Source organism: Sinorhizobium saheli, assembly GCF_001651875.1.
GTDB classification, from domain to species: Bacteria; Pseudomonadota; Alphaproteobacteria; order Rhizobiales; family Rhizobiaceae; genus Sinorhizobium; species Sinorhizobium saheli.
Genome location: NZ_LNQB01000089.1, coordinates 57,672 through 115,043 on the forward strand (window position 1 = coordinate 57,672; position 57,372 = coordinate 115,043).

At 61.0% G+C, this 57,372-nt stretch carries 51 protein-coding genes and 3 pseudogenes; 21 read left to right on the forward strand and 33 right to left on the reverse strand.

Translation table 11 applies throughout. The features are described 5' to 3' along the window. Positions 1-189 precede the first annotated feature (189 nt). From ATB98_RS22810 to istB, 3 genes are all read left to right on the forward strand, one after another. Positions 190-729: a flavin reductase family protein gene (locus ATB98_RS22810; protein WP_066877768.1), complete on the forward strand. Its 540-nt coding sequence runs from the start codon at positions 190-192 to the stop codon at positions 727-729. A gap of 314 nt (positions 730-1,043) precedes the next feature. After that, entirely contained in the window at positions 1,044-2,552 is a 1,509-nt protein-coding gene (gene istA, locus ATB98_RS22820; protein ID WP_084435718.1) for an IS21 family transposase, read from the forward strand. After that, complete coding sequence (gene istB / locus ATB98_RS22825; protein ID WP_066877773.1) at positions 2,549-3,349, forward strand: IS21-like element ISRm9 family helper ATPase IstB; 801 nt, start codon at positions 2,549-2,551, stop codon at positions 3,347-3,349. Before istA ends, istB begins: the two co-directional genes overlap by 4 nt. A 404-nt stretch (positions 3,350-3,753) precedes the next feature. Here istB and ATB98_RS22830 read toward each other — a convergent pair whose 3' ends face one another. The 7 genes and pseudogenes from ATB98_RS22830 to ATB98_RS22865 form a co-directional block, all read right to left on the reverse strand. Continuing rightward, positions 3,754-4,038, reverse strand: coding sequence for a hypothetical protein (locus ATB98_RS22830; RefSeq protein ID WP_066877774.1), 285 nt, complete (start codon positions 4,036-4,038; stop codon positions 3,754-3,756). A gap of 415 nt (positions 4,039-4,453) precedes the next feature. Continuing rightward, positions 4,454-5,121: pseudogene (locus ATB98_RS28240) on the reverse strand (ABC transporter substrate-binding protein); the annotation flags it as partial. A 390-nt stretch (positions 5,122-5,511) separates the two neighbouring features. Further along, positions 5,512-6,414: an IS66 family transposase gene (locus ATB98_RS30385; protein ID WP_084435720.1), complete on the reverse strand. Its 903-nt coding sequence runs from the start codon at positions 6,412-6,414 to the stop codon at positions 5,512-5,514. Next, positions 6,392-7,336 carry a GDP-L-fucose synthase gene (fcl, locus tag ATB98_RS22850; RefSeq protein WP_066877909.1) on the reverse strand — a complete coding sequence of 315 codons (945 nt, stop codon included), beginning with the start codon at positions 7,334-7,336 and terminating at the stop codon, positions 6,392-6,394. Before fcl ends, ATB98_RS30385 begins: the two co-directional genes overlap by 23 nt. Then, positions 7,324-8,397, reverse strand: coding sequence for a GDP-mannose 4,6-dehydratase (gmd, locus tag ATB98_RS22855; RefSeq protein WP_066877783.1), 1,074 nt, complete (start codon positions 8,395-8,397; stop codon positions 7,324-7,326). The genes fcl and gmd overlap by 13 nt, the downstream gene beginning before the upstream one ends. Before the next feature lie 262 nt (positions 8,398-8,659). Continuing rightward, positions 8,660-9,640, reverse strand: a complete 981-nt coding sequence (locus ATB98_RS22860; protein WP_066877787.1) for a nodulation protein NodZ — start codon at positions 9,638-9,640, stop codon at positions 8,660-8,662. A gap of 523 nt (positions 9,641-10,163) precedes the next feature. After that, a complete protein-coding gene (locus ATB98_RS22865) occupies positions 10,164-11,597 on the reverse strand; it encodes a phosphomannomutase (protein ID WP_066877788.1) in 1,434 nt (477 codons plus the stop codon). Positions 11,598-11,741: 144 nt separating this feature from the next. Here ATB98_RS22865 and ATB98_RS22870 point away from each other — a divergent pair, with 144 nt between their 5' ends. After that, positions 11,742-13,169, forward strand: coding sequence for a mannose-1-phosphate guanylyltransferase/mannose-6-phosphate isomerase (locus ATB98_RS22870; protein WP_066877790.1), 1,428 nt, complete (start codon positions 11,742-11,744; stop codon positions 13,167-13,169). Positions 13,170-13,558: 389 nt separating this feature from the next. On the opposite strand, the gene ATB98_RS30595 is transcribed toward ATB98_RS22870, so the two are convergent. Both ATB98_RS30595 and ATB98_RS30600 read right to left on the reverse strand, forming a co-directional pair. Beyond that, complete coding sequence (locus ATB98_RS30595; RefSeq protein ID WP_407695299.1) at positions 13,559-14,230, reverse strand: Tn3 family transposase; 672 nt, start codon at positions 14,228-14,230, stop codon at positions 13,559-13,561. Between the two features lie 52 nt (positions 14,231-14,282). Further along, positions 14,283-14,639, reverse strand: a pseudogene (locus ATB98_RS30600) (Tn3 family transposase); the annotation flags it as partial. 604 nt (positions 14,640-15,243) lie between these two features. Here ATB98_RS30600 and ATB98_RS22880 point away from each other — a divergent pair. From ATB98_RS22880 to traR, 6 genes are all read left to right on the forward strand, one after another. After that, positions 15,244-15,828, forward strand: a complete 585-nt coding sequence (locus tag ATB98_RS22880) for a UPF0262 family protein (protein WP_066877792.1) — start codon at positions 15,244-15,246, stop codon at positions 15,826-15,828. Further along, complete coding sequence (locus tag ATB98_RS22885; protein ID WP_066877793.1) at positions 15,825-16,394, forward strand: UPF0262 family protein; 570 nt, start codon at positions 15,825-15,827, stop codon at positions 16,392-16,394. Before ATB98_RS22880 ends, ATB98_RS22885 begins: the two co-directional genes overlap by 4 nt. After that, positions 16,391-17,404 carry a helix-turn-helix transcriptional regulator gene (locus tag ATB98_RS22890; protein WP_066877794.1) on the forward strand — a complete coding sequence of 338 codons (1,014 nt, stop codon included), beginning with the start codon at positions 16,391-16,393 and terminating at the stop codon, positions 17,402-17,404. Before ATB98_RS22885 ends, ATB98_RS22890 begins: the two co-directional genes overlap by 4 nt. Before the next feature lie 967 nt (positions 17,405-18,371). Next, the gene (locus ATB98_RS22895; protein WP_066877795.1) at positions 18,372-20,015 is read left to right on the forward strand and encodes an MFS transporter; all 1,644 of its coding nucleotides are present in this window, start codon (positions 18,372-18,374) and stop codon (positions 20,013-20,015) included. 494 nt (positions 20,016-20,509) lie between these two features. Then, entirely contained in the window at positions 20,510-21,019 is a 510-nt protein-coding gene (locus ATB98_RS22900; protein WP_084435722.1) for a UPF0262 family protein, read from the forward strand. Positions 21,020-21,189: 170 nt separating this feature from the next. Beyond that, positions 21,190-21,894: an autoinducer-binding transcriptional regulator TraR gene (traR, locus tag ATB98_RS22905; protein ID WP_066877797.1), complete on the forward strand. Its 705-nt coding sequence runs from the start codon at positions 21,190-21,192 to the stop codon at positions 21,892-21,894. Positions 21,895-21,898: 4 nt separating this feature from the next. Here traR and ATB98_RS22910 read toward each other — a convergent pair whose 3' ends face one another. From ATB98_RS22910 to traA, 5 genes are all read right to left on the reverse strand, one after another. Beyond that, on the reverse strand, positions 21,899-22,207 hold the full coding sequence (locus ATB98_RS22910) for a transcriptional repressor TraM (RefSeq protein ID WP_066877798.1): 309 nt from the start codon (positions 22,205-22,207) through the stop codon (positions 21,899-21,901). Between the two features lie 318 nt (positions 22,208-22,525). After that, positions 22,526-23,155, reverse strand: coding sequence for a TraH family protein (locus tag ATB98_RS22915; protein WP_066877799.1), 630 nt, complete (start codon positions 23,153-23,155; stop codon positions 22,526-22,528). 11 nt (positions 23,156-23,166) lie between these two features. Beyond that, positions 23,167-24,321: a conjugal transfer protein TraB gene (locus tag ATB98_RS22920; RefSeq protein ID WP_066877804.1), complete on the reverse strand. Its 1,155-nt coding sequence runs from the start codon at positions 24,319-24,321 to the stop codon at positions 23,167-23,169. Between the two features lie 16 nt (positions 24,322-24,337). Then, a complete protein-coding gene (gene traF, locus ATB98_RS22925; protein ID WP_066877806.1) occupies positions 24,338-24,865 on the reverse strand; it encodes a conjugative transfer signal peptidase TraF in 528 nt (175 codons plus the stop codon). Beyond that, positions 24,862-28,221 (reverse strand): Ti-type conjugative transfer relaxase TraA, encoded by a 3,360-nt coding sequence (traA, locus tag ATB98_RS22930; RefSeq protein ID WP_066877807.1) that lies wholly within the window; start codon positions 28,219-28,221, stop codon positions 24,862-24,864. The genes traF and traA overlap by 4 nt, the downstream gene beginning before the upstream one ends. Positions 28,222-28,483: 262 nt before the next feature. On the opposite strand from traA, the gene traC reads away from it, so the two are divergent. Genes traC through traG form a run of 3 tightly spaced genes read left to right on the forward strand, consistent with a single transcriptional unit; the run spans position 28,484 to position 30,936 of the window. Beyond that, a complete protein-coding gene (traC, locus tag ATB98_RS22935) occupies positions 28,484-28,780 on the forward strand; it encodes a conjugal transfer protein TraC (RefSeq protein ID WP_066877809.1) in 297 nt (98 codons plus the stop codon). A 4-nt stretch (positions 28,781-28,784) separates the two neighbouring features. Then, a complete protein-coding gene (gene traD / locus ATB98_RS22940) occupies positions 28,785-29,000 on the forward strand; it encodes a type IV conjugative transfer system coupling protein TraD (protein ID WP_066877810.1) in 216 nt (71 codons plus the stop codon). Further along, the gene (gene traG, locus ATB98_RS22945; RefSeq protein ID WP_066877818.1) at positions 28,987-30,936 is read left to right on the forward strand and encodes a Ti-type conjugative transfer system protein TraG; all 1,950 of its coding nucleotides are present in this window, start codon (positions 28,987-28,989) and stop codon (positions 30,934-30,936) included. The genes traD and traG overlap by 14 nt, the downstream gene beginning before the upstream one ends. On the opposite strand, the gene ATB98_RS22950 is transcribed toward traG, so the two are convergent. Next, positions 30,927-31,160 (reverse strand): hypothetical protein, encoded by a 234-nt coding sequence (locus ATB98_RS22950; protein WP_066877820.1) that lies wholly within the window; start codon positions 31,158-31,160, stop codon positions 30,927-30,929. The two genes, traG and ATB98_RS22950, sit on opposite strands and share 10 nt — an antisense overlap. 204 nt (positions 31,161-31,364) lie before the next feature. Between ATB98_RS22950 and ATB98_RS22955 the strand changes: the two genes are divergently transcribed. Further along, on the forward strand, positions 31,365-31,643 hold the full coding sequence (locus ATB98_RS22955; protein WP_066877822.1) for an HU family DNA-binding protein: 279 nt from the start codon (positions 31,365-31,367) through the stop codon (positions 31,641-31,643). 105 nt (positions 31,644-31,748) lie between these two features. Continuing rightward, entirely contained in the window at positions 31,749-32,045 is a 297-nt protein-coding gene (locus tag ATB98_RS22960; RefSeq protein WP_234781997.1) for a WGR domain-containing protein, read from the forward strand. Positions 32,046-32,078: 33 nt separating this feature from the next. Here ATB98_RS22960 and ATB98_RS29590 read toward each other — a convergent pair whose 3' ends face one another. Both ATB98_RS29590 and ATB98_RS22970 read right to left on the reverse strand, forming a co-directional pair. Next, positions 32,079-32,249, reverse strand: coding sequence for a hypothetical protein (locus ATB98_RS29590; RefSeq protein ID WP_167354109.1), 171 nt, complete (start codon positions 32,247-32,249; stop codon positions 32,079-32,081). A gap of 302 nt (positions 32,250-32,551) precedes the next feature. Beyond that, positions 32,552-32,869, reverse strand: coding sequence for a DUF736 domain-containing protein (locus ATB98_RS22970; protein ID WP_066877840.1), 318 nt, complete (start codon positions 32,867-32,869; stop codon positions 32,552-32,554). 961 nt (positions 32,870-33,830) lie between these two features. Here ATB98_RS22970 and ATB98_RS22975 point away from each other — a divergent pair. Further along, a pseudogene (locus ATB98_RS22975) lies at positions 33,831-34,493 on the forward strand (ZinT family metal-binding protein). 132 nt (positions 34,494-34,625) lie between these two features. On the opposite strand, the gene ATB98_RS22980 reads toward ATB98_RS22975, so the two are convergent. The 8 genes from ATB98_RS22980 to ATB98_RS23015 form a co-directional block, all read right to left on the reverse strand. After that, positions 34,626-35,552, reverse strand: a complete 927-nt coding sequence (locus tag ATB98_RS22980) for an ArdC family protein (RefSeq protein ID WP_066877911.1) — start codon at positions 35,550-35,552, stop codon at positions 34,626-34,628. Positions 35,553-35,853: 301 nt separating this feature from the next. Continuing rightward, a complete protein-coding gene (locus tag ATB98_RS22985) occupies positions 35,854-36,438 on the reverse strand; it encodes a hypothetical protein (RefSeq protein WP_066877842.1) in 585 nt (194 codons plus the stop codon). Between the two features lie 325 nt (positions 36,439-36,763). Beyond that, positions 36,764-36,988: an SANT/Myb-like DNA-binding domain-containing protein gene (locus ATB98_RS22990; RefSeq protein ID WP_066877844.1), complete on the reverse strand. Its 225-nt coding sequence runs from the start codon at positions 36,986-36,988 to the stop codon at positions 36,764-36,766. Beyond that, positions 36,975-37,190, reverse strand: coding sequence for a hypothetical protein (locus ATB98_RS22995; protein ID WP_066877847.1), 216 nt, complete (start codon positions 37,188-37,190; stop codon positions 36,975-36,977). The genes ATB98_RS22990 and ATB98_RS22995 overlap by 14 nt, the downstream gene beginning before the upstream one ends. Next, on the reverse strand, positions 37,187-37,546 hold the full coding sequence (locus ATB98_RS23000; protein WP_066877849.1) for a hypothetical protein: 360 nt from the start codon (positions 37,544-37,546) through the stop codon (positions 37,187-37,189). Before ATB98_RS23000 ends, ATB98_RS22995 begins: the two co-directional genes overlap by 4 nt. Next, on the reverse strand, positions 37,546-38,430 hold the full coding sequence (locus tag ATB98_RS23005; RefSeq protein ID WP_066877852.1) for a DUF7007 domain-containing protein: 885 nt from the start codon (positions 38,428-38,430) through the stop codon (positions 37,546-37,548). Before ATB98_RS23005 ends, ATB98_RS23000 begins: the two co-directional genes overlap by 1 nt. Further along, positions 38,427-38,903, reverse strand: coding sequence for a hypothetical protein (locus ATB98_RS23010; protein ID WP_066877853.1), 477 nt, complete (start codon positions 38,901-38,903; stop codon positions 38,427-38,429). Before ATB98_RS23010 ends, ATB98_RS23005 begins: the two co-directional genes overlap by 4 nt. 90 nt (positions 38,904-38,993) lie before the next feature. After that, positions 38,994-40,763, reverse strand: coding sequence for a ParB N-terminal domain-containing protein (locus tag ATB98_RS23015; protein WP_066877855.1), 1,770 nt, complete (start codon positions 40,761-40,763; stop codon positions 38,994-38,996). Positions 40,764-41,081: 318 nt separating this feature from the next. Between ATB98_RS23015 and ATB98_RS30165 the strand changes: the two genes are divergently transcribed. Both ATB98_RS30165 and ATB98_RS23025 read left to right on the forward strand, forming a co-directional pair. Next, a complete protein-coding gene (locus tag ATB98_RS30165; protein ID WP_234781999.1) occupies positions 41,082-41,642 on the forward strand; it encodes a hypothetical protein in 561 nt (186 codons plus the stop codon). Beyond that, entirely contained in the window at positions 41,632-41,979 is a 348-nt protein-coding gene (locus tag ATB98_RS23025) for a hypothetical protein (RefSeq protein ID WP_066877857.1), read from the forward strand. Before ATB98_RS30165 ends, ATB98_RS23025 begins: the two co-directional genes overlap by 11 nt. A 336-nt stretch (positions 41,980-42,315) precedes the next feature. On the opposite strand, the gene ATB98_RS23030 is transcribed toward ATB98_RS23025, so the two are convergent. From ATB98_RS23030 to ATB98_RS23050, 5 genes are all read right to left on the reverse strand, one after another. Next, on the reverse strand, positions 42,316-47,451 hold the full coding sequence (locus tag ATB98_RS23030) for a DEAD/DEAH box helicase family protein (protein WP_066877858.1): 5,136 nt from the start codon (positions 47,449-47,451) through the stop codon (positions 42,316-42,318). Positions 47,452-47,554: 103 nt separating this feature from the next. After that, on the reverse strand, positions 47,555-47,953 hold the full coding sequence (locus ATB98_RS23035) for a DUF3085 domain-containing protein (protein ID WP_066877859.1): 399 nt from the start codon (positions 47,951-47,953) through the stop codon (positions 47,555-47,557). A gap of 11 nt (positions 47,954-47,964) precedes the next feature. After that, complete coding sequence (locus tag ATB98_RS23040; protein WP_066877864.1) at positions 47,965-48,567, reverse strand: DUF1419 domain-containing protein; 603 nt, start codon at positions 48,565-48,567, stop codon at positions 47,965-47,967. A gap of 116 nt (positions 48,568-48,683) precedes the next feature. Continuing rightward, entirely contained in the window at positions 48,684-49,781 is a 1,098-nt protein-coding gene (locus ATB98_RS23045) for a DUF3991 and toprim domain-containing protein (protein WP_234782001.1), read from the reverse strand. An 82-nt stretch (positions 49,782-49,863) separates the two neighbouring features. Continuing rightward, positions 49,864-50,046 carry a hypothetical protein gene (locus ATB98_RS23050; protein WP_066877866.1) on the reverse strand — a complete coding sequence of 61 codons (183 nt, stop codon included), beginning with the start codon at positions 50,044-50,046 and terminating at the stop codon, positions 49,864-49,866. 647 nt (positions 50,047-50,693) lie between these two features. On the opposite strand from ATB98_RS23050, the gene ATB98_RS23055 reads away from it, so the two are divergent. Together ATB98_RS23055 and ATB98_RS23060 are read left to right on the forward strand one after the other, a co-directional pair. After that, positions 50,694-51,605, forward strand: a complete 912-nt coding sequence (locus ATB98_RS23055; protein ID WP_066877868.1) for a DNA-processing protein DprA — start codon at positions 50,694-50,696, stop codon at positions 51,603-51,605. Beyond that, a complete protein-coding gene (locus ATB98_RS23060) occupies positions 51,568-52,227 on the forward strand; it encodes a hypothetical protein (protein WP_066877871.1) in 660 nt (219 codons plus the stop codon). Before ATB98_RS23055 ends, ATB98_RS23060 begins: the two co-directional genes overlap by 38 nt. Positions 52,228-52,362: 135 nt before the next feature. Here the strand turns inward: ATB98_RS23060 and panD are convergent, their stop codons facing one another. Both panD and ATB98_RS23070 read right to left on the reverse strand, forming a co-directional pair. Further along, a complete protein-coding gene (panD, locus tag ATB98_RS23065; protein WP_066877873.1) occupies positions 52,363-52,815 on the reverse strand; it encodes an aspartate 1-decarboxylase in 453 nt (150 codons plus the stop codon). Between the two features lie 122 nt (positions 52,816-52,937). After that, positions 52,938-53,558, reverse strand: a complete 621-nt coding sequence (locus ATB98_RS23070) for a hypothetical protein (RefSeq protein WP_066877875.1) — start codon at positions 53,556-53,558, stop codon at positions 52,938-52,940. A gap of 273 nt (positions 53,559-53,831) precedes the next feature. Here ATB98_RS23070 and ATB98_RS23075 point away from each other — a divergent pair, with 273 nt between their 5' ends. Further along, positions 53,832-56,129, forward strand: coding sequence for a PAS domain-containing hybrid sensor histidine kinase/response regulator (locus ATB98_RS23075; RefSeq protein WP_066877877.1), 2,298 nt, complete (start codon positions 53,832-53,834; stop codon positions 56,127-56,129). A 45-nt stretch (positions 56,130-56,174) separates the two neighbouring features. Here ATB98_RS23075 and ATB98_RS23080 read toward each other — a convergent pair whose 3' ends face one another. Next, positions 56,175-56,909: a response regulator transcription factor gene (locus ATB98_RS23080; protein ID WP_066877879.1), complete on the reverse strand. Its 735-nt coding sequence runs from the start codon at positions 56,907-56,909 to the stop codon at positions 56,175-56,177. Between the last annotated feature and the right edge of the window lie 463 nt (positions 56,910-57,372).

Sequence of the window (57,372 nt, forward strand, 5' to 3'; positions counted from 1 at the left end):
TGCAAACAAGCGATTTCTCGCATCTCCCCGCATGCTGCATAAATCTGCGACAACACCTTCGATCGCATCAATGGACACTCTGTTTCGTTTAACCCGGTGGATGAGGCGGCTCGACGAAGACATGGGGCAGCCGGCCATTAGTGCGAACGCGGCCTGTCCAGCCAGAACTAGTCCAAAGGAGTGATGGGCATGCCGGACCAGCCGCAAGTGCACACCGACATTGTGATCAGCGATGGCGCAGACCCGGTGGACTCCGACGCCCTCAAATGTGCTTTGCGCAGGATGGGCGGTGGCGTCAGCGTCATCACCGCAGGGGAGGGTGAAGAGCGTACAGGAGCAACTGTTACTTCCGCGACTGCCCTTTCGGTCGAGCCACCATGCATGCTCGTTTCCCTCAATCGTTCCTCCTCGACGTGGCCTGCCGTTGCGCGGTTCGGCCATTTTTGCGTGAACATCCTGGGCCACGCCCACGAGATGCTGGCGAATCAGTTCGCCGGTCGAGGCGGGCTTAAGGGCGCGGAACGTTACCGCGGTGCTGAGTGGACTCAACTCATCAGCGGCGCGCCTGTCCTTCAGAATGCGGTGGCCGCCGTGGACTGCAAGGTTGAGGAAGCGATAGAACGATACAGCCATGTAATTGTGCTCGGCCGCGTCGTCGGCATTTGCATCGGCAACGGCGGCTCCTTGGTTTACCGTGACGGCCGGTATTTTCCAGTTGCCGACCAGTGAGACAGGCGAAGCTCACCGCGCTTGGAGCCTAATCGTGCCAGCGAAGTCCTTTCCTGATGGAGTTCCTACGCATCCGCTTCGCATTCACGGAAAGCGTACCATAGCCGCCGAGATTGCCCCGTGTGCGGCGCGGCAATCAATCTGGGAACAGCGTCAATCTGGATGGGAGCGTCGCCAGGGGCGTCACGGAGGGCGGGCGTAGCCCGGCCGGAGGGACGTTCCTGGCGACGGCGCGAACCCACATAGGGGTTCACGCCGTCTGGTGATCGCGATGTGTCGGGTGCATTTCTTCTTCCGGCTCAAAGGAAGAAGGCATGCCCGGCAGACACATCACGGATCAACAATTGAGGCTCTATATGCAAAATCGTCAGAAGCACAGTGTCCCTGTCGCGGCCGCCAAGTCAGGCTTCAGCCCATCGACTGGTTATCGGATCGAAGCAGACCCCCGTCCACCAAGCGAGAAGAAGGCCAAACACGAACGACGTCGGCCCGATCCATTGGAAGGGATATTCACCGAAGAGGTGGTTCCGATGCTGCAAAGCGCTCCCGGCTTGCGCCCTGTCGGTATTCTTCGTGAGCTTTGCAAGCGGCACCCCGAACTCGGTTCTGGTATCCGCCGCACACTTGAGCGCCGCATTCGCGCGTGGCGCGCAAGTCATGGTGAAGATCAGGAGGTGATGTTCCGGCAGGTTCATGAGCCGGGACGCATGGGGCTGTCGGATTTTACCCACGCTCCGGGCCTCAAGGTCACGATCGCCGGCGTGATCTTCGAGTACCTGCTCTATCACTTCCGGCTGGCCTATAGCGGCTTCGAGCATGCCGAGATTGTCGAAGGCGGCGAGAGTTTTGCCGCGCTGACGAGTGGTTTGCAGAATGCCCTTTGGTCTGTCGGTGGCGCACCGCGCGATCACCGCACGGACAGTCTTTCGGCTGCATTCCGCAATCTCAATGCCGATACCGCGCAGGATATGACAGATAGGTATGAAGCGCTTTGCGCCCATTACGGCATGAAGGCCAGCCGCAACAATCGCGGTGTCGCCCACGAGAACGGCGCCGTCGAAGGATCCCATGGCGATCTCAAGCGCGAACTGGAGGATGCTCTTCTGCTGCGCGGCACGCGGGACTTTGCCGACGTCAGCAGTTTTGCCGCCTTCATCGACGCGGTTGTCGGCCAGCGCAATGCTCGCCGGGCCCGGGAGATCGCTATTGAGCGCGAAAGCCTGCTGGCGCTGCCGCGCAAGCGTCAGCCCGAGGGCGAAGACGAGATCGTCTACGTCACCAGCAGTGGCGGCTTTACCCTTCGCCGGGTCTTCTACACCGTCCCGTCACGGCTGATCGGACATCGCCTGCGCGCACGGCTGTTCAAGGAGCATATCGAGCTGTTCCTCGGCGGCACGTCGCTGATGACGTTGCCGCGCGTCAAAGGCCAGCTCGGTTCCAGCCAGCATGTCGTGAACTACCGTCACGTCATTCATTCGCTTCGCCAGAAGCCGGGGGCACTGCCCAGACTCGGCTATCGCGATCAGCTCTTCCCAAGGGATGCCTATCGCAATCTCTACCATGCCGCCATGGAGGCGCTGCCGGAGCGCGATGCCTGCCGTCTGACGGTGGAGCTGCTGAGCCTGGCCCATGAGCGCAATGTCGAGGCCGCACTCGCCCACGCCATCCAGGGCGAGCTCGATGCGGGAACCTTGCCAACGCTTGACGGCATGCGCGCCCGGTTCGCGCCGAACCCGGCTTGTGTTCCGCACGTCTGCGTCAATCTGGGCAAGCTGGTCGATTACGACCGGCTTATCAGCACCCGCGTGGAGGTCACGGCATGAGACCCAACGATCCTGTCGATACCGCGCGCTTGTCCCTGATGCTCACCGATCTGAGGCTGCCGGGCATCTCCAGGGCCTGGCACACCTTCGCCGAGCGGGCGGACACCGAAGGCTGGCCGGCTTCTCGGCTGCTGGCGGCGCTTGCTGAGTTCGAGGTCGCCGAACGTGAAACGCGGCGTATGCAGCGCCATCTCACCGAAGCGCGTCTTCCACCGGGCAAAACCCTCGATACCTTCGACTTCTCAGCCGTGCCTATGGTCTCCAAGGCCAGGGTCATGGCATTGATCGCGGGTGATGTCTGGTTGAAGAGCGGCGCCAACCTGATGCTGTTTGGCGGACCGGGCGGCGGGAAATCGCATCTGGCAGCCGCCATCGGCGCCGGATTGATCGAGAATGGCTGGCGTGTTCTGTTCACCCGGACCACCGACCTCGTTCAGAAACTGCAAGCCGCCCGCCGCAATCTCGATCTCGAAGGGGCCATCGCAAAGCTCGACAAGTACCATCTGCTGGTGCTCGACGACATGGCCTACGTGACCAAGGATCAGGCTGAAACCAGTGTGCTCTTCGAGCTGATCAGTGCGCGATACGAGCGCCGCTCGCTTCTCATCACCGCAAATCAGCCCTTCGGTGAATGGGACAAGGTCTTTCCCGACAAAGCCATGACGTTGGCCGCCATCGACAGGCTGGTTCATCACGCAACGATCTTCGAGATGAACGTCGAAAGCTACAGACGAAAAACGGCAATATCCCGTTTGACGGAAAACAGCGACGGCAACGCTGGCCTCAGCCCTGGCTGATTGACGCGCCGCGACAAACAACCAACGCCTCTGATTGACGCCAAAGAAGGTCGGCCTCCAACTTCAAACGGACGCCGGCCTTCTTTGGCGAGCATCGCAGTGGTCCGCGACAAACACTCCCATCCAGATTGACGCGCCGCGTCAATCTAAAAGCCGACCTCGTGTCGCGCAGCGTCAATTAAAAATCCCCCCTTGCAACGAACCGATTCACAGTCCATCTTCGCCCAATCGCGACCACCTATCTCGTCATCCTGATCGTCGCGCCTTCCCATCCAAATTGTCGCGCCATACCCGTGTACGTTTACGATGGGGGGATGGCTGAAGCCTTAGGACCAGCTAGCGCGAGACTGAGCAGCAGATCGCGGTTGCGGTGGAAACTCCGCGCCAGCATGGAACAAGCCGCGTCAACTCGGCGTCGTCACATTCAGCCGTGGCATCGCTCGTAGCTCAGAAAAAGCGTGACTGATGTTGATGGTGATTTCCGTCCGCACGCCGGGGATAGCTCGAGCCCCTTTTGTGGCGGCCACGAGCGTCTCCTGGTCCTTGGCAAAGATGGCGCGCTCAACCAATTTATCGACGCCTCGGTCGGCGATGCCGGCATAATTCCGCGAGGCCTCGCGCTTGGCGGCTGCCGAGCCCCAGTAATCCGCTTGTTCGTTTCCAGGAGACGATGTCTGGCGCCAGATCACAGGTCACGTCGTAGTCGAATGCGTTGTTGCGTTTGATGTATTGCGACGGATGGACAACGGTTACCCGCACCTCGATGCCAATACGTATAGGTTTCGGACATAGGGCAGTGCCACGGTCTTCTGAGCGCAATTGTTCAACATGAACTCGAAGGTGAATGCGTGCCGGTCGTCGCGCTGACCATCCGGTTACCTTTGAGCTCGAACCCAGCCTGCTTCCAGCAGCGCAGTCGCTTGCGCAGGTTTTTGCATGAGATGTCGTGCTGATAGGGTACCTTGATGCGTAAACACCTCCCTTGAACTCGTTTATGATCTTCAGTTCCCGCCTTGAGGCAGTCCCGCGGAACTAGCTCATGAGGATCATGCAGGCCTCGGTTCCGAACATGCGCTGCAAACCTTTTGACGAAGAGACGGTGCGCGAGGCGCCCCGTAAGGGGTTTGGCACCTCCTCCCGCTTCACCCGGCCGTCCATCACTGCCGGAAACTCGTATCCGATCGCCCGGCGCATGCCCTGGTCTTCGAGCCAGCGGCGGAATGCCTCGAACTCGACGTCGCGATCGCCAAAAAAGGAGTAGGTGATCGAATGGAAATTGTTCTTCCCCACATTGACGTTGAGCGAGGCGCCCCAGTTATCTGGGCGCGGTTCGTAGCGGATTGTGCCGCCGGGGGAGTATGAGGCGATACGATAGGGGCCGGAGCCCGTAAGGGGTTCGAGTGTCGTGCGGGTGATGTCGCGCGGCTCGCCGTTGGGTCCGGTGCCCTCCCACCAGTGTTTAGGTACAACCAGGATCTGACCGAGAATATGCGGCAGCTCGTGATTGTTCTTCTCGTCGAAACGGAAGGTTGCATCGCGATGTCCGGTCTTCTCCGCGTGCACCACATGCCGGGAGTAGCTCTGATGGAGCGGACTTAAGTCCTTCCCTTTTTGAAGCTGAAGACGACATCCTCCGACGTGACCGCTTCTCCATCCGCCCATTTCGCCTCCTGCCTCAGCCGGAACGTTGCCAAGGAGATGTCGTCGGGGAAGGAAAGCGACGACCCGTAGTGTTGGACCGGCTGCTCTTGAGCCTCTACCGTTGGCACCAGAGGTATTGACACTGTCAAAAACGCCGCCGCAAACCGCGTTATTCCATTATCGCGTGCCGTCAACACCCCCCGCTTTTCCTTGTGTTCCGCATGTGTCTGTAAAACTCCATCCTGCGGCCACCAATTCATTAATGCGGTCAATCGGATCGTTACTTGATGCTGCATTCGGCTGTTTTACAAATCGATTGTTCGCATGGCATTCATCTGCGCGTTGGATACAAGAAAATCGGTCACCCGTGTCTATTCGCTTGTGCTCAATCAGCCGACGGTGCCGAAAGAAAGCGCTCCGCGGGAGGGAAGGCAGGGGTTCCGTACGGCCGTACGGGTCAGAGGAAAAGTCCCCCGCGGTCAGGCCCAGGCCGACCAGGTCGTTTTGTTTGTCCACCTCGCTCAGTTGGGCGAACGCGGGAGCTTCGCCGTAGCTACATAGGCCAGAGTAGCAAAGCCGGTGTTTGCATCGTGGAACATGATGATGCCGCCATCTAACTCCCCGGAGATTGCATTCGTGGCGGCACAGCTAGAGGCGAAACTTTGGCCGGAGATTACCGCACCGTGCTCGCCATTTGCACTGGAGACCGGCCAACTGCCTTCCAGCAGATGAGCCGGGCTCTCCGCTTGCACCACGCCCGTGATGCCCTCGGGGCAGGCGTATTTCGGACGGATCGTGACGATCACCTGATAGATCACCGCTCGAGCCGCGGCGAGTTCTGAGGCAGCGCGCGCGCTCTTTGCGAGGGACGCTTGTCGAGAGCGGGCACGCTGCCCGCGGTCTTTTCCTCGATGAAGGCGACCGGCCTGTGTTTCGGCAATTGCCGTCTCAGGTTCTCCAGCGCCCAGTTCCATTTGCGTCAGATCTAGCTTTTCAGATATCGGCCCGAACTTCGTGCGGCTGTAGTCTCGAACCCGGCTCTCCAGCTTCCAGATCAGGTCCTTCAACTCACTGCAGGCGTAAATCTGCTGCCGGGTCATATCATGCCGATGAGCCACTTCCGTTACCGTAGCTCCGGAAACCCCAACCGACATGACGATGTCGAGTTTCTGTTCATCACCCCATCGATGCCGCCGTTCCTGCCTAAGATTTCCGCATACGCATGGCAAACTTAGCCTAAGACACGTCGCAAACGACGTCGTTAAACACTTAGCGACGCTTGCCATCCAATCGTGGGCTCGGGGGCTACGCCGCGATGGTCCAGAATTCGCAGTTATGTACGCGGGCGTGAACTCGAACGGTGCGCCGTCGCGATCCTGGAGGGAAGTGAATTCGGCTCGATTACCGCGGATTATCGACCACATTGCTGATAAACCACTCGTAGGATCTAGCCAGTCCAACTTCGATTGAGGTTTTCGGGCGCCACCCCATCGAGAGTAGTTTTTCGCTGGACAAGAGCTTTCGTGGTGTTCCATCCGGTTTGGATGTATCGAGTTCTATGTCCCCTTTAAAGCCAACAACGTCGCAGACGAGGCGAGCAAGCTCGATGATGGTTATGTCGCTGCCGAAGCCAATGTTAATGTGTTCAGCTTCGGAGTAATGCTTAAGAAGGAAAACCGCTGCATCGGCGCAGTCTTCACTGTACAAGAACTCCCGACGCGGCGTTCCGCTTCCCCATATACGCAGTCGATCAAAATTTCTAATCTTTGCATCATGTGCTTTGCGTATCAACGCGGGCACGACGTGGCTGGTCACAAGATCGAAGTTATCGTGAGGGCCATAGAGGTTCGTCGGCATGACGGAGATAAAGTCCGCGCGGTATTGCTTGCGGTAGGCCTGACACAACTTAACGCCGGCAATCTTTGCAATTGCGTACCATTCGTTGGTCGATTCAAGCGAACCAGTCAGTAGCGCCTCTTCTCTGATGGGTTGTGAAGCGTATTTCGGATAAATGCAACTCGATCCCAGAAAGAGAAGCTTCTCAACGCCATTTCGAAATGACGCTTCGATCACGTTGGCCTCCATCACCAGATTCTGGTAGATGAAGTCGGCAGGCATGGTGTCATTTGCCAATATACCGCCAACCTTGGCCGCGGCCATTACGACTGCATGCGGTTTTTCCTTTAACAGAAATTGCTGAACATCTTCTTGCCGCGTCAGATCAAGCTTTTGCCTGTCGGCTACGATAATTTCGCAATCCTCCGTGGCCAGGGACCGGGTAATAGCGCTGCCGACCATACCCCTATGTCCTGCGACCCAAACTCGCTTTCCGCTTAGCGAATACATTGTCCCCATGCCTCTTCCTGTGGCGAACCCCTCATGACCTTCAGATCTTCCCTAACCATTTCGCGGGCAAGCTCCCTCACACTGGTCTCGTGCCTCCAACCCAAGACTTGCGCCGCCTTAGTGGCATCGCCTAAAAGTAGGTCTACTTCCGTAGGCCGGAAATAACGCGGATCTACGGCCACTATGCACTTGCCTGTGGCGGCATCGACGCCGCGTTCTTCGCTGCCTTCTCCGACCCATTCAATCTTTCTGCCGACTTCCTCGAAGGCCCATTCTACAAACGTGCGAACTGATGTTGTCACGCCGGTGGCGAGGACATAGTCATCTGGCCTGTCCTGCTGGCACATCATCCACATGCCGCGCACATACTCACGGGCATGACCCCAATCACGTTGAGCATTGAGATTTCCGAGATAAAGCATGTTCTGTTTACCGAGGCTGATTGCTGCCGCAGCCCGGGTAATCTTGCGGGTCACGAATGTTTCACCTCGAAGCGGGCTTTCGTGATTGAAAAGAATACCGTTGGAAGCGTGCATGCCGTAGGCCTCTCTATAGTTCACGACAGTCCAGTACGCGTAGAGCTTGGCGGCAGCGTAAGGTGAACGCGGGTAGAACGGCGTCTTCTCATTTTGCGGGACTTCTTGTGCTAGACCATATAACTCGGACGTTGATGCCTGATAAAAGCGCGTCCGGTTGGTCAGGCCAAGAATTCGAATAGCTTCCAGCATGCGCAGTGTACCAATTGCATCTGCGTTCGCGGTATATTCGGGCGTTTCGAAACTCACGTGGACATGGCTTTGCGCCGCAAGATTGTAAATTTCATCCGGCTGGGTTTGCTGAACAATACGTAGCAAATTGGTCGAATCTGTCATGTCTCCATAGTGAAGAAAGAATCTTGCTTCGGGATCGTGCGGATCCTGATAGATTCGCTCTATTCGTTGACTATTGAATGATGATGACCGTCGTTTGATGCCATGAACTATATAGCCTTTGCCCAACAGCAGCTCGGCGAGATAAGCCCCATCCTGGCCGGTTACACCCGATATCAAAGCTACTTTCATATTCGCCACTTTTGAAATCTCCGATGATTGCCGAGGAGGGGGAGGCGTTCTGACCACTGTTTCCTAGTGAGACGAATCGCGTTCGGCGAGCACAGACGCGCATGGCGCCTCTCCCTTCAGTGCTGCTGAGCCCGTTGCTCCCGGATGCCTTGGACGGCGAGCAGCGGGATGTCCCGCACCTGCTGATCTGCACCACATGGGAAGCGGACGAGGTGCCTGTATGGCGAACGGGCGAACGGTGAGGCAACGCCCCCCATGAAGATCAGAGATCCTTTGACACTCCTTCAATCAAGATCAATCGGCTCGGATCATTCACATCGAACTCAATTACACGAGGCACAAAAAGGCGAGCATAGCGCGTAAAGGCGCTCGTCGGCGGAAAGCGAATTACGGTGTCGCAGCGCCCTAGTAGATACATCTCAAGGATAGCGGAAATTCCGCCGTCAACCCCAAGCTCTGGACTGTGCAACGGGCCAGCCTGGTGCGATCGAAAACGCTTAGGGACGGTGATAAGATTGGGGAACCTACTCGACAAGTAGGCCACCACCTGCGCGCTATCCGTTGACAAGAATATCCGCACAGGATTTGAGTGGAGTAACGTTTTGGCCTTGTTAATGGCAGTGCACACTTGGCGCATCGCCAGCTCCGGATCGGCCCAATATGGTGCATGGTCCATAATGTCTTCGCCGTTGCCATGCCGAACGTGAACGCCAATGACACTGTGCCCCGCAAACCTTTCCTGATAGATGGCCTCTATGCGACTTTGGATATCAGACCGAGGCTTGACACTCCGAAAAATCTGCCGTTCGGCCTCCTCATCGCAACGCCACATCAAACAGGCGTCACACACTACAGTTTTAGCGCCCACATCACCTTGAGCCTGAAAAAGCTCGCTTAGTTCATCGCGTTCTTGGAAAACCTGCTCATCTGGTCGGTATACGCAATCGATTGAGGGCTTATTCCACCAGTTTGGGAAGAATGGCCCCGGGAATGAGAACTCGTTGATCCGGTCATCGCAAATGACCGACACGCCAGCGATGTCTTTGATCGGGTCGAAGAACACCGGAAATGCGTTCGCGAAGGGTTGATTGAGATAGCATGATCCACGCCAGTCAACGGCGAGCGTTCGCCCCGTGCGCTGCGCGTACTGCCAAGCGGCCGCCAGCGACCACAGACAGTCACCAAAACCGGTACGCCTCCGAGAGACGACGAATCGGTTCTCGATTAATTGATTATCAAGCATTTGCGGTGGCCGTTTCGGAATGCAAGGAGGCGAGTTGGATCTGGCGCGGGCGCTCGGCCCGTCATTGATCGACCACGGTGCCGACCAGTGTGGTGGCGGACCCTGCAGCCCCATGGGAAACTGATGTGTCCCCTTGAAGGCTCTCTACTTTTTTGTGTCGCTTGCATTTGCCTGATGCACTCGCCTCCACTTAAATTCAGCGCTTTCTAATGTGGCCGGTGGCATCGGTAAAATTTATTGTTTGGATAGCACTCATCCATAAGATCAATGCAATTGCACTCCGAAGGAGGCCCTCGCTGGGGCTTTAGGATCCGTCCGCCAAATCGGGCAACACCAAAGGCTCACCAGTCGCCGAGTTCAACGACATCAGGAACTGCGCACTGAGACCACAGACGCCACGCCCCGACAGTCCCCGCACTAGCGCGTCTGAAGGCGCAGATGAGCGCCCATCCGAAGCCGAATGACTCGGCTCATGAACGCCGAAGCAGCCGCCGACGCTCGAGCGCGTCAAATTCCGCCGATCTTAGCGCTTTTCTTCAGCCCAATTGTTAAGCACCGCCAATCCTTGAGCAAGCAGATGTTCGGCAGTACCTGGGTCCTCTGCCTCAACATAGCAACGCAGTTCAGGCGCGTTTCCTGAAGGACGGATGTGCAGGGTCCGGCCGCCGTCCAAGGTCAGCCGCAGTCCATCCATGTAATCCGTCGCCTTCACGCGCCCGATCCCCCCGAACAAATGCGCGACACTGGCTTCCGACGCTTTCAAGTGCGCTAGCAGCGCACAACTCCTGTCGAGCGAGTAATTCTCGATCCGGCTCGACAGAGCGACTGGCAGGTGATGCCGTGCGACCACAGCCGAAAGCGGAATTTTTTCCTCTGCAGCTGCCTTGAGCGTGGCAAGGATGGGCAGGACGCTGTCCCGGGTAGGCAAGGGGGAAAGCGGGCGCCCTCCAACCGAGAAGTCCGACCCTAGCATGACCCCGCCGTTGGCCTCGAAACCGATCACCCCCTGTTTGCCATACCCAACCGCCTCAGTCATCGCGCTAATGACGTAAGGCGAGCCAACCCGTGTACGCACCACCTCGACGCCGCTCGCCGCCTCGATTCCGGAATTGCTCGTTATAGGCGTGGCGATAAACTTTGCCCGCAGGAGCTTTGCCGAAATAAGGCCGAGCAGGTCGCCACGCAATGGCGAACCAGTTTCGTCCGCTACAAAGGGACGATCTCCATCTCCGTCCGTCGACACGATGGCGTCAAGTGCGTATTTCTTCGCCCAAAGGGCGAGCTTCTCACTTGTCGCCGCCGATACAGCTTCCGTATCAATGGGGATGAAAACCTCGGATCGGCCGATTGGCAAAATCGTTGCCCCAAGGCTCTCCAAAATCGTGATCAAAATGTCGCGGGCAACGCTGCTGTGCTGATAGACGCCGACATTGAGCCCCTTAAGCAATGTTTCAGGAAGCAGGGCCTTGTAACGTTCGATAAAGTGGCGAGTTGCTTCGGCAGAGTGATCGGCGCCGGATCCATGCTCAACTTTTATTGAGCCGGCGTCGGCTGCAAGCTGCTCCGCCAGCCGCGTGATTGCCTGCTCGTCAGCCTTGTTGATCTCACCGTTTGGCGCGTAGAACTTGATGCCGTTTCGGTCCGCCGGAATATGCGACCCTGTCACCATGAGTGATGCGGCACCGAGTTTGAGGCCATAAAATGCAAGCGCTGGCGTAGGCAGTGCTCCGCAATCAACCGGCACCATTCCCGCCCGCGCGAGTGCTCCCATGCAGGTAGCGGCGATCTCAGGACTTGAAGGGCGAAAGTCGCGGCCTATCAATACGATTGTCCCTGGGCCGGCCTGCCCCCGTTCAAGAAGCATATTCGCGAAAGCCGTAGCGTACAGCGCCGCAACCCTACCGACGAGTTCGGTCGCAAGTCCACGCAGACCACTCGTGCCGAATTTCGGCCCCATGGCTTTTCTCCTTCCAGTGGGCAGCGTGGAGGCTCTCAGCACAATCTCCACACGCCACGAGGACGAGGCGGAAAGTCGACTGATTGCCTCCCGAGTTCAATATCGCTATGAAGCGTCAAGCTGAACTACTCAAAAAGCAATTCCATGCCTCCGAACATTATTCCAGCTATCATGGCAGGCGGTAGGGGCACAAGGCTCTGGCCACTGTCTCGCGCGACTGCCGCAAAACAGTTTCTGAAGCTGACCGGCGAGGAAACGCTATTTCAAGCGACGCTTGAGCGCGTATCGGATTCCACCATATATGAGGCACCACTCGTCATCACCAATGAGGAATTCCGCTTTTTGGTGGCCGAACAGGCTCGCGAGTTGGGAGCCACGCTTTCCAGTATCGTCCTTGAGCCGGTGCCACGTAATACGGCAGCCGCAGTTGCCGTCGCCGCTGTAATTGTGGCCCGTCAGTTCGGCAACGACGCGTTTTTGTTCGTTCTGCCGTCAGACCACGCCATCTCCGCCGACGATGTTTACAGGAGCTGCCTTCGTTCAGCTTGCCTAGCTGCATCGGATGGCAAACTGGTGACGTTCGGTATTCAACCCAGTGGACCAGCGACGGGCTACGGGTATATCGAGTGTGGCACCGACCTAGGCAATGGGGCGCATGCCGTCGAGCGCTTTGTTGAGAAACCCAGTCGCGAGAAGGCGAGCGCTCTTTTGGAGTGCGGCAATTACTACTGGAACTCTGGTATGTTCCTCTTCCAGGTGGGCAGGGTGATCGCCGAACTCGAGGAACATGCACCCGACGTGCTAATGGCGGCGCAAGCCGCTGTCGATGGCTCAACGATCGACGCCGACTTCCTACGACTCTCCTTGGAGGATTTCAGCAAAGCGCCATCCATCTCCATCGACTATGCACTGATGGAAAAGACCGAGAATGCCGCGGTAGTTCCCTCACATTTTTCCTGGTCGGATCTCGGCAGTTGGGATGCTGTTTGGAAAATCGAGGAGCAGGATCTGGATGGTAACGTGATCAAAGGCAATGCGACAGTCCATAACACAAGGAATTCACTTGTGATGTCGCGTACTACTCACCTCGCTGTACAGGGACTCGATGGCATGGCTGTTATCGCAAGCGAAGATGCTGTGTTTGTGGGGCGATTGGAAGAGGCTCATGAGATCGGTAACCTGGTGAAGCGCCTCGCTGCCGACAAGAATACAGCACATCTTACCGAATCGCATCCGACATTTCTGCGCCCTTGGGGGGGCTACACGACAATCCTTAACGGCGATCACTTCCAAGTGAGGCGGTTGTTCGTACACCCCGGTAAAATGCTTACGCTCCAGAAACATCTTCATCGCTCGGAGCACTGGGTGTGCGTGAAGGGGGCGGCGGAAGTGACCATCGACGACAAAGTGTCGATCCTGCACGAGAACCAGTCGATCTACACCGCGAGGGGCGCGGTACACCGGCTGGGCAATCCGGGCAAGATAATGCTTGAGATGATTGAAATTCAAACCGGTTCCTATTTAGGCGAGGACGACATCGTACGCGTCTTCGGCGAGTTTGGCCAAACGTAAGGAGCCTTTGGTCGCTCGCCGGACTTTTCGTGCATATTTCGGCGGTAGAGCGTGCGGCCTCTCCACTCTCAAGGAGGGACAAAAGCTGAGCTTCGAAGTTACCTAGGATCGCCGATCGGGCAAGACTTCCGCGGACAATCTTCGTGCACTCTGATCGATGATGCGGCTCAAGGAATGGGCGAGGGCAATCAAACGGGACGTGCACGCTCTCTGGCTCGCCGCACACGATCCTCTAACGTCTTGGTATGCAAGGCATTCGCCTTTGCCATCGCTGCCTATGCGCTCTCGCCCTTGATCTGATCCCCATATTGGCCCCTGAACATTAAAGGGGCACCGATATACGGTAGGCGGATCAAAGGGCGAACGAGATGGGGCGAAAGCCGTTTTCGTCAACAGCGGGTTTGTCCTCCCAAAGGCACATGCTCCCATGAGAGCGGAGACAGACTGGAAAGCAGGTGCTCGGGAACGAAATGTCCGGCGTAGCACAGAGCATAGACGACGCGGCCGGTGTAGATCGCGTTCCGGTGTATGATTGCGGTGACGACCAGATCGAGCGCTGATGCCCTGATCGACAGGTTTTCCTGACTGCGATCGCGGAAACGGCCGAGACGGTGAAGATTGACGGCCCGCACGTGGCTGTTGCGGCTTTCTCCCTTGTTCAATTCCGCAGTCGTTGTTTTTCGGAGTTGCTCGTCGTTGATCCAGTCGAGGGTGAAGATAGTTCGCTCGATCCGGCCCATCTGCCGCAGCGCTTGGGCGAGACCGCTCTGCCTTGTGGTCCCCGATAATCGTTTCAGCATAAGCGAGGCGCTGACGGTGCGGGTACGGAGAGAGGTCATCAGGCGCAGGATGTCGTCCCGGTACGCACGAATTAGATCGGCGTCGACGCGGTCACCCATTACGTTCTGAAGGATGCCATACTGCTTTGCGGGACCGAAGCCATAGAGGCATCGCCCGTCGAGATCGGGAATGCGTGGTACGAAGGCGAAACCGAGTGCATGGCAGAATGCGAAGACAAGATCGCTGACACCGCCACCATCGACATGGTGCCGGGTAACCATCGGAAGAGGAAACGGTATGTGATCCGAACACGGCCGCGAATGGGGCGGCGTGCTGAGCCTCGACCAGCCCGGCGAGCGCTAAGGTGAAGGTCTCCTCCCGAAAATGCCGGATCGCCATCTGCTGGAGCTGGCGACGCATGATGCCGGGGCACGCAAGCGCCATCTTCGAAAACCCCAGATTGGTAGCCTCGGCAATAAGGGCTGCAAAAAACACCCGCAGGTCTGAGGGGGCCGTCCTGTCTGGAGATGCTCGACCCAGGGAGCTGAAGCTGGTCATTCGGTCGATATCGGCCACAAGTTCCGTCAGCCGAATCCGACATGGCTGTCGCCACGCGTTTTGCGAATGCGATGGCGGCTGTCGTTTGGCACTTAACCGTAAGAATGCGGCCGTTTCTTTCTTGGTTGGCATTTAATTTGAGATTCCGTGGGCTGAGAATCTCAATTTAAGTGCAACTGCGAAGACCTCCGCGAGTGGCGCCCGCAGTCCACCATCTCTTCTATAGCGTTGCCGAAGCGGGCTTTGATTCTCGCCCATCATATGGCCACGCAGCATGGAGAGCATCTCCGGCCCAGCTCGCTGGACGATCGCCACACCCGCTAAAAGAGCTGACCGCAAGTGCAGCTGCAAAATCGGACTTGCTGGGGTCGGAAGTTCCCTCGTTTCCATCTTTAGGACATCATCGAGATCAGGAATGATGACGCCGAGGACTCTGTAGCTCACGGTTCGTAGCGATCGGGGAACGACTTTGACCGTCCAGTTCCATAAGCTATCTTATGCGATATGTTATAACGTAACGCCCACACGAGAGCCAGAAACGCTCGTTTCCTGCACCTGCAGGCCGCGTAAAGCCCAATTTCATCAGCCGGACGCGGATATGCTGCTGCGTCGCAGCAAAACGGGTCGGGAGGTCTAACAGTCACAAAACATGCAGCATGAAGATCTGACCCGATCCACTACCCCCCGCTTCGCTCGGAAAGCCGGCGTTTCGGGCGATCTGTCTGGAGCAACGTCGATGGCCACGGCCGTATTCCGGATCTACGACTTGTCGCTTGATCGCTCCTTGAGCAGCCGCAACGCGCACCTAGCGCGCGAACAAGCGATCGCTGTCGATGACTTGCTGGAGTACAACAGCTTTGCTCCCGTCGGTCATGAGGGCGGCCCCTATTGCCTCAACCTCGCATTGGCAGATGCCCGCCTGGCGCTGCAGATCACCACGGAGCAAGGAGTGCATGTGGGGAGGCACCACTTGTCGCTCACTTCGCTGCGTCGGCTGTTCAAGGACTACTTCCTGATCTGCGAAAGCTATAACGATGCCTTGACACGCCCGAACCCGCAAAGGCTCGCAGCGATCGACAGGGGCCGCCGGGCAATTCATGACGACGCCTCGGAACTGCTTCGAGAGCGGCTCGCATCGACTGTGGCTGTTGACAAAAACACTGCTCGGCGGCTGTTCTCATTGCTCTATGCGCTCATCGCGGACCGCTATCCCTCATCGGTTCCAAAAGCGCCACAACCCGGTCTGCGGAAGCTCTGCACCGGTTCCGGAATGGGCATCGACATCTGCATGGAAGCATCGCGAGCGGAGCGACCTCGATGACCGCAGCAGCGTACCGACTGTGCCATGTGACGCTCGATGGCTCGTTCAGCAGTCGCAACGCGCACTTGGAGCGGGAACGCGCCATTGCCGTTTACGACCTGCTCGAGGAAAACGCCTTCATTCCTGTCGGCCACGACGGCGGGCCCTATCGTCTCAGCCTCGCCTTGGCTGGTGCACGCTTGGCGCTGCACATCTCCACAGAGGCGGGAGCGCACGTCATGAGCCATTACCTCTCGCTCGCTCCGTACCGGCGTCTCCTCAAGGACTATATCCTGACCTGCGAGAGTTTCTACGACGCCATACCGCACGCGAGCGCCGCCAGGTTCGAAGCGATCGACATTGGCCGCCGTGCCATTCACAACGATGCCGCCGAGCTGCTGAGGCAGCGGCTCGGCGGCAAGGTAACCGTCGACAGCGATACAGCCCGACGGCTGTTTACGCTGATCTACGTGCTGCTCATGCGAAGGCCCTCGATCGCGCTCTCGAATGATGAAAACGAAGGCCTAGGATCGCGCCGGAAGCTAGCACCCGGTCGCGGTTTGATTACCAGGGAGCATAGCGGATGAGTGTGCTCAGAAGTGTTCGCTTCGAAGCCAATTCGCGCGATGCGGTCCTGCGCAACCTCGATGCGGTCGAACCGAATTGGCGGTGGACGCTTTCTGCCCCTCCGGCCGAGGATTGCTCGCTGAGGTTCGGCCGGCAGTATCTACACTCAAGCTCGATAGTGACCGCCGAACATTCCGTCGGCATTGGCGCCGTTGCCAGACGCAAGGCGGCGCGCGTCAGCCTCTATTTCGTGTTGGCCGGCGCGATGGAAATCGCTGATCGCGCGGCCCGCAAGGTTTTGTCCATCCCCGCCAACCACGTTGCAAGCGCCTGCGAAAGTTCTGCAAAACGTCTGGCCATCGAAGCTCGCAGTTCGTGGTTGGCGTTCCACATTCCCGAGCCCACGCTCAGGCGACACTTTGAGGAGTTGACCGGACGGCCATATGTCCAGGAGTTCGTGCTGCCGGTGACCAGGTTTTGCGAGGGCGATGGGCATGGTCTTTATCAAACCCTCCGACAGGCAGAAGAGGATCTTTCTTCCGCCTCGCCGGAAGAAAGGCCGATGCTCGCAAAAGCGTACCAACAATTGGCGCTGGCGAAGCTGTTTGCGAAGACGCCGCACAACCTCGCCGAGGCATTCGGGCGCGGAACTCTGTCGGATGCGCCAAGGCAACTCCTCAAGGCCGAGGCTTTCATGCGTGAGAACCTGGCCAGCCCGATAACGATAGACGATCTCGCCGGCGCTGCTGGCTGCAGCCCCCGGGCGCTGCAGAGGATGTTCCGCACCTATCGGGGAGACTCGCCCATCGGGATTCTTTGCAGCTACCGGCTGGCTGCAGCGCACGGCGCGATCCGGACCGGCCGAACGGCGAGCATCACTGACTTGGCCCTGAGCCTACAGTTTTCCAATCCCAGCCGCTTCTCGGTTCTCTACAGGAGCGCATACGGCTGCAGCCCCTCGTCCGCCCTGCGTTTGGCACGCGATGAGGCTAAGATGGAGACCGCTGAAAACGACGATACCCGATCATAACCAGCATGCGACGCTGTTTCTGCCGGCGCTTGCGGACGCTTGCGATCACGCATTCGCCTGATAGCGTCCTTCAGAGCCAAACGCTGCTCAATGGCCTCCTCTGGCTGAGGCCACCGCTTGTCTGAATCCGCTTCTAAACTGCCCCTGACATTCGGCGTACCGATATAGATCCGCGGCATCTACACGCCCTTAGATATGTGATCATGCACTTGGCTGGGTAGCTCAGGCGCGCAGACAGCCACCGATCATCAAAGAGCTCAACCTGCGCTGTTCTGCTCAGGCAGAATCAGCAGATCTACGCTGAGTGGCCCACCTAGGGACATGCGACCATACTTTCCCGCGGGGAGTGAGCCATCTTCCCCGCTAACTAGCCCGGTACTACGTACCGGGCATTTTTTTGCATTTGACTGTCTCAACCTGGATTGAAGCTCGCGCAGATCATCGAGTGCGGACGACCTAGTCCGCCTCCGACCCCAGAACCATCGACGACTTCGCCGGGGATGCAGAATGCAGGCCGCGGGCGCTACGGAAGATGCTTCGGCTATCGGGGGGATACCGCGATCTTCTTGACCATTCCTTCGTCGTTCCTGCCCCCGCCCCCGCCCCTTTTTATCACGGCGGTCCCGCACCACTCCTGAGAAATCAGTCCGTGTGCTCGACCAAACTCCATGCGAGCAGATCGCACCGGGGTGCCTTGCGGTTCGCTGCACCCACGTGTCGTGCCAGAGCTCAAGCGCCGCTACTGATCCCAAGATAAAAAATTGCCAGCCCAACAAGGGGAAGCGGGAAAATCGTGTCGCTATCCGTATAGACAGCGCAGGACACATCTTCGTAGTTGGGGCTTTCGTCGACAGCGTGTGTTTGCTGGCGACGCTGTCGGGGGTGGCCACGCTTCTGGGCGCTGGCGCTGTTCGAGCCCTTGAACCCGCGAGTGAAATGATCGCTTCGTCGAAGGTGAACAAGTACCATGCAGCGTGAAGACTCTCGTCCGGCCATTTCGACGACGCTGGTCCCTCTTCAGAACCCGGTATTCCGTTCAATCTGGACGGCCACCCAGATTTCCAGCCTGGGTTGGCTCGTGCAGACAACGGCCATCAGTTGGCTGATGGCGACGATTGGGGCCTCTGATCTGATGGTGGCGCTCGTACAGGCCTCGTCCACGCTGCCCGCTTTCTTCCTGTCCATCCTCGCCGGCGCCATCGCCGACAGTTTCAGTCGGCGGGGCGTGATGCTCGCTGGACACTTCCTGATCGCTCTGGCCTCCCTGACGCTGGCAGTCTCCGTCGCACTGGGCCTCTTCAGCCCATGGCTGATCCTGGGATTGGGTTTCGTGGCCGGATGCGGTTTTGCCCTGAACGATCCGGCCTGGCACGCCTCTGTCGGCGACATTCTCGAGAAGCGCGACATCCCGTCGGCGGTGACGCTGATGTCGGTCGGCTATAACATCGTGCGAAGCACGGGCCCCGCCATTGGCGGCGCGATCCTGGCCTTCTTCGGCCCCCTTGCGGCCTTCGTCCTGGCCGCGCTGAGCGATCTGGTGCCGCTTGCCGCGATCTCGCGCTCGAAATGGCACGTGCACTCGTCTTCGCTGCCACGCGAGCGCGTCACGACCGCCGTTCATGACGGGCTGCGCTTTACCGCAATGTCCTCGTCAATCAAGGCGGCCATCGTGCGCGGGACCTTGTTCGGCGTTGCGAGCATTTCCATCCTCGCGCTGCTGCCGCTGATCGTCCGGGATCATCTGACGGGTGGACCGATCGTCTACGGCGCGCTGCTGGCCGCTTTTGGCGTCGGCGCCTTTTCAGCTGGTCTTAGCAGCAGTTATCTCAGACGGATGGTGCCTCAGGACCGGCTGATCGCACTCGCTTCGATCGCCTGTTCCGCATGCTGCCTTCTGCTTCCGCTGACGACGTCAATCCCCGTTGCGGCGCTTGCACTCGCAATCGGCGGCGCGGGCTGGCTGCTCACCTGGACCGGTGTTGACGTTGCGATTCAGCTGTCGAGCCCAAGGTGGGTCGTCGGCCGGACGCTTTCGATTTACTACGCCTTATCCTACGGCGGCATGGCTGCCGGCAGCTGGATCTGGGGCGCTGTCGCGCAGAACTATTCCTTGACCATCGCATTCGAGGGAGCGGCCGTGGTTCTGCTCCTGGTCGCCGCGGCAGCTTTCGTGCTGCCGATCGAATTGTGGGAAGAATCGGAGAAGGAAGCTTCGGAGTTTGTACCGCCGTCGCTCGCCATCGACTTGAAGCCGAGAAGCGGACCTATCGTCGTCAAAGTCGAATACGCAATAGCGGAGCAGGATCTCGAGACCTTTCTCGAGTGCATGCGCGAGCGGCGGCGCATCCAGAGCCAAGCGGGGGCACGCAACTGGACGCTCCAGCGCAATCTGCTGACCCCCACCCTATGGACGGAGACGTTCCGCACCCCGACCTGGACGGACTATCTCCGCCTGAATCACCGCCTGTCGGCGGCCGATCGCGAACTCGGCGGACGTCTTGCCGCCCTTCAAGATGGGGCGGGCTTCCCTCAGACCGTGCTGGCAATCGAGCGGGCGACGACCTCGGTTCGCGCCCGTAGCCAGCCGATAACACGCGTCTCACGGCCCTGAGGTGTGCTTGAGATGAGGCAGAAGATCGAAGTTCGACAATGCTTGCACTCTGTGTGCGGCCTCGGCTCGTTCGCTGAAACGTCGGCGATTGAGCTGCATCGGCGTTTACCTAAGGAAGTTCCCGGCCTGCGAATGGCATTTTCTCCAGCCTCGCAGGGCCACTCGGCTGCCGTCGAACAGGTCCCGACGGCAGCCACTTTTTCTTCGGTTGTTTGCAATGGTGTCCGTGCCACTGCGTGGCCACTGGCGGCGCCTCGCCAGGACAATCCCCGTGGCGCCGACGTTCGGAAGCGACAGCACAGCGATAAGGACCGGCTCTGGTTTTCGCGTCGAAGTCGGGGGACGAGGTTTTCGACCGTATTTTCCTTTTGCCCAGCCTCCCAGGGCAAAGTGGCTGTCGCCGAACCCGTTCCGGCGGCAGCCACGTCTTGTGTTTCCTCCGACAGGATCGGTCGCGCGGATGTGGTCGACACTGTTCCGAGGCGGGGTGCGCGTTGACCTGCACGAGCACCCCGCCATCCCGGTTTCGTCTTTCAGCTATTTCGCTGGACCCGCCTTTTGGCGGCCGGATGGATGCAGCACACAAGCACGAGCAAGCTGTCGCCATTTTCGACCTCCTGGAAGCCAACAGGTTCGCTCCGGTCGAGCATGGCGGTGGTCCCTACCGGCTGCACCTTGAATTGGCGGACCGGCGACTGGTGATGTCGGTCACCACCGAGACCGGCGCGCTGGTCCTCTGCCATCACCTCTCGCTGACGTCATTTCGCCGACTGCTCAAGGACTACACGCTTGTCTGCGAAAGCTTCACCAACGGCGCGGCACGGCTGCCGCCCGATCGGTTGGAAGCCATCGACATGGGGCGCCGCGCGATCCACAACGAGGCCTCCGCCCTGCTACGCGAACGTCTCAAATCCAAGGTCGAGATCGATGAGGAGACGGCCCGCCGACTGTTCACGCTGATCCATCTGCTGGTTTCGCAGACACTGCCCGCAGGGGTCGATTGAAATGCAGGAACAGTATAGTCGAGCGATGGCAACTCTCCTCCTTCCGGCTGCTGGGACAACACACTGTCCGAACGATTGCTGACGGAAGCACCATCATGCCGGTGAATTTGAACTTGGCCGGCGTGCGGGGGACCGCTCTGGGGCGGCGCATGATTTGAGGAGAAGACTGAATGCGACAGTGGCTGGACAGGCTCACCGATCTCGCCGCGATACCTGGCGATGAACGGATTGTGAAACACGGGCTTGCGAATTTCACCGAGGAGATGGGCTTTGTTGGCTATGCCTATGTCAATATTCTCTCAAGCCACGTACACATCGTCTCAAACTACGGACCGGAATGGCAGTCCGAATATACCGAACAGCATTATTTCGAGATCGACCCCGTGGTGCGTCGCGCCAGAGCTCTGAAAGGGGCCTTCACCTGGAGCGGTGAACGAGAGAGGTCACAATTGACCAAGGAAGAGCGCTCATTCTACGCGCACGCAGCCGATTTCGGCATTCGCTCCGGTGTGACGATCCCCATCAGAGCGGCGCATGGCACGCTTGCAATGTTCACTCTTGCCTCGGGGAAGCCGGAGAGCGAACTCAGACAGGGACTGGACCCGTTGGCCGCCGCGGCGGCAGTTGGACAGTTGCACGCCCGCATCAGCTTTACCGATCTGGCGCCAACCGTCCCCCAACCCGAGTTCTTTGATTCCAAGGCGGCCACCTATCTTTACTGGCTTTCCGAAGGCAAGACAAAGCAGGAAGTGGCAGACCTCGAGAATGTCACCTATGGCAGCGTGCGGTCAAAGCTTCGATTGGCGGAAAAGCATCTCAAAACCGGCAATACGATGCACCTTGTCGCAACAGCCATTCGCAAGGGCCTGATCTGAGACTTCAGTTCGCCGGCACCTTCGGGATATATCCGAGGATGTTGATCAGCGTGTTCGTCGCATATAACTGGGCGTGCATCTCCATGCAGGCTCTGATGTAGTCGAGATGCTGCGCGCTGCCGACCATTTCCGGAATCTTGTCCCCCTCCGGCAATGCCTGGAAGAGTTGATCGGCCTTGTCGGCCAGGATCCGGTGGGTTCGAATGGCTTCTACGGTCAGAAGTTCCAACTGGGGCGTTGGAAGTCCCTGAGTGAGCCCGAACAGGGCGCGAATTTCAGGTTTCGATTGCAACGCGGCTGTTTCCGATCCCATTTCCACTCTCCCGGCTTGTCCGCGGTGCGCCCCCGCAGACGTTAATCCCTGATCCCAGCCGGGGGTTGGAAACTGTACCTGGACAGTCCTGCGACCTTTAGCACCGGAGCACCTGGACATACGTCACAGGCCCCCGGCCGAAGGCCAGAGGATTCTGATGCCGGAACGGCCGGCATCAACCGCCAGATAGAGGTTTCCACACCCCGGGACAGCGCGTACTGTCCTACCCGCCCTTATAGAGGGCGGGATCAATTTTCGCCAGTGCAAACAGGCGGATAATTGCCATCCGCACCGTGCAAATCTGCATCGGTTCCACGATCATTTTGCCTCGATGCCGGAAAGATCGATGCGGATGCCGGCCTTGTTGGGATCACCCTGCAATGGGGGATCGTCTGCCGGTTCGCGTTCTGCTTCATCACCGGGCCCGTCCGACATTCCATCACCCGCTTTCACATCCTCGCTAGCGCCGGGTTCAGCCCCTTCGACCCTCCCCGGATCCGGCGTCCGGAACACCGCCTCTCCCTCGAAAAACCCCGTCTGCCAGGCGAGGATCGCGTCGTCGAGCACCTCGGGCGGCACATCCTTGCCCGAGGGAATGCCATACCACTTCATGACGATGCGGTGGACCTTGGCGAAGAGCGCCGTGCCCATGCGGAGATTCTTGCAGGCGTCGACGAGGTCGGGTTTGAGTTCGCCCGCCTGCATGATGCCGAGACCGGCCGGATATTGGGCGATTCCGACCCGCACGGTGTTGCGGCCGATATGCTGGCGGATGAGCTCCATCGCCGCCTCCGGTGTCGTCGGCTTCGGAACGAGCACGACGCGGTTTCCGGAGCGGACGGTGATAGCGAGCGGATCCTCGGACCCGGCCCGCTCGACGAAGGCCTCGACGATGGCGGGCTTGAGGCTGGGATCGCTGCATTTCTGTATGAGGGCGGCGTCGACCATTGCTGTCTCCGTTATGTGTTGAAGGCCGTGACGACGGGCACACCAAAGAGCCTTGCCCAGGCGATGACGCTCGCCTTCTGGATGGCAACGATCGACGTACCCTTGGTCCACCAGCCATTGCCGGCGGCGACGATGATCTCGGGGCGATGCAGCATCGACTGCAGGACCGGCCAGAGGATGAGCTGCTCGTAGCAGATCAGCGGAGCGATCCTCATGCCGTCGAGGCCGACCACCGGATTGACGAAGAAGTCAGCATGCGCGCCGCCGCCCTCGCCGGTCCATCGCAGCCATGGCTGCCACATCGACACGGGCACCGGCATGCGTTCGCGATAAAAAATCCGCGCGCCGTCTTCCGAGACCGCGACCAGGACATTGTCGTAGCCTTGCGTGTCGATGACGACCGCGCCGGCGATGACGATCATGCCGGAGCCGCGCAAGCCCTCCTGCCAGAGCCGCGCCACCGTCGGCGTCCAGAAGCCGAGAGCGCTTTCGGGAAGGACGACAAAGCGCGTTCCGTCGCGAGCGTGGCTCCGAACTGTGGCAATCAGGACTCGGTGGCGGTCAAATGAGGTGTCGCGTCCAAGGGTTTCGCCCAGTTTCAGATCGACGCCCTTCCACCCCCCGGCTAGGCTCGGTTCTGTCCACGTTGCGGCGGACCAGAGCCAGAAACCTGTCAGGATCGTGAGTGCAGCCGGCCACAGCCTCGTCGTCATAGCGAGGAGGCCGGCGGTCGCGACAATCACCCCCCACCATCCCCAGCCGGGAAACAGGATGCCGGCGGCCGTCAGCGGATGCGCCCAACCGACGATCCCGAACGGCGGCAACCCCATCAGAACCAGGACCAGCAGGTAGCGTGCTGGACCTTTCCACTGCTCCCGCCCCTTTTCCGGTTGCCCTGACCAGAGCGCCGCATGCGCCAAGACGAAGCAAAGCGAGGCAGCCAGCCACAGCAGCAGCCCCGGCCAGAGATCGGCGGTGTAGAAGTTCGCCACCCCTTGCGGCAGGCCGCGCGACGTCGCGAGAAAATAGCCTGCGGATAGAGCGGCCGCGGTGAGTCGTGAGGGCGCGCGTGCCCAGAGAAGCGGAAAGGTCATCGCAACCGGCAAAGCCAGCGGATAGCCGCTCCAGGCGGTCCAGCCGCAGGTGATGGCGGCAAGGATCAGCAAGAGCGCTCGGACACGGTCACGGATCAAAGGTGAAGACCGGCCGGGCGCAACCAAGAAGCCCCTTGACGGGGATCGGGCCGAAATATCGGGAGTCATAGGAGCTCGCAAAACTGGAGTGGAGAAAGAGATGCCCTGGCGGCACCACGTTGCCGGAAAAGGCAGCCATGGCCCTGCCCTCCCCGTCGAAAGCGCGAAGCTTGGAGTCCGGGAGAGGCCGACCGTCGATGACGACGTCAGCGCCGACATCGACATGATCGCCGGGAAGCGCCGCGACCGTCTTGATCAGCGGCGCGAAACCGCCAGGACAAAGTCCGCGGCGTAGATAACCTCGGTCTCGAGCCTGTCTGAACGGCTCTGTATCCGGTGGGCAGATGAAGACAAGATCGCCGATTTGAAGCGGCCGCTCAGCCTTCACGATCCGCCACAGGCCGAGCGGCTCGCTCGGGGTGAAGTTCAGCCGGTAGCCGCCGATGAACCCCGCCAAGGTCATACCACTCAGCACGATACCAGCGACGCCGAGAAGACGGACGCCACGCTTCGTCATTGCTTCAGCACCGGCGTCTGGCGCTGCGAGAGCGCCAGGTCTTCCGTCTGCTTCAGCGACATCACCGTCCGTTCATGAGCGGCGAGTTGCTGGGCGGTGCGCATCACCGGCCAGGCCTCCTTCAGCCGCTCTTTTTCCTCAGGCTTCATTCCCTCTGCGAGCTTGTCGAACAGCTTGCCCGAGGGCTCGCGCGCGGCATTGGTGAGCAGGCTGCGCTCACCGAACCGCTCCGTGACAGCCTGGTTGAAGCGATCAATCTCGAGCTTGGTCTCGCGATTGCTGATCGCGAATCCAAGTGCTGTCGGCAGGTCGTTACGGTCGATTGCATCGCGCACACGCTCAAGCACCGTCAGTGCGGCGGGCGACAGTGCCGGAATGTCGATCGACACACGGTGGCGCAGCGCCTTCTCATTCGCCTCGAGCCGCTGAACGGCTGACTCACGCATGGCGAGATAGCGCTCGAGGTCGCGCTTCAGCGCCGGGAGATTGACCTCGGCGATGCGCCGCGCCTCTTTCTCGGTTCTACTCGCAAGGACGCCCCTCTTGCCCTTCAGCGCCCCAATCGATGCCGACTCAAGCGCAAGCTTCTCAAGGGCCCGGCGCGCCATGTCCTTGTCGGCGATGACCGCATCAAAGTTCATTGCGCGGAAAGCGGCTTCCGGATCGGCAAAAACATAGCGGAAGCGTGCTGACACCTCTTCCCATTGTTTTTTCAGGGCCGGATCGGCGTCGAGCTTCTGAGCGACTCTTTCGTCGGGCGTGGTGGTAAACTGCGTAATGCCGGCGACCATCGGCCGGGTCTCCTTGCTTGTTTGCGTTAGGGGTGATTGCCGCAGGCCGAGACGCTCTCCGACGGCGCGCAGGCGCGCCGCAAGATCGGCCAGCTTGGAGCTCTGGCGCAGCGTCCAGTCGAGCCGATCGCGCATCAGCGTCCGGGCGACCTGGACGATGTGCAGCCCGCGGCTTTCGGCGAAACGCAGCGCATCGCGGTAGAGCAGGCCATGCGCATAGTCGAGCGTCGTTTCCTTGGCGTTTCGCCGTGAGAGGACCTGCTCAAGACCTCCATTGAAGGCGAAGGATTGGCGGCCGTAATAGAGCTGCAGATCCTCGCGATGGCGGGTCAGCGCGACATAGGTCAGGTGGCGATCGAGCGAGAGTGAGGCCAGCACCTTCACCCGGTCGACGGTCGCGCCTTGCGACTTGTGGATCGTCGTTGCATAGCCATGGTCGAGATTGTTGTAGAACCGGCTTTCGACCGCGACCTGCCGGCGATGTTCCCCTTCGCCGATCTCGGCGACGATACGGTTCTGAGCCGCTTCCACGACCTTGCCCAGCATGCCGTTCTTGACGCCGAGCGAGCCTTCGTTCTTCAGGAAGACGATCTGGTCGCCAGCGGCGAAGTTGCGCATGCCTTCAGCCGTCCGGAAGCTTTCCCCCTCCCCGACGATGCCGCGCCCGACCAGTTTCGCCCGCGCCATGTCGTTCAGCATGCGCACGTCGCGGCGCAGATGCGCGAGGATGAGCGTGGTCCTGGATCGATCGTAGTTACGGTCCCAGTCGGCGATCAGGTTGTCGATCGCCTCGGCCTTGAGTTCCGATCCGAGCACCCTGCCCTCGGTCCGATAGGCGGCCAGAGCCTGCCCGACATTCCCGCGCGCGAGATCGAGCGAGGCTTTACGCATCCAGTGCTCGCGCTGGCGATAGATGGTCTCGAGTTCGGCGTAACCGATCCGGTCGGCAATGGCGCGGAAGGCGGCGCCCGCCTCGATCGGCTGCAGCTGCTCGGGATCGCCGACAAGCACGAGTTTCGCGCCCGCCCTGGCGATGGCTACGACGAAGCCGGCCATCTGCCTCGAGGCCACCATGCCCGCCTCGTCCATGACGAAGACGGTCTTCGCATCCAGCACGTCACGGCCACCTTTCCAGCGCAGCTCCCAGGAGGCGAGCGTCCGGCTTTGGATACCGGCTTCCTTCTCCAATCCCTCGGCCGCCTTGCCGGCGAGTGCACCGCCGACGACGCGATATCCGGCCGTCTCCCAGGCTTCGCGCGCCGCCTTCATCATCGTGGTCTTGCCGGCGCCCGCCCGACCGACGACCGCGGCAATCCGCGCCGGACCGGCGACATGCTCGATCGCCGTCTTCTGCTCCTCCGACAGGTGTCGATGGCGCGCGAAAGTCGCCTCCAGCATTTCCTTCCGGACACCATGCGATGATCGCCCCGAGAGCCAGACCGCGCTGCTGGCCATCTCCGCTTCGAGCCGGATCAACGCGCGCGTCGTATAGCGCGCCGGCACGTTCTCCCCGTTCGAAAATGCAATCGTGTCGCGCTGCAGGCGCAGCGTGTCAGGGCTCTGGATGATGCGCGCCAGCAGCTGCCGAAACAGACCGGGATCGTCGACATAGCGATGCAGGACCTTGGCGACGTCGCGCTCGTCGAAGACGCTCTTCTCGCGGGTGACGAGATCGAGCACGATTTCCGGGCGGCGGAGAATGCGACGGGCATTTTCCGCGCGCCTGATCTCGTTGAGCTCCAGCCGTTCGAGCTCCGGCCGCGTTCGCTGGATCTTCGCCTTGCGCTCGATCGCCTTGGCGCCGACGCCGAGATGGATGGTCGGCACGAGTTCGATGCCCTGCTTTTCGTAGGAGCGGCCATCAACCCTGAGCGAGACGCCGTTCAGGGCCAAGTGATGGTTCTGGCGCTCGAACCAGCCGTCGCGAAGCACATTGAACTCCGCCGTGCCCCCTGCCCAGGGCTCGTAGATCATCCTGCCCATCTTGGTCTTGAGCGGCCGACCGTCTTCCCCGAGAACCGCAACCTTCTTCGCGCCAAACCCCTCCTCCGTCAGCGGGCGCAAGGTGGTCATCAGGTGGATGTGCGGATTGCGCGCGCCAATCCGGTTCTCATCGTGAGGAGAACCAAAGGCATCGGCGCCACTCGAACTGCCATTGTCGTGATAGACCCAGTCGGCGACCATGCCTTTTGCCAGCACGTGTTTTTCCACGAAATCGCGCACCAGCGCGATGTTCTGCTCGGCCGTCAGTTCCAGCGGCAGGGCGATGGTCAGGTCCTTGGCGAGCTGCGCGTCGGCGCGTTTCTCGAAGGCCTCGACCTTGTTCCAGAAGGCTTCAGACGCGCCGGCAATCGAGCGGTCGGCGATCAGTTTCCGCGCCCAGTCCGGCGCACCTTCGGGAATGCGAAACTCCTCATGCAGCAGGCCTTCTTTCCGGGTGTAGTCGATGGTGCGGGCCTCGCGCTCATAGTCCATGCGGGCGCAGTGCCGGTAGGCCGCCGACAGCACGGCGCTGCGGCCGTCGCCGCGGCTGACGATGCTGACGGAGAAATGGGGGATGGCCACGGCGACAAAGCTCCAGATCGTTGAACGATGTTCGTCGGGAGCGGCGGCCCAACCCTGGCCTTTTGGCAGGGCGCTAGAGCAACACGTCGCATCAGCGACGTATAATTGCGCCCTTGGATCCGCTCTCGTCGAGCGGCGGGATGATGGCCCAAAGTGTCGGCCTTGCCGACGTGCAGATTTGCACCTTTCCCTGAACAGGCATCCGGAGGAGTCTTGGCACCGTGAGCGAAGCGCCCAGGACCAACAGGAGATGCGACCTAAAATGAAGAAGCCGTCATCGAGGATCAGGGAAGAGATCGCCCGGCTGCAGGAGCAGTTGAAGCAGGCCGAGACACGCGAGGCCGAACGCATCGGCCGGATCGCGCTCAAGGCTGGTCTCGGCGAAATCGAGATCGAGGAATCCAAGCTTCAGGGCGCCTTTGAGGAACTTGCCACGCGCTTTCGCGGAGGCAAAGGACAGGCGACCGGAAGGAAGAGCACGACCGACGCCAGGACCGGCAGCGAGACGTCCTCGGCGCTCGCGCCTGGCGCGGCTGAGGGCGGCATTGGCGAGGCTTGAGCGGATGGCGAGGACTATGTCGAACGATGCCCGCAAGAAGGACACCCGCGAAAAAATCGAGCTCGGTGGCCTGATCGTCAAGGCAGGGCTGCGCTACGAAAAACGCGCGCTGCTGCTCGGCCTGCTGATCGAGGCGGCGGGCCGGCTCAAAGGCGACGAGGCGGAGCGATCGCGGCTGACGGCAATCGGCACGGAGGCGTTCGGCCGTGACAGTAAATAGGCTCCTGCTTGCGCTCATGCCGGCGGCGATCATGGTCGCGGCCATGGTCTCAATGACGGGCATCGAACAATCGCTGGCAGCGTTCGGCAAGACCGCTGCGGCGAAGCTGATGCTCGGGCGGGTCGGTTTTGCCCTGCCCTATGCCGCTGCGGCCGTGATCGGCGTCATCGCCTTGTTCGCCGCCGCCGGCGCGGTGAACATCAAGGCAGCCGGCATGAGCGTGATCGCCGGCGCCATGCTCGTCTGCTTGACAGCCATCGCGCGTGAGGCATCGCGTCTCCACGCGCTTGCAGACCAGGTGCCCCAGGGCAAATCGGTCCTGGCCTATGCCGACCCTTCGACCGTGCTCGGCGGCTCTGCCGCGCTTTTCGCCGGCATCTTCGCGCTCCGCGTCGCTATAAAGGGCAACGCGGCATTTGCCAGACCTGTCCCCCGTCGCATCACCGGCAAGCGCGCCATCCACGGCGAGAGCGACTGGATGGCGATGAAGGGCGCGGCAAAACTCTTTCCCGAGAACGGCGGCATCGTCATCGGCGAGCGCTATCGCGTCGACCACGACAGTGTCGCCGGCATCGCGTTCGGGTCCGATGAGCCCGACACGTGGGGCGCCGGCGGGCGCTCTCCCCTGCTCTGCTTCGATGCCTCATTCGGCTCAACGCATGGCGTCGTCTTTGCCGGCTCCGGCGGCTTCAAGACGACCTCGGTGACGGTCCCGACCGCGCTCAAATGGGGCGGAGGCCTTGTCGTTCTCGATCCGTCGAGCGAGGTGGCGCCGATGGTGATCGACCACCGCCGCAAGGCGGGACGAAAGGTCATCATCCTCGATCCGGCAAATCCGGATACGGGCTTCAATGCGCTCGACTGGATCGGGCGGTTCGGAGCGAGCCGGGAAGAGGATATCGTCGCCGTCGCCACCTGGGTGATGACCGACAACCCGCGTATGGCGGCCGCGCGCGACGACTTCTTCCGGGCCTCGGCCATGCAGCTGCTCGTCGCTCTGATTGCCGATGTCTGCCTCTCGGGCCACACCGACGAAAAGGATCAGACACTGCGGCAGGTGCGCGCCAATCTCGCCGAGCCGGAGCCGAAGCTGCGCGAGCGCCTGACCCGCATTCACAGCCAGTCGAATTCGGATTTCGTCAAGGAGAATGTCTCGCCCTTCATCGCCATGACGCCGGAGACCTTTTCCGGCGTCTATGCCAATGCGGTCAAGGAGACCCATTGGCTCTCCTATCCGAACTATGCGGCGCTCGTCTCGGGCGACACGTTTGCCACTGACGATCTCGCTGGTGGTGACAACGACCTCTTCATCGCCCTCGATCTGAAGGTGCTGGAAGCGCATCCTGGCCTTGCCCGCGTCGTGATCGGCTCGTTCCTGAACGCGGTCTACAATCGCAAGGGCGAGATGAAGGGCCGTGCGCTGTTCCTTCTCGATGAGGTGGCGCGGCTCGGCTATATGCGCATTTTGGAGACCGCGCGCGACGCCGGGCGCAAATACGGCATCACGCTGACGCTGATCTTCCAGTCGCTCGGCCAGATGCGCGAGACCTATGGCGGCCGCGACGCCGCCTCGAAATGGTTCGAGTCCGCCTCCTGGATCAGCTTCAGCGCCATCAACGATCCTGATACGGCGGAATATGTTTCGAGGCGTTGCGGCGAAACGACGGTGGAGGTCAATCAGCTGAGCCGCTCGACCCAATCCTCCGGCTCATCTCGGACGCGCTCCAAGCAGCTCGTCAGCCGGCGTCTCATCCTGCCACACGAGGTCATGCGCATGCGGGCCGACGAGCAGATCGTCTTCACACCAGGCAATCCGCCGCTCCGGTGCGGGCGCGCCATCTGGTTCCGGCGAGAGGATATGAGGACCTGCGTCAAGCCGAACGCCTTCCAAAGCGTCGCCAAGACAGCTGAGGCGAGCAAAGAGGCTCAGCCCTGATGCTGTTCTTCCGGAACATCAGCAAGCAGCCCGTCATAGACTTCGAGCAATGCATTGGTGATCGCCTGGCCGAGCGCGTTCCCCGCGACGCGGACATCGTCCTCCGTGCCGTCGCGCGCCGCCTTGGCGAGCTCGAAACCTTGCTCACCGACGATCTGCTTGGCGACTTCGATCGCCCAGAGGCCGAAGTCACCACGGTTTCCAATCTGAATCGTGTCTTCCATATTGATCCCTCAATTGTCCGTGCCGCGCCTTTACCAGCTTTGTCGACACGAAGGCCAGTGCATGAGCGGCTGGACGACCGGGCGGAGCAAAACCTTCAGCAATCTGTGGAAATGGCTCCGAACACCCAAGTTCTTCGCCGCGGTCGTCGTGACAACGGCACGGACCGGTGGAATGGATAGGGAAAACCAAAGAGGGGAACCACGATGACCACCACGAATGAAATCGCAGACAAGATCGCCGCCGATCATGGGCTGACGAAGACGCAGAGCAAGACGATCGTCGAGGCAGTCTTTGCCGCCATTACTTCTGCGGCGACGTCCGGCGCCGAGACAAGTATCCCGGCGTTCGGCAAATTCAAGATCAAGGAAACGCCGGAGCGTGACGCGCGCAATCCTGCGACGGGTGCGACGATCAAGGTGGCGGCCGTGAAGAAGCTCACCTTCCAGCCGGCCAAGGCGCTCAAGGACGCAATGAACAAGTAGGGCACGCCTGTGTGCGCCGGAGGCGTGTCGCCCCAAAAGTTTGTCGGCAATCTCGCATTCATCACGATCCTGAATCGATCAGGGCAGACCGATTCATAAGTCTCGTTGGACGCGAAGGCTGAAATCTCCGATTCTGTCGGTATGATCGCTCAGCCTTACCGTCTCTATGTCGAACGCACCGACGCCGCGAAGAACATGGCGCGGTACTATGTGCTGGAGATTTCCGGGACGTTGTTCGGCGAAGCCTGTCTGACACGAAGCTGGGGGCGGATCGGCAAGAGGGGACAGAGCAAGATGCATCTGTTCGCGCGGGAAGAAGAGGCGGTCGATCTCTTTCTCGACATCATGCGCCAGAAGCGAGCACGGGGATACCGACCGAGCCCAATGAGAAGCGCCCGGTAGGCGAGAGACACCCCGGCGCGGTGAGTGCCGCCCTCAGAACGGCGGCGCGGCGTCGAACTCACCCTCCTGCTCGGCGATGGCAACGAGAAGCTCTGCCCGCACCAGCTCAAGCTCGGTTTCGATCTCGCGGCGCTCCTTCAACTCAACGGCATTTTTGAGTTCGGCCCGAAGCTGTTCCACTTGCAGTTCGAGGGAAATTGTCATCGTCATCTCCTGATGTTTGTGAAAGACGACGATCCCGGTCATGGCGGCGCGGAGGGTCGGGGAGCGCGGCACGCGACCGGCGGAGCCGGCGAGTGGGGGAGCCGAAATGCGAAAGCATTTTGGGGGTTGACCACTCGTCCTCGACGCGGCCGGGCAGCCATGGCATCCTCGGACGGTCTGAGCAGACCCCCACGTCTCCGGATGGCACCCGAAAAGCCGGAAGAAGGCTCGATGCCTCTACCGGCTTTCTCCTGCGCGAAGGAAAAGCCCCGCCTCGGCGGCGGGGCTCATCGGCGCGGAAATCAGGCTTCGCGCTTCGGGCGGTTCCAGATGAGGGCGTATTCTCCCTCCTTCTCGCTCGGCCACAGTGCCGCGGTGATCGGGGCGTTGAAGCTCGGATCGTCGAGCTTGACCGAGATGTATTCCTCGCCGTCGCTGGAGACCGTCTTCCAGCCTGCGCCGACCTCGACACCATTGGCGGCGGTGATGCGGAAGTCCGGGGCGTCGCGCGAGACGCGTTCGATCGGGTTCAGGCGGGCGCGCATGCTGACCGTGAGAGTGCGGACGTTGCCGACAATCGAGTTGTTGCCGTTGGTTGCGAATTCGCCGATGACTGCCATGATTTGGTTCCTTTCCGGTTGCTCGGGCCGCGCCTATCGCGGCCTCGATGGCGGTGTAAGGACCGGAGGCGAGCGGCAACGCACCCCCGGGGTCCCCGTTGCGCTCGCGCAATGGGGTGGCTCGTTGGGCCGGAACAAAGTGGAGGGCGGCCGGACGCGGCTATTTTGCCTCGCGATGCAAAGGCGGGCGTGCCCGCCGGCGGAAAATAGCCAGGCCGGCCGTTGCGATCAGACGCTCGAGACGAAGTCGTCCTTCGGTCACACCAGATCCATCGAGGTCTGCGTGGGTGCGCCGAAACGCAATCGGGTCGAACCTGGTATGGCCGCCGTCAGACGAGAACTTCGCCGCCGCTTGCACGCAACAACGGCGGCGGCATCGCCTCCCGGTCTGGTCGGGGCAAGTGTTTCCTGCCCTTCGCCATCGATGTCAGCGCTGCCCCCGCTTACATCACCTCAGTTGACGGCCGGGCGTTTCCAGCGTGAGAGACGGCCATTCGACCATGCGGGGTGCTTTTGCCAGGTCGTGGTCCGCTCAACTTGCTGCCATTCCCGACAGTGGCCGAGCGAGAAGGAGGGAGATTGCCGTTCACCGAGCATCCGCCGCGAGGCCTACGCCCCAACGCCGGGCCTCTGCACGGGGGTGGGGAGATTTCCGCGCTCACCCTAAGAAATGTGGTTGGCTGGGAGGAAAGGCACCTAGACATTGCCTTCCCCGTCAGCGTTCGAGCAGCCTGTGCCGGGTTCTGCCGCACCCCGTGCAGAACACGGAGAATGCCGTGGTGGTGGCCTCGATCAAAACATATGCAGCAATGCAGGGCGTACCGATAACGACGGTTCGGATGTCCCAGCAATCCGATGCGTAAGCTCTTGCGTCGGGGCTCAAAGCAGGTTAGCTGAAGTAATGTTATTACATATCTTGCTGCGCGCGAACCGCGCGGCCTAACCGGAAGGGTTTCAGGAAATGAACAAGGCAATCAAATCGCTCGGCTACGTACTGGCCGTATCCTCAGCGCTGGTATTCGCGGGAACGGCAGGCGCCCAGACGTCGTCCGCGAACAATCACGCCCATAGCCATTCCCATGATGAGAAGGGCTCGGTGCATGACGGATATTTTGAGGACGAGCAGGTGAAATCACGCCTTCTGTCGGATTGGGAAGGTGACTGGCAATCGGTCTATCCGTATCTTGTCGACGGAACGCTGGATCCGGTCATGGCCGACAAGGCGAAGCATGGCGACAAGAGCGCTCAAGACTATCGCGCCTAGTATGAGGCCGGGTACCAGACTGACGTCGACCGCATCCTCGTTGAGGGAAAGAAGGTCACATTCCTCCGCGGCAGGGAGGCGGTGAGCGGTGACTACGAGGCCGATGGCCACGAAATCCTCACCTACAAGAAGGGTAATCGCGGCGTCCGCTTCATCTTCAGGAAGACCGCCGGCGACGAAGCTGCGCCGCGCTTCATCCAGTTCAGCGACCACATCATCGCCCCGGAAAAGGCGGACCACTACCACCTTTATTGGGGCAACGACCGGGCCGCGCTCTTGAAAGAGGTCACGAACTGGCCGACCTACTATCCTGCGAAGCTGACCGGATCCGAGATTGTCGAAGAGATGCTGGCGCATTGATCGAGTGAACGCACTCCGAGGTGTGCCTGGGATGATTGCGCAGCGCCGACAAGAATAGCGTTCACCCCGATGCGCAGATCGACCGCGCCAGGGGAGGGCTCGCTCTCTCCCCTGTTCGCAGCGTGGAGGTCATCAGGCGGCCTCCCGCCCGGTCTCAGCCTGCGGCTGGAGATCGTGGAGATAGGCGACGGCGCGCTGCGCATGCGCGGCCGCCTGGAAGATCGCCCGGCGGTCTCCGTCGAGCAGCTTCAGCCACGACGCCACGTAGCTCGCGTGATCCGGCCGCGGCTCCAACTCGGGCACGATTCCGAGGTCGGCGCAAATGAAACTGGCGCCAATGTCTGCACAAAGTTCCTCGCGCGCGCGGTCGGTCAGATCCTTGTGATAGCGGCTGAGATCCCTGTTCAGTCGGTGCGGCGCGCCAGCCCAATGGACACATTCGTGTGAGATTACAGCGACATAAGAGGCCGCGTCGCGAAAACTTTCGATGCCCGGCACCTGGATGAAATCTCCGGCGGGAGAATAATAGGCCTTAGAGCCACCGTGTCGGATCACCGCGCCGGTATTGGCGAAAAATCTATCGGCATGCGCGATGCGCTCGACCGGCTCGACGGCCGGCTCGGGACGGCGGTAAAACTGCTCCGGCAGGCCCTCGACCTGGTCACGATTGAAGACCACGTAGGTCTTGAGGAAGGGAATGTCGCGCTCGACGTCGTCGCCGCTCGCATCCTTCTCGGTCTTCGTGAAGCGGCTTGCATAGACGACAGTGGCGCCGCTTTCGCCCTTGCGCACATGCGCGCCGAGCTCATTTGCCTGCCGAAGCGTCATCCAGGTCGACGACGAGAAGCCGCGCGCGATGCCCTCCGACCAGAGAAGCAGCACATTGACCCCCGTATACGGCTCGCCATTGTGGCGCAGCGGCCGGGTGATCCGCTCGGACGCGTTGCCGGCGCTCCACGGCTGCACCCATGGGCGGACACCCTTCTCGAGATCGGCGACGATCCGTTCGGTGATCCGTGCATAGATGTCGGCCCGAGATCCGCTTTGCCTGTTCTTCATGTTCATAACCTCCTGTTGGAGACCGCGACCATCGCGGCCCGTCACGCGGAGTCCGGAGCCGGGGCGACAGGCAAGCGAGTGCACCGAAGGCCGGAACGTCAGTGGAGGACGGCAACGCCGTTGCGGCTCGCTTTCGGCCCCGGCAGGACCGACATCCGCGACGGGCTCGGTGGGCGCCGTCTCCCTTCTCCTTCTTTTCCTTGTTTTTCGCGGGCGCGCTGACATGGAAAAAGGCCGCCTCCGGGAAGGCGACCTCGGTCGTTCTGAGAGACTGGCGAGGCCGAAGCCCCGCTGGGCTGGGTCAATCGAAAGCCGACAGCTGCGCCTCGGCCGCCTTGCGGTCGAGCGAGTGACCGGGATTGTCGACCGGACGGTCGAAGGGCTTCCAGGTTTCGCCGACGATCTGCTTGTAGGCGGCAACGGCACCCTCGGCTGCCATGCGGAGCGCGTGCGCCTGCACGCCCATGTCGGCGGCGAATTCGCGCTTGCGATGGGCGGCGCTATCGTAACCGACGGGACCGTCGAGGTCCTCGTCGCGGGCATCGTTGGCCGCCTTGGCGGTGGCATCGCGCGCCTCGGTGACAGCCTTGCTGTAGAACTGGCCGGCACCATGAGCCGAGCCGACGAAGGCGCCGACGATCCGCTGCAGGTGGATCTGCATGGCCCGTTCGCCAAGACCTTCGGCGAGAGCATCCGCCGTTTCGGAGATCAGACGCTCATGGAGGTCGCGGATGCCGTCGCTGTCGACGATCGCGGTCCCAAAACTCTCGGCGATCTTCAGCGCCTGGGCGCTGTCGGGGCATGTGAGCCGAACCATTTCGAGGGTGGCGCCTTTGCGCAGCTGGACGACACGGGCGGATTGGCGAGGAGTTGCGGGCTTGGCCATGATCTCTTCCTTTCAACGTCCGAAGCGGTTCCGGCCTGTGCCGGCTTGCCCTTCGGTGCGGTCGATCCGAACCGGCGGAAGACGGACGCTTCAGGGTCCGGGCCGGCCAGGACAAGCGGAGCCGATCTGCGGGCAAGCAGGGCAAAAGCCCTTGGCGAAGCCCCGCGGGTCGGCTCTGCGACGGACGGCGGGTTCCGGCCGCCCCGCGGCGCGACAGCGGCCTTGAAGCGAACGGTCGCCGGTTCAGACCGCAGCACAACCGAAGGGCAGACCGGCTCGGCTCCGGTCATTCAGGCTGTTGAAGGGAAATGGCCGTTAAAGAACGCTACGTCTCGCCATCCCCGCCCTTGTCCGGCGATGCGGCCCTGGGCAGGCGATAGGATTGCAGCCAGGAAGGACCGTGAGAATTGCGCAGGCGACGCAGCGTCCCGGCATCGTCACGCGGCGGCTCGCCCATCCAGACGCGATTGAGGATGGTCTTCCAGCGCCGGCCGTGCTTTGCCGCATAGGCCTGCAGCGCCTGCTCCTCCTCGGGGTCAAGCGGCGGCAATTTTGCCGGTTTGGGCCGCGAAGCCGTAGCTTGCCGTCGCCGGCAACCCCTCGCGTTCGGTGATCAGCCTGTTGAGCTCCGCCACGCCGGCCTTCAGGCATTCGGTTCCGTCGAGATGATGAAACCGGATCCAGAAGGCCACCCGTTCCTGAGGTGAGCTGCCGATACCGGCTCTCTCTTCGAGGTCACCGATCGTGCTCATGGGCGTTCCCCTCCTGCTGCGGCTGCGACGCGCGCCTGTTCCAGGGACGGCCCCTGCCGCGCCAGGAGAGCGGCGATCGCGGCGTCCTGCCGGGCGAGTTTTCGGGCGAGCGCATCGATCTCGGGCTGGCGCTCGGCTGTAAGCGCAGCGAGGTTCGCCCGATAACGTTCAAGGAAAGCGCCTGGTTGTGGCGGCTCACCACGGCGATAGCCGGGCTGGCGCCGGCCGATCAACGGAATGAGCGCGGTCATTTTACGCGTGATCTGCCGGTCGATCAGATCGAGCTGATGCTGGGTCTGCCGCCGCGCCGCCTCCATGCGCAGGAGCTGTAAGCCATGGTTCGCGGAAGTCGACATCACGCTGTCCTCCCGCGCCAACCGACGAAGCTCGAAGGACCGTGATAGGCGGCGTGTTTGCCTTCATCGATGACAAAGCCGAAGCGGCCGGCGGCATAGTCGGCGCTCGGCACCAGAAAGCGCCGCTCCATTGCGCTGTCGCCGCGCTTGCCGCCGACCGTCGCGATCACCTCGGTCATGTCATCGTAATGCTCGGACCGGATCGCCGCGATCACCACCCAGTCGCCGGCATGGGCCCACGCAAAGGCGCGGGCGTCCTTCTCGCGGGATTCGCCTGATGTAAGCGCGCGGCCGAAAATCGTTTCCCAGGCGTCCGGCCAGCTGTCACGGACTGTCTGGTCTGCGATCCTACGATCGTAACGCGTGAAGAGGTCCGGAAAGGTGTGCGTGACGATCGCCCATGCGGCGTCTTCTTCATAGAAGCCATCGTCTGCGCGGAGCAGCGGATGGACCGCGGCATTACGCTCGGCGGAGAGCTTGAAGCCGCCATGGCCCGCCGTGGTGTGCGAGACGACCCCCTCTGCATAGAGGGTGGCGCCCTGCGATGGTCCCCATGGTGTATTGCAGTTGATGCGCACGGTCTCGCGCGCCAGCGCCTGAAGATCGAGGGAATGTTCGGCCTGCTCGGTCACGCGCGCGCGGAACGCCGCTTCATCCTCGATCGAGCCATGGTAGGAATAGAAATCGTCGCGCTTGAGCTCGGCGAGCGGCCGCGACACGCGCCAGGCGCTGGCAAGCAAATGCTTCCCGTCACGAGACGGCAGCATGGCGAAGACGAGATCGCCGACGCGCGCGACAGGCATGCCATCGGCGGCTCGGCCGAATTCCACCCCACAAACGTCAGCGGTGGAGGTTTCGCAGGATTGCGAGATGGGCCTGGTCATGGCGCAGTCCTCCCTTCGACGGGGTCGGCGGCCGCTTCGTCGGCGCCGACCTCGTCGAGCACCGCGCTCGGGTAACGATGAGCCTTGAGCCAAGCCTCGGCGGCCTGCCGGTTTTCGGCGAGATGGAGGAGCTCGCGTGTTTCGCCGGGGCGGTCAAAGATGCGAATGGAGCCGACGGGAGGACGGGCGATGACCTTGAAGCTAAGATCGGAATCAAGCCCGAAAGTCCGGCGGATGGTGACGAGGATGGTGGTTCTGCCGACGATGTCGCCCTCATGAAGGGTGAAGGAACCGGGCGCGGTATAGCTGCCGAGCTTGCGCGGTCCTTCCTTGCGGATGAGGCGACCCTGGCTGTTGCGGGTCTCCCAGGCGGCGAGCTTGTTGCGAAAACGGTCCGGCGGGCGGGGCGTGTTGTCCGACCAGGAGACGAGCGAGCCGATCGGGGCGAGATCGAAGATGAGTGACGCAGACATGCGGACCTCCGTTGGTTCTGCGGTGCGCGAAAACGAAAGCGCCGCCGGACGTGCCGGCGGCGGTGATCAATCGGAAGGAGAAAGGGGCGGTTATTCCGCCGCGATGCCGTAGGCGGAATGCTCTTCAGCGAGCTCGTCGGAGGCGTCTTCCGGGATGTCGTCCTCGCCGGAATGCTGCTCCGAAGCGCCGGGTTCGTCGGATACAGGCGTGTCTTCGACGTCGACATCACCGATCGTGGCGTCACCGCCGGTGTCGTCGTCTCGAGCATCGACGGCGTCATCGGCATGCCGCATCAGATCGGCGATATCAAGCGGGTCGGGCGCGAACAATGCCGCCGGATGAACGAAGCAAGCATCGGTCTTGAAATGCTCGACAAGCGCCGAGCGCGTCTCGCGCACCCGCGGCCGCGGCTGGATGTTGACCTCCCGCGCCGCCGCCTCGAGTGCCTGGCGCGACAGGCAGGCGAGGAAGTCTTCGGAGCCCATGTTTGGGAGGTACCCGTCGGCGCCGATCGCCTCGCCGGCAACGCGCGAGACGACGCCGCTGTTCGACATGCCGCGCCGGCAGGACAGTACATCGACCAGCATCGAACGGGCGGCAATCCTTACCGTCTCCATGTCGAACGAGAACCGCCCGTCCTCGGTGAGAAGCCGCGCCGCATGTCGTTTGAACCGCATCGGCCCGAACACTTGGTCATTGGCGCCGGAGTCAACCCGGACATTTTGGCCCGCAAAGGCGATGATCAGGAGCGCCATCAGCATGTCGTCCTCGATCGGCGCGCGTGCCAGCGCCTCATGCAGCGCATCGGTGCGGAAGTCGCCGATCATGTCATGGCCCTTCTGAGTCACCTCCGGCCGTGACTTCGAGCCCACATCGTCTTCGGCCTCCGTCGAGCCTTCAGCGGCAGCGCCGGTCTTTCCGGCCGCGGGCTTCGGATCCGGCATGCGGTAGTGCACGGTCTGCACCTTTCCCTCACGATCGAGATACATGCCGGTGTGATCGCCCTTGCCAGGCTTGCCATAAACGCGTTCGGCTTTCTTCGGCAGATCGGGCTGGCCCCAGTTGTTGACCTCGACGATCGCGCCCTTCTTCGGCAGGTTGTTCGTCATCCATTCCTGTTGCGCGCCGAGGAAGGCTTCGACATTGGTGGTGTAGCGATTGTCCTGATCGGCCGGACCAAAGAGATCCTCCGCCCATTCGATGCCATAGGCCTGCCGCAGGTCGTCGCCGAAGCTGGCATCGCGCGCATACATGCGGGTCTTCGAAAGGCCATTGGCGATCTGCCACCACGATGCCGTCTCGCCCTTCTTCGGCTTGTGCGCCTTCCAGACCTCTTTCTGCTCGTCGAGCGCGGCGGCGGCAATCGTGCGCAACTGCTGCTCCGCCGGCATGTCGCCCCTGGCCATCTGGTCGAGCATGGCGGGCAGAACATTGGCCAGCAGTCTAAGCTTCCTGATCTGGCGAACGGGCAGCGCAAGTGCGACCGCGACCGCCTCCTCGGTCCAGTCGAGTGCCACCAGCCGCTCGATGCCGCGCCATTGGTCGACGGGGTTCAAAGGTTCGAACGCGACATTGGCGATCATCGAGCGCATGGCGCCATTGTCGTTGGCGGCGTCGGTGACGAGGACCTCGATTTCCTCAAGGCCTGCGGTGATCGCCTGGCGCACGCGCCGATGGCCGGCCTGGATGACGAAGCCGTTGCCGCCATCGCTCTCCGGCGAGACGACCGGTGGTTGGATAATGCCGACGGATTTGATTGTCGCCAGCAGCAGCGCGTCGGCCTGCGGGGACGATTTCGACCGGCGGGCGCCGTCGGGATTGTCCTTCAGTGCGCGGGGATCGAGTTTCAGGATATGCATCGGGATGCTCCTTCTGTCCGGGGGTGCGGGAGACGGCCGGCTGCCGCTCCTTACCTGTCTTCATTCCTTCGAAGACACCCTCCGGACCGCGAGAGCGGACGGGCCGACGCAACTGCGTGCGAGCATCCCTGCCGCGAAGTACAAGCGGGGCACTTGCCCTGCGCGGACGAGTGGCCGGGATGCGCAGCGGGTGGTTGAGCGTCAGCGTCGGCGGACTGACCGTTCTGCGACTGGTTTTTCTTTTCTCCTTTCCTTCCTGTTTTGCGCATTCGCCGCGCCTGAAGCGGCCAAAGGCTTTCCCGCGAGCAACGGGGACGCGTGCAGAATTTCGCGGGCGGGGTTGAAGGTTTCATCCCGCCGATGGCAAACAAGCGTCGGTTGATTGAAACCACGCTGATCCGCCCTGCGCATGAGTTGTGCGGCGGCGGCGGTGGCCCTGAGACGGAGGAAGCGAGATTGTCCGAGCAAGACGATCACAAAGGGCGGCAGGCCAGGAGCCATGAGCCCGATCCGAATTCATCGCGGATAATGGGCTTTGAGCAGGCATTTCTGACCATGTCCATGAATCAGATTCTGGCCAATCCTCTCGACGGGGAGACGCCGTCAGCCCACCTCAAGCAAATAGGCTTGATGACAGTGATCGGCTGTCTGAAGAGCGACGATCCGCTGATCACGATCACCCGTCTGACCGAAATCACCGGTCTCACCCGAAGTGCGGTGGCCGAGACGATCGGGCCGCTCGTTGAGCGCGGTCTTCTCGTCGAGAAAATGGGGAAGAATTCGATGGGGCGCGGCACGGCGCGGCAATTCGAAATCTCCCCGGCCTTCATGCAGACGCTCGGGCTCATCATGGGGGATCCGATCCGAGATGCAAAATGAAAGCGAGCAACTATCGAAGACGCTTGCCTGGACCTGCGGCATGATCCTGCAAAGCGGCCCTGATGACCTGCGGCGCATCGGGCTGGCTTACCGGCAGGCCCAGGACCTGGTCGCCCGCATTGCGAAGGACGACGGCGACGCGCGGCCGCGGATCGTCGCCTGCTTCGAACGCTCCGACTACTATCGCGCCGAAAACGACGTCGCCTGCGTCGGCTGGATCCTGACGGCAATCCAGGAGCGGGTGAACGAACGCAACCTCCCCGACTGGCGCACGCTTCGCAAGATCCTCGACAAAACCGTCAGGCTCTTGCCCAGGTCCAAGGCCTCGGTGCACTGACGGAAACAGTCCTCCCTGTCCGGACCCGGCCCGCGGCTTGCCGTCTTCATCGGCTGGTCGGGCTTGGCACAGGGCGCCGGCGCCCGGTGTTCATCGAGACTGGTTGGGGGAACAAAAAAAGAGGGCCAGCGGCGACCGCGGCCCTATAAGGTGTGAAGGTAATCTAAACCTCCAGAGGGGAACAGCTGGTGCGGCGGCACTGGGAGGAGAAGCCGCCATGTGCATCAGCTGTGTGCAGAATGCCTGCTTTTTAACCAAAGACAAATCGCTAAATGTGCAATGCAGCTATGTGCATGCTGCACTGCATCTAAAGACAGAGCCAGACAGTGGCCTTCGTCACGCTGCCCGCTCAATCGAACCAGTCTGATCGCCGCTGTCGGAAGCAAGGGCCTCATCGATTTCCATGAGAGCCCTGCGCTTTTCCGCCAGCTCACCCTCGAACGGGAATTCGCCGCCAAGGCCCTCTGACTTGCCGCCGTCGCGTGACCGGTAGGAGGCGAGCCGCCGCTCGGCATCGCCAAGCCGCTGACGATAGCGCTCGCGCTCTTCGTCGAACCCGGCGAGTGCGTGTTCGAGGCGGGAGACGGCGCCAAGCGGCGTCACGGTCACCGCCAGATCGATCTCCTGGAAACCGCTGGTGCGGCGGAGCATCGTCGTGTAGCGGTAGCCGTCCTTGCCGAAGTGCTGGCCCTCATAGGCGAGAGCAAAGCCGCCGATCGAGGCGATGACGGTCTCGGCTTCGTGCTGTAGCTGGACCAGGGTGAGGATTTCTTTCATCAGCGCCCGGCCGGCCTGCTTGCGATCGTCGAAAACCTGAGCACCGACGGTCATCTTGAAGGTGTCGCCTGATGTCGGCATCCGCCGCTTGAGGTCCTCGCCGATTTCGCCGATGCGGCGGGTTGCGTGCTCAATGTCGCGCTCGGCATCGCGGATCTGACGGCGCACCGCGTGCTGATCGTCGATATGGGCGGCGCGGAGCCGCTCAAGTCGGGCAATGTCCGCTTCAAGCCCCGCCTTCTGCATCAGCCGCTGGTCGCCCGACGCGATCGCTTTGGCCATGGCGAACTGGTTTGCCTGGCCTTCGCCCAAATCTTCCAGACGCCGGATCGAAGTGTCGCCGGACAGCGCTGCCGCAATGAAGCGGGCCTTGCGCTCGTTGTTCTGCCACATCGTCGCGTCGAGCGACCCCTCGGTGGCATAGGCGAAGATGTCGACCTCATCGTGCTGATTGCCCTGCCTGATAATGCGGCCCTCGCGCTGTTCGATCTGCGACGGCAGCCAGGGCACGTCGAGGTGATGCAGCGCCTTCAGCCTCAGTTGCGCATTGACGCCGGTGCCCATCGTCTCGGAACTACCAATCAAGAAGCGGATCTTGCCGGCCCTGACATCGCCGAACAGCCGCTGCTTCGCCTCGCTCTTCTTGTAGTCCTGCATGAAGGCGATTTCCGATGCGGGCACGCCCAGGCGAACGAGCTCGTCCCTGATCCAGCGATAGGCGGAAAACCCGCGGCTCTTCTCGACCGAGATGGTGCCGAGATCGGAAAAGATCATCTGGGCTGCGCCTGGCAGGTCATAAACTTTGCCGTCTGCGCGCACATAGCTGTTTTTTGCCGTCTCGCTCCAGATACGGAAGGCGTTTGCCACCAGACTATTGAGCTTGTTGTCCGGCTCATTGTCGTTGTCAGAATTGACCAGGCGCAGATCGATCGCCGCATGCCGGCCGTCGGTGATGACCGAAAGCAGGATGTCGTCGCCCGGCTCCGGCGGCCGGTCGCGCGCCTCGATCGCCTTGATACGGGCATCGAGTAGGCTCTGATAGCGCCTGAACGCCTCGGTCGGCTTCGACGTGATGATCTGCCGTTTGCCGGTCGAAACATCAGGCACCTTCACATGTTGGCGCAGGTCCTCGGGCATGACGACATCGGCAAACGAGCGGAACATCGCGATCAGTTCGGGGACGTTGACGAAACTGGCAAAGCGGCTGACCGGCTTGTATTTGCCGGAGGGCTGCAGCTCGAGCTCGGTGGTCGTGTCTCCGAAGGTCGACGCCCAGGCGTCGAATTCGTGCAGGCCCCGTTCCATCAGGGCTGAATGATCCATCAGCCGCTGCACGGTGAACATTTCGCCGAGCGTGTTTGTGATCGGCGTGCCCGATGCCAGCACAAGTGCCCGGCCTGGGTTCTTCGTCTCGATGAAGCGGGACTTCACATAGAGATCCCAGGCACGCTGCGAGCCATTGGGATCGACACCCTTCAAGGTCGACATGTTGGTGGCAAACGACAGTTTACGGAACTCCTGCGCCTCGTCGACGATGATCTGGTCGATGCCGATCTCGGCAATGGTCAAGAGATCGTCCTTGCGGGTGGAGAGCGCCTCGAGCCGCTCCTTGAGCCCCTCCTTCAGCCGCTCGAGGCGCTTGCGCGACACCCGGTCGTCGCTTTCGACCTTGGTGAGCAGCGTTTCGTAGAGTTCCAGCTCGTCATGGATCATCTGTTGCTCGAAGGTCGAGGGTATGCCGATGAAGCGGAAGGCCGAATGGGTGATGATGATCGCGTCCCAGCTGGCGGTCGCCGCGCGCGCCAGGAAGCGGTGGCGCTTGTCTTTGGTGAAGTTGGTTTCGTCGGCGACGAGGATGCGGGCGTTCGGATAGAGCGCGAGGAATTCGCGCGCGGCCTGCGCCAGGCAATGACCGGGGACGACCAGCATCGCCTTGGCGATCAGGCCGAGCCGGCGTTGCTCCATGATGGCGGCTGCCATCGTCATCGTCTTGCCGGCGCCGACGGCATGCGCGAGATAGGTCGAGCCCGACGCGATGATCCGCCAGATGCCGCGCTTCTGATGCGGATAGAGCGAGAAGGCCGCCGAGGCGCCGGGAAGTTTCAGGTGGGTGCCGTCGAAGGCTCGTGGGGCGATGTTGTTGAAGCGGTCATTATAGACCCGCGCCAGCCGGTCGGTGCGGTCGGGATCGGACCAGATCCAGGTCTGGAAGGCGGTCTTGATCTTCGAGAGCTTCTCCTTCGCCGCCTCGGTGTCGATGACGTTGAGGATACGGCGCTCGCTGCCGTCGGCGTCTCGGATCGCGTCGAAGATTTGCGGAATGCGGGAGTTCAGCGCATCGGCGATGAGCTCGCCGGCATGACGACGATCCGTGCCCCACTCCGACGTTCCGGCGGCGAGGTAGCCGAGCTGCCGGGCCTTGACCGTCCAGGACGCCAGCTCCGGCATGTGATGAATGCGGATTTCGGCGCCCATGGTCTCGGACACGAAGGCAACAATGTCGTCAGCGGGGATCCAGGGCGCCCCGAGTCGGGCGGTGATGTCGGAGGGACGGAGGTCGGCGGGCTGCACGGCAGTAAGCGCCGCGACATTGCGCTCGTAGGCTGGATCGAGTGCTGCGGCTGCCTCAGCGATCTTCAGCTTGTCGCGCACATGGCCGGAGAGATAGGCGTCGGCCGTCTGCCAGGCGCCGGTTTCCGGATCGCGGAGGATGGCGCTGCCGAGCTCGGCGACGACATCGTCCGGGTCACGATGCAGCAGTTCGGCGATATGGTCGAGATCGACATGGCCGCGTTCGTTCAGGACGACGGCGAGCGCATCGGTAGCGCTTGCGATGACGGGTGCTGCCGGCGGTGAGATCACCCGCTCTGAAAAGATCGGGCCGGGCTTTGCGGTATCGGTTTCGAGATCGTAGTCCTCGATCGAGGCGACCAGCCAGCAATCGGGATCGTCGAGGAAGGGCTGCAGGTTCGGGCGGCGATGGGTTTCGCGCGTCTCGCCGGTTTCGGGATCTTCCAAGATCGACACAAGGGTGTGATTGATCGGGCCAAACTCGCGGACGAAACTGGACCACGCGATGCGAAGCCTGACCTGGCTCTCCTTCCATGGGCGATCGAGCTGCTGTGCCTTCAGCACCTCACGAACGGCGTCGCGGATCGGAATCAGCTTGGCGATGATGCGTGCATGCTTTTCCGGGATGCCGTCGCTGCTGCGACCCTTACGCACCGTCACGGCAACGGCTTCGCCATCGATGATCTGCCTGAGGCCACGAGTTTTGTCGAGCACGAAGCTCCCCTCGCGAACATGGCGGCCGGAGGACAGGTCGACGACCTCATGGTCGTTGTCCACATCATCAAAATCGATGATCGTGGGCTCGCCGTCATAAATCGCCTCCGGAAGAAGCGTGATGGCCGCGGACAGTGCAGAGGCGAGATCCTCGCCGTCGCGCGGCAGGCACGTATAGGTCTCGCCGAAGGGTCCCGAGGTCAGCGCATGTGTCCCGAGCACGAAGTCCGGGTGACACGCGAACCAGCGGTTCACGCGGATCGCGCCCTCGTCGCGGCTGGCGGGGCACACCTCGTCGATGTCGAGCCAGGAAAGATCACCCTCCGGCTCTCCGGTCTTCCGCTTCCGGAAGAACAGGATGTCGACGACAACATCCGTGCCAGCGTCGGCGCGAAAACTGCCCTGTGGCAGCCGGACGGCTGCGATCAGGTCGGCCGACTTAGCGATATGTTCCCGCGCTGTGATATCGGCCTTGTCCATCGTGCCGGAGCTGGTGACGAAGGCCGCGAGCGCGCCAGGCTTCAGCCGATCGATCGAGCGGGCGATGAAGTAATCATGCAGCCGCAAGGCCAGCGACCGATAGGCCCGGTCGGAGCGCACCGTGCGATCGGAGAAGGGCGGATTGCCGACGGCAAGATCGTAGATCGGCGCCAGATCGGTGCGCGCGAAATCCCCCTCGATGATGCGGGCTTTCGGCTGCAACAGCCGCACGATCCGCACGGTCACCGGATCGAGCTCGACGCCGGTGACATGGCTGTTGTCACGGTACGCCTCCGGCATCAGCGCAGGAAACAGCCCCGTCCCGACGCCCGGCTCCAGAACACGGCCACCGCGCCAGCCGAGCCGGATGAGCCCTGTCCAGATCGCCCGGATGATGAATTCCGGCGTGAAATGGGCATATTGGGTGCAGCGGGCCAGGCTGGCATAGTCACTCCCGCACACCGCACTCTCGAGCGACGCGCCGAGATCGTCCCACCCCGCCCGGAAAACCACCTCGCCTGGCCGGCGGAACATGCCGTTCGCCAGTTCGGACGCGCCGAAGCCGGTGAAGCGGACAAGTTTCGCTTGCTCTCCTCTCGTGGCGGGCCGGTCCTGCTTTTCGATCTCATTGGCGATCAGGATCGCGGCGACATTCATCCTCGCCCGCTCCTTCCAGCTGGCGGCCAGACCGCGGTCCCCGTCATCGAGATAGAAATTGGCGCGCTCGCCCTGTTTGCGGACGGCAGGCGTTCGAGGTTTGGCGAGCACCCGTGCAGGCGCCGGCGGGGTCGGATCGGGATCGTCGTCATTGGCAGTTTCGCGGGCGGCCTCGGCTGTGAAACCGCCGAATGCCGTGACACCGAGACTTGAAGCCGATGACAGCGCGCTGCTGCCGAACATATCGAGGGTGAAGGGATCGTCATGCGCCATTGCGAATTTCTCCTGTGCGAGCGCGCGACGTTCCAGCCGCCGGAGGGAGCTGCGGGCGGTTCGGTCGCGCGTGTTGGTGAAGGGGGATGCCCAAGCGACGCTGTCAGCGGCGGATCAGGCAAAGCGACAGGGACGTGTCGTTGATCGTGATCTGCAGATGCGTCGCGTCTGGCGCGGCCGCGATGAGCTGTTCGAGTTCGACGGCATCGATGAATTCGACCCCGTCATCGCCCCCGAAATATCGCCGCTTGTAGTGCCAGTAGTGCGGATTGGTCTTCGGATCGCACTCCTCGGCATGGACGACGAGCGGACGTTGTCCCTCGGCGAGCTTTCCGTTGGACATCACGTACACGCCTTCGTCACCGACCAGCCACAAGCCGGCTCTGGCGTGGGCATCGGGCGATATCCCGTGATAGGGAACCCGAAATCCGCCATTCTTGGCCGCATCGGCGCGGCCCCGCGCGAGCACGGCCCGGACCTCGGTGATGGAGAAGGTGAACATGCCGCCCTCCCTCACGCCGCTTGTCGCTCGGGCAGATAGCGCAGTTGCACCGGCAGCTTCGCCGCGATCTCCGCATCGGTCAGATCCTCAAGCAGCTTCAGCGTTGTGCCGCCCGGTCTGGTGTAGAACATGACCGTGCGCTTGCCGCGATCGGGCATGGCCCAACGTTCACCGGCATAGCCGCGGTAATCGTCATGGGTGGTCGACCAAATGTGTTCCAGCCGTTCCTCGCGCGTCATCGCCCGAACCGGCCGGGATTCCCGCTCTATGATCGCATCGCGCATCCGCTCGGGCGAACCCTTGTCGGCCAGGTCGCAATAGCCGTGGAAATGCCGGATGCATCCATCGATCTTCAGGGTGAAGAAGATGCTGGTGATCGAGGCGGTGAGAAACTCGCGCATGGCGAACATCTCGCCGCGCATGAAGAGCGGCGGCAGGATCTCGAACATGTAATCGTGGGATGACTGGTCCGTCTCGAACCATTCGCCGCGATAGAGCGCGCTGTCGTCGCCCTCCCATCGGTTCGGGCGCTGCGCGTAGCGATCGAACATGCGGAACATCTGCCTGCGCGCGGCGATGCCCTGATAGACTTTACGGATCGGAGAAAAGGTCACGAGCGGGCTCCTTCTGGCCTCGTCGGACCGAAGCGCGGCTCATCCCTCGTGGACAGCCATCTTCTCTTCAGCCCTTCCTGACCCCTCCCCTGGAGCCGCCTCTCCGTCCGGGCGGGTCAAGGGCCGGCAAAGCCGGGCGGAGCTTTACCCTTGACGCGGCCGGCGGGCATGCGGCAGGTCAAACTTGCCTCCCTCTTCTCCTTCTCTTCTCTCACCTTCTCCTTTAGAGCGTCGTTCCAGTCTTCGGCCGGCGGCATGAGACGGAGCCAGTCGCAACCGGCCGCGTCGGCGATATCGCGCAGACGACCGGCGAAGGTTTCCCCTTGATCATTGGCATCAGTGGCGGCGACAAGCTGTGCGCCCGAACGCCCGGCGAGTGTGCGAACCGCTGCGTCGGTCGCCGGAGACCAGCCGCCGCCGGTGCTGAGATAGAGGCTCCCTTCCCTTGAGCCCTCGACGGCCGCGAGGCTCATGGCGTCGATCGCCGCCTCGGTGACGCACAATCGCAAGGCATCTGGCGGCCCGAACCGGAACAGCACCTTCGAGCCGCCCGTCGAAAAGCCGCGCCAGTCGGGGCCGCGTTCCTCCCAACCGGTAATGGCACGATGGTCATCGACATGGGCCGCCCACATGCTGCCGCGCGGTCCTTCGCGCAGCAGGTCCTGTTGGATCGCTGCCCGGATGACGGCGTCGGCAACAGAACGCTTGTCGTGCAGGTAACGCCAGGTCGCCGATCCCGGCCACGGCTTGCGCCGGGCGCGCCAGCGATCGGAGATGGAGACTGCCGGTTCGGTCTCCCGCGTCGGGCGCGTCCAGACCGGCGATTTCGCGATCGAGCCCACCAGTGATGCGACGTGGCCCAGTGCCTCGACGAAGGACAACCCTTCGACGTGCTGGACGAGGCTGAATACATCGCCCTTGGCGTCAGACAGCGGGTCGAACCATCCCCTCCCCTCATGGATGACGATGACGATCTCTGCGTCGCGTCGATATTTGATCGCCCGGCGCGTGCTCTCCTTGAGATCGATCGCAAAGCCGGCCTGCTCCAGGACAGCGGCGCACAGGACGCGCTCCCGTAGGCCTTCCAGTTGTTGTCTTTCCATTTCCCTTCCGGCGCTCTCGCGTCCGCCTTTCTCCGGGTTTCCTTGTCCCGCATGAGCGGGGCCGCTTCGCCAAGCCGCGAAGAGCAAAGGGGGCAAGGGCGCGGCCGGCAAGGTGCAGATCTGCACCGGCCGCGGCGAAGCTTCCCTTGCCGCCTGCCGCTCGCAAGCGGCACCAAAGGAAGGGAATGCCGGCTCAACGAGCCGGCCCGTACTCGAAGGGGTCGTACTCGACGATCGCTTCGACCTCGCCGTCGTCAAGATCGGCGCTCGGTAAGACTCCCAGATGATCGCCGGACCTGAAGAGCGTGACGGGAACCATCAGGGTCCGGGCGAGCGCGAAAGCGTGGGACTGAGCGAGTGCGAGATCCTGTGCCATGTGAGAAGCCTCCATCCGGAGCGGGCCGATCCCGCTCGATGGCTCCGCGAAGGACAAGGGGCGGTCGCGATCACCGCGAAGGCATCAGCCGCAAGCGGCGGCAGCGGGCTAGCCGACCCCGACAGCGGGTTGATCGCCGGAGATCCGGGCCTGGTCCAGGACGCCATCCATCAAGAGCGGGATTGGGTTGCTTCCGGTTGCCGGTGGTTTGCCGTTACAGGACTTGCGCCGGAACCATAGCTGCTGGCGCGCCCTGCGTGGCGCAGCTTTGATTGCTGAGGCGAATTGCTCCGCGACTTCGAACCTGCGGAAATCTGCGTGCCTAGCGACTGAATGATACCGTCTTTGATCACGATGCCAAAAAGCCACTTCGAAGACCCCGTCGCGTCAGGTTTGCATCCGTTCGATGTGTTCCGGTGAACGGAAAAACGAAATCAAACGCGTCAGGAAAATCGATATCGACTACCGGGCAACGATTTGTGAGGCTCGTCGTCCGCACGTAAACCCCGCTACGGAGGGGTGGATTGCGCCTTAATGTTCCCTTTTTGTTCTCATATGCATTGTGGAGAATAAAGACACCGCGGACGATTCAGCTTGACGCATCCTTATCGAGGTAGGTGAATAAACACCGGAATGGACGAGTACCAATGAAACAAGCAACTCTCTGGAACGTCAGAAACGAGATGGGGCCTCTGGCAGATCCCATCGACGCAGCGCTTGAGCTGGGAGCATATGAAGCTCTTTGGACCGAACAGAACGCAAGCTTCAAGTCTCTTGCCGAAAAGTTTGCTGCAGCACCGGATGCTCGCCCTTCGGATTTTATTCCCTCGGACGAAGCTCGCAGGGTCGCGAGCCGGGTGATTGAAAAGCTGCGCGGTCCCGATGGCGCGCGGTTTGACGTCCGAGTGAGAGGGGAACTGGAATATCCCGAACGGCTGCGACATGCAACGCATCCCGTAGAACTCCTTTATTTTCAAGGCCGCTGGGAGCTGATCGCAACTCGTTCGGTTGCCGTGGTGGGAACGAGAAAACCCAGTGCGCAAGGCTTGAGCAGGGCACGCTCTTTAGTAAAGCATCTGGTGCAGGATGGCTTTACGATTGTGTCTGGTCTTGCCGAGGGCGTTGATACTGAAGCACATCAAACAGCAATTGCGGCCGGTGGAGAAACGATTGCGGTGATCGGTACGCCGCTCAATCACGTATATCCAAAATCCAACGCCAGCCTCCAGGACCACATAGCGCGAGACTATTTGTTAATAAGTCAGGTGCCCCTCGAACGGTACGAAGCTCAGAATTTTCGGGTGAACCGCTTCTTCTTCCCGGAACGAAACAAGACGATGTCGGCTCTTTCAGAGGCTACGATCATAGTCGAGGCAGGTGAAACGTCAGGTACATTGGTCCAGGCCCGGGAGGCGCTGAAACAGAAGCGAAAGTTGTTTATCCTGAACAGCTGCTTTGAGAAGGCCGAGCTGACCTGGCCACGGCGGTTCGAGGCGCAGGGCGCCATCAGAGTACGAGAGTATGACGACATCCGACGCGAGCTGGTCCGCCCGTCTTAGGATGGTCGGCGACCTCGAACGCCCCGACCACTTTTACCTCGATGATACAGACAGATGCGCCTACTTCGGCGACTATACCGCTCGAGCGGGTTTTGCTCACAGCTACACGAACCAGATCATCAGCAATCTCAAGAAAAGCCCGCTGGTCCGTCACACGGCGCAATGGCCACACAAGGAGAAGGCGATTGTGACGATCGGAGCTGCAGTCGCGAACAATGTGGCCACCAACGGTTGGCAAAACACCGCCTTTGTTCCCATGCCATCGTCCAAGCGACCTGACTCGCCGGAATATGACGACCGCATGGTGCAGGTTGCTCGCGCAATGGGGCACAATGCTGATGTCCGCGAGCTTCTCTATACAGCAGTCGAGCGAAATGCCATGCATACAAGTGCTGAGCGACGAGATCCCGATGCGTTGCGAGCATCCTTGGCAGTTAACCACCAGCTCACCGGCAACCCGCGGCCGCACGTGGTCTTGCTCGATGACGTGCTGACAACGGGCTGCAGTTTCAAGGTGTGCAAGGAGATGATTGCTGAAATCTGGCCGGGAACCCAAGTCACAGGCGTGTTTGTCGCCAGGCGAGTGATTCCAAACCCCTTTGCTGCGCTTGACCTGGACTAAACCGTGCTCGTCCTGATCAGGGCCAAACTCTGGCGGAATATCTTATCTCTCGAAAGCGTCTGCCACTCCGAAATTCATAGCGCTGTAGCTCTCGCTTGGAAGGTACTCCGCGCCGCCGCTGGCGACGATTCCTCTCTATCCGCGAGTCACCTTCAGCGGGATGGGTAGAGCGGTATTCGCGTGGTCGAGAATGTCGAACGCGTATCTCCCGTCCGGGCCGACGCTGACTGAATAGCTCAGCCGGTCGACGACATGATTGTTCTCGTCGAAGGTGAGCACCTTCGGCTTCAGCGACGTGAGCTGGCTTTCGTCGAGATAGACCGAGTTGCAGATAATGATCTGGTCACCGGGCTGACAGGTGCGCGCCGCCGCGCCGTTGAGTATGCAGCACCTTGAGCCGCGCTCGCCGAGAATGACGTAAGTTGAGATCCGCGCGCCCGAATTCTTGTTCCAGATCTCGACAAACTCCATCGGCAGGATGCCGGCTTGTTCGCAATGGTCCGGATCCAGCGTGATCGACCCGTGATAGTTGAGGTTCGCCTCCGTCACGTGGATGCCATGCAGTTTGCCTGCGACCAGCTTTCTCATGTCCCTCACCCCTCACTTTCCATTATCAGAACAAAGCCCGTCCGTCCGAAACACCGTCGATCTGACGAAGCGCAGGCGCGCTGCGACTTGATCGCTCTGCAACCCGGGCGCCGATGGCGGCTTTACATGCCGCCCGCCCGGACCGCATCAAATCGTTCAAGCATCGTCTTGAGCCGCATGTTCTGAGCGTGAAGCTCTATCGCCAGCAGCCGCTTGAGCCGCTTGTTTTCCGCCTCGAGGACAGCAAGCTCGTCAGGCAACTGATCCTTGACAGTGTTGGTTTGCGGATTTTGATCTTCGCGCGAGCCCTTCGAAACGTCTGAGATCCGATGCGCCCCGGTGCGCTTGGTCCGCTTGCGACGAGCGTTCATCGGTGTCAGTGGGAGCTGCGACACGTCCTGGCTCTGCTGCACCTGTTCGACAGCTTCGGCTGCCGGACCGTCCCCATCCTCGCCCGACTCTGCGAGCTGTGCACCATTGAGGGGTGGGATCAATTCTTGTTTGTCACCCGCATCGCCGGCGGGACCGCCCGAAGCGTTCACGACCACTGGATGGACCGGAGTGGTGCCACCCGTGTCGGGCTTTTCCGCGGGTGCATCTGCACTGAACAGATGCGGCGCCTTCTCTTCCACTTCCCGGGCCAGGGCCTTGAAGTCCGAGTCGCCCCAGATCGAATTCGCCCCCGCCTTTGCCTGCCGTCGCCCCTTGAATTCAACAACGAATGTTCGTTCTGGCCTTCTCATACACTCTCGATTCCAGGTACCCGCCATAAGTAGACACCGATCGGCGCCGCTCTCATTCCCGACAGGCACCAATACAGCGCCTCGTCGTACGCTTCAACTCCCCGGGGGTACGAGCGCAGCTGTGGTGTTTCACGCCCCCATGTCGCTGCCTGCCGCTATCCTTGAACGCCGACGAGCTGAAATAGGGCCGCTCGACAACGGAAGCCGGTTGATTAGGATGCCGTCAACCCAAGGCGATCGCCTTGGTATTTGCGAGTCGTGAAACAACCGAAAATGAATGATGGCAACCGCAACGCCCCGCAACAAAGTGCATCCTATTACGTACAGCTGTTCGATTCTCACCCGCAACCGATGTGGGTGTACGATATTGAGACCCTTCGTTTCCTGATGGCAAACAACGCTGCTGTTGCCCGCTACGGGTACTCTCAGCAGAAATTCCTCGAGATGACGATGAGGGACATTCTTCCTCCCGAGGATGTGCCCGCCTTTTTGGAAAATGTAGCCCACGGCCGCGATGGTCTGGAGCAACCGCGCGTGTGGCGGCATCGTCTCAACGACGGTCGGATCATCTTCGCAGAGACATCGTCCCATGCCTTCGACTTGGAGGGGCGATGCGCAAGGCTGGTTATGGCGCTGGATGTCACCGAGCGCCTTGCTGCTGAACAGAAGATTCGTGAAAGCGAGGAATTATTCCGGGCCGTTTCCAATGTAACGGCGGATGTAATATGGGATTGGAACGTTGTTACGGATAAAGTCTGGTGGAGCGAAGGTCTCAAAGACACATTCCGCCATTCACCTGAAGAGAGCCGCCGGAACCTGGAGTTTTGGAAGGCGCATATTCACCCCGATGATCTGGAGCGTGTGTTGCGTTCGACCGTAGCGGCGATTGAGTCCCGGGAACAGAGGTGGGAAGATCAATACAGGTTCTTTCGTGGTGATGGCTCGGTCGCTTACGTCGAGGACTCCGGATATGTCATTTACGACCGCCAAGGGAGGCCAGTTCGATTCGTCGGTGGCATGACCGACGTTTCAGCCCGCAAGGAAGCTGAAGGTAGGCTTGCCCAGCAGGCGGCTCTTCTCGATATGGCTCGAGATGCGATTATCGTCCATGACGTCGAGCACAGGATTCTGTTCTGGAACAAGGGCGCAGAGCGAATCTACGGGTGGACGGCGGAGGAAGCCGTCGGTCAATCGCTTGGCGCGCTGCTTTATGGCGGTGTCTCAAATCCCCTCGCCTACGTCGCTTCTGTCGTAGCAGGTGGTGAATGGAGTGGCGAGATCGTGCAATGGCGCAAGGATGGCAGCCGCATTACCGTAGAGGCCCGCTGTTCGCTGATGCACGACGGCGCGGGGAGTCCGCAAGCCATTCTTTCGATCAATTCGGATATAACGAAACGCCTAGCGATCGAGGAGCAACTGCGGCAAGCGCAAAAGCTTGAGGCAGTCGGGCAGCTTACGGGCGGCGTTGCGCATGACTTCAATAATCTTCTAACGGTCATCTTGGGCAACGCCGAGGTTCTCACTGAACGGCTGAGCGAGGACAAGAACCTTCGTCGCTTTGCCGAAATGATCTCTGCGGCCGCTCAGCGCGGCGCTGATCTCGTTGATCGGCTGCTCGCCTTTGCCCGCCGGCGGGCGCTTGAGCCGCGAGCGGTGGATCTCAATTCGCTGTTGAAGGAAATGGATGGACTGCTGCGACGAGCCCTTTCCGAGGATGTGGACATCGTATTCAGGTGCCATAGCGGCTTGTGGAATGCGCTTGTCGATCCCTCGGAGCTCGAGACTGCAATCTTGAATCTTTGCCTCAATGCGCGCGATGCGATGCCGCGCGGCGGGCGTCTGACCATTGAAACCGCCAATAGCACGCTCGATCAAAACCATGCGGACTGCAACGCGGACATTGCGCCCGGTCAATATGTATCGGTAGCCATCTCCGACACCGGCACTGGGATCGAGCCGCACATTCTTGCGCGCGTTTTCGAGCCATTCTTTACAACCAAAGAGGCCGGAAAGGGCAGCGGCCTCGGGCTTAGCATGGTCTTTGGTTTTGCCAAGCAGTCGAACGGGCATGTCAAGATCTCCTCGCAACCCGGCCGGGGAACGACAGTCAAGATCTACCTTCCGAGGGTCGTTCAGGGCCAGACGGAGACGAGATCGCGCCGTGAAAAGCCCGCTCTGCCCCTTGGCAGGGAGAAGATCCTTTTGGTGGAGGACAATGACCTCGTGCTGAGCTATGCCGCCGCGCAGCTCGAAGAGCTTGGTTACCGCGTCATTTCCGCCAGAAACGACTCAGAGGCTTTGAGCCTTCTGCGCGCTATCCCTGATATCGACCTTCTGTTTACTGACGTCATCATGCCGGGTGGACTGAATGGCAGGCAGCTGGCCGAAGAAGCTCGCAAGATTCAAGCTACCATAGCTATTCTGTTGACTTCCGGATGCACAGGAAAGCTGCCGGCCCTTCATCGAAGTGGACTCGATCGTGGGCTCCACTTTCTCAGCAAACCTTATCGACCAAGCGAGTTGGCTGCAAAGCTGCGCGTGATACTCGATGGTAAGACTGAAAAACGATGAACGCGATTTGCACTTCCACTCGCCAGGTCGATGCTCTGAAGGTCATTACGTGGATTTTGGTGTCTTTGACGTACCGGCTATTCCCATTGGCGAGAGCAAACGATATCCGACGCCACGGACCGTCTGAACATACTCCACGCTCTGCGAATCCAACTCCCCGATCTTTCGTCTCAGTCTTGAGATGTAAACATCCAGGGTCTTGTCGCGCGGATCATATTCCCTGAAGCAAGCGTGCTTCGAAAGCTGCGATTTGCTGCACACGCGGCCGTGGTTTCTGTTGAGTTCAGAAACCAACCGCGCTTCGAGATCGGTGAGGGGCACTGTTTTGCCGCCGCACGTCAAGGCTCTGCTGGTTAAATCGCAGTTTACGCTTCCAATCGCCAACGCGTATCGAGGAATCTCGAAACGCATGCTCACCGACTTTGCCACAGCGCGGGTAAGGCGCGCCTGAAGTTCACGCACCGAAAAAGGTTTCATCACATAGTCGTCGGCGCCCGCATCCAAGGCGCTTGCCCGACTTTCTGCGGTTCCTGTCCCCGAAATCAAGATCAGAGGTATCCCCGAGTGCCTCCTTACAGTGCGCAGGATCTCGAGCCCGTTTCCGTCTGGCAAATGGATGTCAACGATCACGCCATCGAAGACGTCGATCTCGCCACTATGTATTGTCCGCAGACACTGGCTGTAGTTCGAAAGCAAGCGAATATTGTCTCCCGGCACTGGCCAGCAGTGGATGATCGTTTTTGCGACCAGATCATCGTCTTCGATTAGCAGGATATCCAAGCCTGACGCCCCCCTCCGCGACCCGACCCAGCTAACCCTTTAAACTTTCGATTTTCCCTCGCGTGGGAAGCAGGCCACTTGGCGTCGGGCGCGGCAGTCTGGGCTAAACGTGACGGAAAACGTATCAGTCGACCTCAAGAACTCTCTTCAGGTCATGAATGGTCGCGAGTGGGAATTGGACACGCGACAGAACGTTGATAAGTCGAGACGGCTGCTCTTTTATAAATTCCACCTCGACCTCGTTCTTTGAACGTTTTGATACCGTTGCTCCAATGAAATACTCGTAGTTTCCAAGGGCGACGTAGAGGTGGTCCGGAACTGCAGAATAGCTCGTTCTTATTCGCGCACCGCCCTCAGATATTTCCACAACCGCGGCCTTGATTAGTCGGCCGTGAACAATAAGCGGACTTAAACGGCGCGGGCTTTTGCGCCGCTATTGAGCCAGGCCAGCAGCAGCCACAAA

Bases quoted from the DNA above. Each gene is read 5' to 3' on its own strand.
- ATB98_RS22810 (WP_066877768.1), top strand. From the start codon at position 190: ATGCCGGACCAGCCGCAAGTGCACACCGACATTGTGATCAGCGATGGC.
- istA (WP_084435718.1), top strand. From the start codon at position 1,044: ATGCCCGGCAGACACATCACGGATCAACAATTGAGGCTCTATATGCAA.
- istB (WP_066877773.1), top strand. From the start codon at position 2,549: ATGAGACCCAACGATCCTGTCGATACCGCGCGCTTGTCCCTGATGCTC.
- ATB98_RS30385 (WP_084435720.1), bottom strand. From the start codon at position 6,414: ATGTGGTCGATAATCCGCGGTAATCGAGCCGAATTCACTTCCCTCCAG.
- fcl (WP_066877909.1), bottom strand. From the start codon at position 7,336: ATGTATTCGCTAAGCGGAAAGCGAGTTTGGGTCGCAGGACATAGGGGT.
- gmd (WP_066877783.1), bottom strand. From the start codon at position 8,397: ATGAAAGTAGCTTTGATATCGGGTGTAACCGGCCAGGATGGGGCTTAT.
- ATB98_RS22860 (WP_066877787.1), bottom strand. From the start codon at position 9,640: ATGCTTGATAATCAATTAATCGAGAACCGATTCGTCGTCTCTCGGAGG.
- ATB98_RS22865 (WP_066877788.1), bottom strand. From the start codon at position 11,597: ATGGGGCCGAAATTCGGCACGAGTGGTCTGCGTGGACTTGCGACCGAA.
- ATB98_RS22870 (WP_066877790.1), top strand. From the start codon at position 11,742: ATGCCTCCGAACATTATTCCAGCTATCATGGCAGGCGGTAGGGGCACA.
- ATB98_RS30595 (WP_407695299.1), bottom strand. From the start codon at position 14,230: ATGGTTACCCGGCACCATGTCGATGGTGGCGGTGTCAGCGATCTTGTC.
- ATB98_RS22880 (WP_066877792.1), top strand. From the start codon at position 15,244: ATGGCCACGGCCGTATTCCGGATCTACGACTTGTCGCTTGATCGCTCC.
- ATB98_RS22885 (WP_066877793.1), top strand. From the start codon at position 15,825: ATGACCGCAGCAGCGTACCGACTGTGCCATGTGACGCTCGATGGCTCG.
- ATB98_RS22890 (WP_066877794.1), top strand. From the start codon at position 16,391: ATGAGTGTGCTCAGAAGTGTTCGCTTCGAAGCCAATTCGCGCGATGCG.
- ATB98_RS22895 (WP_066877795.1), top strand. From the start codon at position 18,372: ATGCAGCGTGAAGACTCTCGTCCGGCCATTTCGACGACGCTGGTCCCT.
- traR (WP_066877797.1), top strand. From the start codon at position 21,190: ATGCGACAGTGGCTGGACAGGCTCACCGATCTCGCCGCGATACCTGGC.
- ATB98_RS22910 (WP_066877798.1), bottom strand. From the start codon at position 22,207: ATGGGATCGGAAACAGCCGCGTTGCAATCGAAACCTGAAATTCGCGCC.
- ATB98_RS22915 (WP_066877799.1), bottom strand. From the start codon at position 23,155: ATGGTCGACGCCGCCCTCATACAGAAATGCAGCGATCCCAGCCTCAAG.
- traF (WP_066877806.1), bottom strand. From the start codon at position 24,865: ATGACGAAGCGTGGCGTCCGTCTTCTCGGCGTCGCTGGTATCGTGCTG.
- traC (WP_066877809.1), top strand. From the start codon at position 28,484: ATGAAGAAGCCGTCATCGAGGATCAGGGAAGAGATCGCCCGGCTGCAG.
- traD (WP_066877810.1), top strand. From the start codon at position 28,785: ATGGCGAGGACTATGTCGAACGATGCCCGCAAGAAGGACACCCGCGAA.
- ATB98_RS22950 (WP_066877820.1), bottom strand. From the start codon at position 31,160: ATGGAAGACACGATTCAGATTGGAAACCGTGGTGACTTCGGCCTCTGG.
- ATB98_RS22955 (WP_066877822.1), top strand. From the start codon at position 31,365: ATGACCACCACGAATGAAATCGCAGACAAGATCGCCGCCGATCATGGG.
- ATB98_RS29590 (WP_167354109.1), bottom strand. From the start codon at position 32,249: ATGACAATTTCCCTCGAACTGCAAGTGGAACAGCTTCGGGCCGAACTC.
- ATB98_RS22970 (WP_066877840.1), bottom strand. From the start codon at position 32,869: ATGGCAGTCATCGGCGAATTCGCAACCAACGGCAACAACTCGATTGTC.
- ATB98_RS22980 (WP_066877911.1), bottom strand. From the start codon at position 35,552: ATGAAGAACAGGCAAAGCGGATCTCGGGCCGACATCTATGCACGGATC.
- ATB98_RS22985 (WP_066877842.1), bottom strand. From the start codon at position 36,438: ATGGCCAAGCCCGCAACTCCTCGCCAATCCGCCCGTGTCGTCCAGCTG.
- ATB98_RS22995 (WP_066877847.1), bottom strand. From the start codon at position 37,190: ATGAGCACGATCGGTGACCTCGAAGAGAGAGCCGGTATCGGCAGCTCA.
- ATB98_RS23000 (WP_066877849.1), bottom strand. From the start codon at position 37,546: ATGTCGACTTCCGCGAACCATGGCTTACAGCTCCTGCGCATGGAGGCG.
- ATB98_RS23005 (WP_066877852.1), bottom strand. From the start codon at position 38,430: ATGACCAGGCCCATCTCGCAATCCTGCGAAACCTCCACCGCTGACGTT.
- ATB98_RS23010 (WP_066877853.1), bottom strand. From the start codon at position 38,903: ATGTCTGCGTCACTCATCTTCGATCTCGCCCCGATCGGCTCGCTCGTC.
- ATB98_RS23015 (WP_066877855.1), bottom strand. From the start codon at position 40,763: ATGCATATCCTGAAACTCGATCCCCGCGCACTGAAGGACAATCCCGAC.
- ATB98_RS23025 (WP_066877857.1), top strand. From the start codon at position 41,632: ATGCAAAATGAAAGCGAGCAACTATCGAAGACGCTTGCCTGGACCTGC.
- ATB98_RS23030 (WP_066877858.1), bottom strand. From the start codon at position 47,451: ATGGCGCATGACGATCCCTTCACCCTCGATATGTTCGGCAGCAGCGCG.
- ATB98_RS23035 (WP_066877859.1), bottom strand. From the start codon at position 47,953: ATGTTCACCTTCTCCATCACCGAGGTCCGGGCCGTGCTCGCGCGGGGC.
- ATB98_RS23050 (WP_066877866.1), bottom strand. From the start codon at position 50,046: ATGGCACAGGATCTCGCACTCGCTCAGTCCCACGCTTTCGCGCTCGCC.
- ATB98_RS23055 (WP_066877868.1), top strand. From the start codon at position 50,694: ATGAAACAAGCAACTCTCTGGAACGTCAGAAACGAGATGGGGCCTCTG.
- ATB98_RS23060 (WP_066877871.1), top strand. From the start codon at position 51,568: ATGACGACATCCGACGCGAGCTGGTCCGCCCGTCTTAGGATGGTCGGC.
- panD (WP_066877873.1), bottom strand. From the start codon at position 52,815: ATGAGAAAGCTGGTCGCAGGCAAACTGCATGGCATCCACGTGACGGAG.
- ATB98_RS23070 (WP_066877875.1), bottom strand. From the start codon at position 53,558: ATGAGAAGGCCAGAACGAACATTCGTTGTTGAATTCAAGGGGCGACGG.
- ATB98_RS23075 (WP_066877877.1), top strand. From the start codon at position 53,832: ATGAATGATGGCAACCGCAACGCCCCGCAACAAAGTGCATCCTATTAC.